Consider the following 42283-nt stretch of genomic DNA (forward strand, 5'->3'; position numbering starts at 1 on the left):
TCTCGAACTCGGCCGTTAACCGCCCCAGCGCCTATGGTACTGTGTCTCAAGACACGGGAGAGTCGGTCACCGCCAGACCTGCCAAGCACGCACACGTTCCCTCTTCGCGAACACACCCTGGCGCGGGGTGGAGCAGCCCGGTAGCTCGTCAGGCTCATAACCTGAAGGTCACAGGTTCAAATCCTGTCCCCGCAACCAAACCAACGAACAACCCCGCAGGGCACGCCCTGCGGGGTTGTTCGCGTTCAGGTGATGCGCCGGATGCTCTCGGTGATCTCGTTCTCGTCGAGGCAGCCGAGCCAGTCGTCGCGCATCAGGCGCGGCTTGCCGAACTGGATCGCCTTGTTGCAGGCATCCGAGAACACCCCGTCGATCTCCTTGAAGGTCACCGCCGCCAGGATGTTGAGGTGCCCGAGCAGGAAGTCGCGGGCGCACACCTCCGGAACGCCGCGCCGCACGGTCTCGTCCATCGCCTCGCGCATCACCGCCAACAGGGTCGCGCAGACCGTCTCCGACAGGCCGGGCTCGAGCAGCGCCATCTGCTCGACGGTGACGCGGTGCGAGCGCAGGATCGGTGCCCAGATCACCCGGGCGACGCGCTCGCCCAGCGCGTAGGCCTCCTCCGGCCCCTGCATCAGGGCGCTGACGATCGACTGCTTCGCGGCGATGCCGCCGAAATGGTCGCGCCGCCCCGCTTCCGTCGTCTCGTCGTTGAAGATCGGCGGGTGGCAGGGGTGGGTGACGAAGTAGGTCAGGTCCGGCCGCTCGGGCAGGTGGCCGGCGAAGGGCGCCGCGGCGTCGAGGATCACCACCATCGTGCCGGGTTTCAGCTTCGGCGACAGGGCGTGCGAGACCTGGCCGATCAGGGTGTCCGGCACCGCCAGGACCACCACGTCGGCCCCGTCGAGGGCGGCATCCGCCTCGACGCAGTCGAGGCCGAGCTCGCTCTTGAGCCGCTGGCGCCCGGCCTCGCCGACCTCGACGGGGGCGATCCGGAACTCGGATTTGACCAGGTTGCGGGCGAGCCGCACGCCCATCTTCCCCCCGGCCCCGAACAGGGCGATTGTCTCGGTCATGGCGCATCTCCCGCGGGCCGCCGCGGGCCGGTTGGATGGCCTCTTGCCGGGCGGCGGCGGATGCGACAGTGGCGGCGGACCGGGCCCGCGGCAATCGATTTGTCGCCCGAATGCCGCGGGAGGCCGCGGGCGTGAAGGCGGCGTCAAGGATTCGGGGCGTAGCGCCCGGCATCATCGGCGAAGGAGGATCGAACGCATGACGAGGCGCGCCCTGTTCCGCGCAATTCTGGCCGGCTCGTGCTGGGCCCTCCTCCTATGCTGGGCCCTCCTGCCTGCGCTCGGGCCCGCGGCCGCGCAAGGGCCGTCCGGTGCCGCGATCGTGTGGCGGATGCCGACCGAGTATCCCGCCAGCACCATGCCGGGCGAGGGGCTCGCCACCTTCGCGCGCCTCGTCTCGGAGCGCAGCGGCGGGCGGCTCGCGGTCGAGCCGAGCTTCGATGCCTCTGCCGGGCTGCGCTCCGGCGCGATGATCGGCGCGGTGGCCGCCGGCACGGTCGAGGCGGCGGATGCCTTCACCGGGCCGCTCGCGGCGGTCGATCCGGTCTTCGGTCTCTCCTCCCTGCCCTTCCTGGCGACCTCGGTCGAGGAGGCGAAGGCCCTGGCGGAGATCGCCCGGCCGGCCTACGCGCGGGCACTCGCCGCGAAGGGCCAGCGGCTCCTCTACGTCACGCCCTGGGCGCCGTCGGGAATCTGGTCGCGTCACGCCCTCGCCGGCGCCGGCGACCTGAAGGGGCTCAAGATCCGCACCTACGACGCCACTTCGACGGCCGTGCTCGCGGCGGCCGGCGCACAGGCCGTCAACCTGTCCCAGGCCGACGCGATCCCGCAGGTGAAGGCCGGCGCCGTCGACGCGATGCTCTCCTCGGGCGATGGCGGGGTCGGGCGCCGCCTGTGGGAGCAGCTGCCGCACTTCACGGCGGTGCAGTACGCGATGCCGATCTCGATCGCCGTCGTGTCAGCCTCCGCCTACGACGCCCTGCCGGAGGCCGTGCGCCGCGCCGTCGACGCGGCCGCCGCCGAGACCGAGGCGCGCCAATGGGCGGCGATCCGCACCCGCCTCGACGAGAACTTTTCGCGCATGCGCCAGAACGGCGTCGTCATCGCCGATCCGCCCGCGCCCTCGATCACCGAGGCCCTCGCCAAGGCCGGCGCGGCGGCGGTGGCGGCCTGGGAGACGCAGACCGGGCCGGACGGCGCGCGGATCCTGGCGGCGTATCGCGGGCGCTGACGCGTCGTCAGACGGCGGCGTGGGCCCGCTCGCGCCGCGCCGCCTTCGCGGCCTCCAGGCGCATCCCCGCCTCCGCGATGCCGAGCGGCGGCGCCTGCCGGCCGATGCCGAGGGCTCCGTCGAGGATCGCCACCGCCTCGGCCCAGGCCCCGGGCCAGAACAGGGCGGCGGCCTCGACCGCGTCGGCGGCGGTGCGGGGATCGATCTCGGCGGCGAAGAGGGCCGCGCGCGCCGCCGCCGCCGCCCGGGCGCCGCGCACCCAGGTGCCCTGGCGGCCGGCCGCCTCGGCGAGCGAGCCGGCCGACCAGGCGGCGTGGCGGGCGACCGTCACCGCGCTCCCCAGATCCGGGGCCGCCCGGCAGGCGGCGGCGTGCTGCGCCAGCCCGGCCCGGTCCAGGACGGGCGGCAGCAGGCGGCGCACACCTTCGCCCACGAGATGGGCGGTGCGCTCCGCCTCCACGGCGTCCGAATCGGCGGAGCCGGCGAGGCGGAGCACGAAGGCCATCAGGCGCGGGCGCTCGGCATCCGGCATCGCGTCGTTGAGGCCCAGCGCGTAGGTGGCGAGCGGGCCCGAGAAGCAGGGCGGGCAATCGGCCGAGGAGCGGATCGCGCGGTACGGCAGGCCCGCCGCCACCAGAGCCGCCTCGTTGATGCAGGTGCCGCCATCCGGGCCCGGGAAGGTGTGCGAGCCCGGCAGCAGCCGCCAGTTTAGGATGGGATCGAAGAGGCCGGACATGGAGTCTCCCGCCGGGGTTTCGCGCGCCGTCAGCCTTGAGACTGGCAGGGTTTCGGGCCGGCGGCGAGCCTCATCTTCAGCCCGGCCCGGAGGCCGGCGGCGAGACCGGGAGGGCAGGCAAGCGGGATGCGGCATCGCGCCCCTGCCCTGGCCGGATTGCGAATTTGGAACATATAGTGAACATTAACCGCTGTCGGGCACCGCCGCCGCGCCGGGCGGCGATGGGGACGAGGAATGGGCGAGAGAGGACCGGCATGACGCGCTACCGCTTCCACTACACTAACGGGTCCGAGTGCATCCTCGATGCCGAGGGTGCGCCGGTCCGCGGGCCTTCCGCCCTCGCCCGCCGCGCCCGCGCGGTCGCCGAGGCGGCGATGGAGAGCCTCGGGGCCGGCGACTGGGCCGAGTGGCGGGTGAGCGTGCACGACCTGACCGGACGGCGCGTCTGGGTCGAGCCGTTCGTGACGCAGGAGCGCCCGACCGAGAGGCGTTCGACCAAGGATCGTTCGACCGCGAATCGTCCGACGCGAGAGGCGGCGCTGGCGGCGTGAGCCGCGCTCAGTCGCTCGCCAGGAAGGTGTCGTAGACGGCGCGGATCCGCGGCAGGTCCTCCGGCGCCGTCCAGGCCTCGACGATGCCGCGATAGGCCGGGCCGGGCCGCTCCTCCGCCAGCACCGCGTCGATGCGCGCCACCACCTCGCGCCCCCAGGGCGTGCCGGCGCACATCACCCGGGCGAAGACCGGCTCCGGCCCCTCCGCGAAGGGCAGGCCCAGGAAGGCGTCGGGCTGGCCGAGCTGGCGGGCGTTGTACGCCGCGATGCTGGAGAACTCGACGAGGTAGTCGAGCCGGTCGTTCAGCAGCATCCGGAACGCCTCGCCGAACTCCGAATGGGTCTGGCCCGGCGGGTATTGCCGGAGCAGCGCGTCGACGGCGGGGGCCACGGCGCGGTTGCGCAGCATGCTGGTGCGCAGGTCGCGGTGCTCGCTCAGCAGGTCGCGCAGGGACAAAGGCTCGAGGCCTGCGAAGCGCGCGCGCTGCGGGGCGTGGATCACGACGCGCAGCGGGTAGAACATCGCCACCGGCCGCGAGAACACCGCGAAGGCCTCGCGCTCGGGCGTTCTCACGCCGCCGACGAAGCACCATTCCTCGCCGTTCTTGAGCGAGGTGACGATGCGCGGAAAGGGAACCGTCAGCGTGGAATGGGTGTAGCCGGTCAGCCGGGCGCTCAGCAGGCCGCGGATCCGGTCGAAGATGCCGGCGTCGCGGTCCGGACCCTCGGTCATCATGAAGGGCGCGGCGTCGTAGACTGACCAGGTGATCTGGTTCGCGACCGGAGGGGCGGCCTGCGCGTCCCCGGCCCGCGCCGGACCGAAGGATGCCAGGGCGAGCGCGACGGCCAGGCCTGTCCGTCCGAGTCCCTTGATCATGGCCTTGTCCGCGATGTCCTTCGACGAGTCCGTCGGAGATGCCAGATGCTCGTTCAAGATCAGGTTAATCCCCGCGCGAGTCGTCGACGAGGGACCATCATCGGGAAGTCCTCATGTTAGGCTGATGGCGCCGGCGGGACGATCCACGGCACCCGGCGCCAGCGCGTCTCGCGCAGGGTGCGGTCGGCATAGGTGCCGGCCACCGCCGCCCGGCCGCCCTGGGCCGCGAGGTCGAGGACGAGGGCGCTGTGGATGAAGGCGAGGTGGCTGAAGGCCTGCGGGAAGTTGCCGAGGAAGGTGCGGTCCTCCGCCACCTCCTCGGCGTAGAGGCCGAGGTCGTTCTGCAGCGCCCGCAACGCGTCGAAGCGGGTCTGCGCCTCCTCGATCCGGCCGAGCCAGGCAAGGGCGTCGACGAGCCAGAAGGCGCAGATCAGGAAGGTGCCCTCGTGGCCCGGCAAGCCGTCGTCGTTGCGGTAGCGGTAGACGAGCGGGCCGTGGCCGAGGCGCGCGATCACCACCTCGACCGTGCGGGAAAACACAGCCTCGTCGACGGGGAAGCCGACCATCGGGGCGATCAGGAGGGCGGCGTCGGGATCGTCGCCGCCGATATATTGCGGGTAGTAGCCGTCCCGCTCGTGCACCCCCTCGCCGTTGACCCGGGCGACGATGGCGTCCCGCGCCGCGCACCAGTGCGGCCGCTCGCCGAACAGCCGGATCGCCCGGTCGACCGCGACCCAGTTCATGATCGCGGCGTGCAGGTAGTGCTCCTCGGGCTTGCGCGGCTCCCACAGGCCGGCATCGGTCTCGTGCCAGTGGGCGGCGGCGAAATCGGCCAGCCGGATCGCCTGACGCGCCATCGCCTCGGGGATCGTGCCGCCAAGGCTTCGATACATGTGCAGCAGGTCGAGCACCTGGCCGTAGGCGTCGCTCTGGTGCTGCTCGGCCGCCTCGTTGCCGTAGCGGACCGGGGCGCTGCCGCGCCAGCCCTCGAAATGGGCGGCCTCGTGCTCGGTCAGGTCGGTCTCGCCGGCGATGGCGTAGAGGGGGCGCAGGCCCCCCTCGTCGCGCTCCGCGAGTGTGCCGACGAAGCGGAAGAACGCCTCTGCCTCCGCCACCATGCCGAACTTCTTCAGCACGTAGAAGGACAGGCAGGCGTCGCGGATCCAGCAGAACCGGTAATCCCAGTTGCGGATGCCGCCGATCTCCTCCGGCAGCGAGGTGGTGGCCGCCGCCACGATGGCGCCCGAGGGCGCGTAGGTCAGGGCCTTGAGGGTGAGCGCGCTGCGCAGGAGCTGGTCGCTGAGCGGCCCGTCATAGGCCGCCCCCGCCGACCAGCCGGTCCAGGCCCGGCGTGCGGTCTCCATCAGCGCGCGCGGGTGGAGAGGATCGCGCTCCGCCGCGCCGCCCGGATAGAGCGCGAAGGCCTGCTCGCCCCCATGCGCGACGGTGAACCGCGCCACCGCGTCGGATCCCTCGATCGCGACCGGCAGATCGGCGATCAGGTCCGGCAGCCCCGCGGCGCCGGCGCCGCCCGGGACCGCCCTGAGCGCGGCAAAGGTCTCCGAGAAGCCCGCCAGCGGCCGGTAGACCGCCCGCATCGCCACCTCGCCGGACACGCCCGAGACCAGGCGTACCAGGCAGGGCAGCACCCGGCCCGGTTCGGGCGCGAGCATGAAGTCGTGCACCGTCGCCGCTCCGGTGGCGCAGGTGAAGGTGGTCTCGAGGATGTTGGTGCCCGGCAGGTAGAGCCGGGCGCTCTCGAACGGCCCCTCGGGTGCCAGCGCGAAGAAGCCGCCGCGCCGGCGGTCGAGCAGGCGGGAGAAGACCGGGGGCGCGTCGAACCGGTCGAGGCAGGCCCAGTCGATCGAGCCGTCGCGGGCGACGAGGGCGCAGCCGTGGCAGTTGCTGATGAGGCCGTAGGCCTCGATGGGCTGGTAGGGCCGCGCGTCCGGGTCGTGCATCGGGACAAAGGCTCGGGCAAGAGGGGGTGGGCCCGACGGCCGGGGGACGGCGAGCGCCCTCCCCTCGGACCGCGTGACCCAGAGGCACCGGGCGAATGGCCGGGGCCCGCCCATGTTCCCGCTGGAGCGTGGAAATTTTTTCGCGGATGAAAGGGTGAGAGAAAACGTAGTTTCCCTGGGTCGTCGCGGTTGTTTGCCCCGCCGCGATGATCATCCTCGGCGTCATACCGGGGGGCGCACAGCGGAACCCGGGACGACGTGGAGGATGGAAGTTCGGTCGGCCAACGCGCGGCACGCGCGCACTGCCCCGATCGATCCTCAGCCCCCCATCACGAACCGCCCCAGCTCCTCCCGCGCCAGCGCCCGTGCCAGGGAATCCTCCGCCGGGCCGTCGATCGCCATCAGGAGGCCGCCGCAGACGGTGCCGCGGCCCGAGACCGCGTAGCGCAGAGTGCAGGCGGGTTCGAGGCTGCCGGGGCGCCCGGCGACGAAGCCCTGCAGCGTGCCGGGCCGGTCGCCGTGGCCGATCACCGCCTCCAGGCCCGACGCCCGGCCGGCGATCGCGAAGGGAACCAGGCCGAGGCGCCGGCCGCCCTGGCGGGCCTGCACCCGGCGCGGCCCCTCGACGGCGACCAGGGTTTCGGGGGCCAGATGCGCGAGGCCGCGGAAGGTCAGGGGCCCGCCTTCGTCCTGGGTGAAGCGGTCGATCACCGCGAGGCCCGACAGGTCGTGCGGCAGCACGAAGACCCGCAGGTGGCGGCAGCCCGGCCCGTGCACGGTGGTCTCGATCGCGTGGGCGGTGGCGCCGGGCAGCGCCAGGCTGCCGCGATGGATGCCGCCCCCGGCCACCGGCTCGCGCCCCTCGATCACCGCGACGTTGTGGGCGCGGGCCGAGAGCAGGTAGTGGCGCACGCCCCCGGTCTCGACCTGCTCCGAGCCGCCGGCCTCGACGATCCAGCGCGTCGCCCCCGCCGCGTAGACGAAGGAGGTGCAGTCGGCGTGGCCCTGGGGCGAGGTCTCGGCGAAGGTGCAGGCGAAATGGGCCCAGCCGCGCCCGGCCTCGTGGCGGGCCGACAGGCCGTCGGGGCGCAGGGTCGAGGAGGCCGTGGCGGCAAGGCCGGCCGCGGCGGGCTGGGCGGCCGGGCGCTGCGCTACCAGCCCGCCGCCGCGCAGCCGCGCGATCCAGCCGGCTTCGTCGGTGCCGGCAAAGACCTCGCCGAAGGGCGGCAGCCGTCCGCCGGGATCGAGGAGGCCGGCGAGGTCCGACAGGACCGCCTCCGTGCGGGCGGCGACGAGGGGGCCGGGCGCGGCCTCGCCGAGGGTCTCCCGCAGCGCCCGCCCGAGGGTGACGAGGTCGAGGCGGCGGTGGAGCGAGGAATCCGGGAAGCGCCCGTCCTCGGGCAGGAGCGCCGGCACGCCCGCGCGCAGGCTCTCGCGGGCGAGGCCGTCCCAGTGGCCCGAGAACGGCAGGCGCGGCAGGGCGCGGGCGAGCGCCAGGAGCGCCGCGGCGGCCTGGAGCTGGTGCAGGCTCTGCCCGAAGGTGTTCTGCCCGACGATCTCCGCCAGGGCGAAGCCGTGCCGCACCGCCTCCCCGGTCAGGAGCGGCGCCGCCGCCCCCGCCCCCGGCAGGGCGAGGAGGCCGATCCAGACCTCGGCCCGGGCCGGCAAAGCCGCCGGATGCAGGCTCAGGGGGTCGGCCGGCTGGCCCCAGGGGTTGGCCCGCGACCAGGCCTGCGCCAGGGCGAGCGCGCGCGCCGGCGCCGCCTCGGCCAGCGCCAGGAGCCAGGCGAGGGAGTGGTAGGCGAGGCGCCACGGGATGGCGCGGGCGGGTGCCGCCCGGAACGGGTCCTCGTCGAAGCCCGGATTCTCCGGCAGGGGCCAGTCCGGGTAGCCGGCGAGGCGCAAGGTGAGGCCGCCGTCGGGCCTGACGCCCACGAGGCGCTCGGTCTCGCCCCGCAAGGCGCGGGCGCGGGCGAGCGGCAGGGCGGCGCTGCCGGCCTCCCCGGGACCGGGGATCCAGGCTGCCTCGGCCCCGGGATCGCGCCCGAGCCGGGCCGAGAGGCGGGCGAGGAAGCCCGGGGCGTCGAGGAGGTCGTCGCCGCACAGGCTCTCGAGCCGGAAGCGGTCCTCCAGCGCCACCTCCGGGGGGCCGATGAGCTCCACGGCGGGCAGCCGTTCGCCCTCCTCCTCCCAGGTGCAGAAGCCGAGATCGAGGGAGACCGCGCCCGGCGGCGGCTCCAGGTCGAGGGTGAAGCGGCGCGCCTGCGGCTGGGCCGGAAGGTTGATCGCCGCGCCGAGCCCTGGCCGCTCCTCGCTGCCCGGCCGTGCGCCGAGGCCCGGCACCGCGACGGTGCCCGGATAGGGCGGCGGGATCTCCGCCCCGTCGCGGTCGCGGTAGACGAGGCTCACCCGCGCGGCGTGCTCGTCGGGCCGCGCGGCGTGGATCTGCCCGCGCACCACGAGGCCGAGGCCCGGGACGAGGCCGTGGCGCAGGGGCTCCGGCCGCGGCCCGAGGCGGCGGCGGCGAAAGGCGCCCTCGCGCAAGGGCGCGCCGGGGCGCAGGCGCGGCTCCGCGATCGTGAAGCCTTCTGTGTTGCGCCAGGAGCGCAGGGTGAGCGCGAGGCCGCGCGCCTGCGGCGGCACCCCGAAGGCCAGCCGCACCGGGGCCATCCGGACGAACTCGGTCCCGGCGGGCTGGCAGGCCGGTCCGGCGATCCAGGCGCTGTGCGGATCGAGCAGGGTGCGGGCGAGGCCCGGCACCGCGTCGAGGTCGAGGCTCGACCCGTCGGCGGCCAGGAAGTCGAAGCCCGCGAGGGCGAAGTCGAGGGCCTGGCCCCATTCCTCCTCGGCCGCCCAGGCGAGGCGGGCCTCCAGGCAGCACCAGGCCCCCGCCGGCAGGTGGCGGAAAGTCAGCTGGACCCGGGACCAGCGGTTGTTGGCGGTGATCGCGTGCTCGCCCTCGCGCGCGCCCGGCCCCGCCCCGCCCGCGTAGCGGGCCTGGACCGGGAGGAAGACCGGCGCGGAGGGTAGCAGGGCCGGGAGCATGGCGCGGGAGAGGAGCCTGGGCGGGGGTATCCCGCCGCCAGTGCCGGGGAGTGGCCTCCCCTGTCAAGGCGCTGAAGGGACAGCGCCGTCCCACGAGCCCCGCAAGCTCCGCCAGCCTCGGGCAAGGTTGCGCTTCTAAATCCTCGGTTACGCGGCAGGGCCCGGGCGTCGGGTCGTTTCGGCACAGGACTCAAGGAGTGGCGGGCATGGGGGGAATCGCGTGACGGGGCTCTACCTGTTCGATCTCGCCTCGATGCATACCGGCTACCTGTCGGTGCGCCAGTCGACGATCGCCGGCAACGTGGCCAACGCCAACACCCAGGGCTACCAGGCCCGGGACGTCGTGCCCTTCGCCCAGGTGCTGGCCCGCGCCGGCGGCACCGACATGGCGCAGACCGCGCAGGCCCATCTCGGCTCTCCGGGCCTCGGGGTGGCGATCCGCCCCGACAAGTCCGGCTGGGACGTGCTCGAGACTTCTAGCAGCGTCAGCCTGGAGCAGGAGATGCTGAAGGCGAGCGAGGTGTCGCGCCAGCACAACCTCGATGTCGGGGTGGTGCGCAGCTTTCACCGCATGCTGATGTCGGCCGTGAGGAGCGGATCGTGATCGACCCCCTGCTCGCCGCCTCCCGCCTCGCGAGCGCCGGCCTCGAGGCGCAGTCGCTGCGCATGCGGGTGGTGTCGGAGAACCTCGCCAACGCCCAGTCGACCGGGGCCGAGCCGGGCGCCGACCCGTATGCGCGCAAGACCGTGACCTTCAAGGCGGAGCTCGACCGGGCGATCGGCGCCGCCTCGGTGCGTGTGCGCGACGTCGACACCGACAAGACCCCGTTCCGGGTCGAGCACGACCCGGGCAACCCGGCGGCGGACCAGAACGGCAACGTCAAGCTGCCGAACGTGAACGCCCTGATCGAGATGGCCGACATGCGCGAGGCCAACCGCTCCTACGAAGCCAATCTGCAGGTGATCAAGCAGGCCCGCGCGATGGTGGCCAGCGTGATCGACCTCCTGAGGACATGAGCATCCGATGATCGAGGCCCTCACCCTCTCGGCCTTCGACCGGGCCGCCGCCTCCGCCCGCCCCGAGGCCGCGGCCGCCGTCCAGCGGGCGGTGCTGCCCGGCGCGGCCGGCGCCGGCTTCCCCGGCGTCGAGGCCGCGGCTCCCGCCGATTTCGGGCAGATCATGGCGAGCTTCGCCAGCGGCGTGCGCAACGACCTGCGCGCCGGCGAGGCCGCCTCCATCGCCGGCATCCAGGGCAAGGCCTCGACGCAGCAGGTGGTCGAGGCGGTGATGTCCGCCGAGCAGAGCCTGCAGACCGCGGTCGCCATCCGCGACAAGGTCGTGGCCGCCTATCTCGAACTGAGCCGCATGGCGATCTGAGGATTCTACGCAGATGAGAGCGCTCGCCGTCGCCGCCACGGGCATGTCCGCCCAGCAGCTCAACCTCGAGGTCATCGCCAACAACATCGCCAACCTGAACACCACCGGGTTCAAGGGGGCGCGGGCCGAGTTCACCGACCTGCTCTACCAGGCCGAGCGGCAGCAGGGCGTGCCCAATCAATCCGGCCAGGAGGCGGTCCCCGAGGGCGCGATGCTCGGCCTCGGCGTGCGCGCCGCGGCGATCCGCAACCTGCACCGCCAGGGCCAGCTCACCAACACGGCGAACCAGCTCGATCTCGCCATCAACGGCCGCGGCTACTTCCAGATCACGAGCCCGAGCGGCGAGATCAACTACACCCGCGCCGGCGCCTTCAACAAGAACGCCACCGGCCAGCTCGTCACGCTCGAGGGCTACACGGTCGATCCAGCGATCCTGATCCCGCCGACCGCCACCGAGATCACCATCAACCTGTCCGGGCAGGTCTTCGCCAAGATCGACGGCCAGGTGGCGCAGCAGAATATCGGTCAGATCACGATCGCGAACTTCGCCAACGAATCGGGCCTGGAGCCCCTCGGCAACGGCCTCTACCGCGAGACCCCGGCCTCGGGCGCGGCGGTGATCGGCAACCCGGGCGATGCGAGCTACGGCAAGCTCCAGCAGGGCTACCTCGAAGGGTCGAACGTCGATCCGGTCAAGGAGATCACCAGCCTGATCACCGCCCAGCGCTCGTTCGAGATGAACTCCAAGGTGATCCAGGCCGTCGACGAGATGGCGAGCACGATCTCCAAGGGAATCCGCTGAGCCGGGCCCGGTCGTCCTGACGGCCGGTCCTCGCCCTCGGTGAGACTGCCACGCCGCCGGACCCGGCGGCGCCCCTCCTCCCGGCGCGACACATCCATGCGTTCCCTCCTCCGGCACTCCCTTCTTCTGGCGCTGGTCGGCCTGTGCGTCCCGGCCGCCCTCGTCGTGGCCGCTCCGGCCCCGTCGTCGCCCGCCGACTCGCACTCCGCCCTCGGGGTGAACGAGATGATGCTGCCGGTGCCGACCGTGACGATCTATCCGGGCGACACGATCAAGGAGTCGATGCTGCGGCTCCAGGCCTATCCGACGACCTACCGGGCGCGCGCGGCGGTGATCGACGCACCGCTCGCCGTCGTCGGGCGCACCGCCCGCCGGATGCTGCTGCCGGGCGAGCCGGTGCCGGTCAACGCCGTCGACGATCCGCGCCTCGTCAGCCGCGGCGCGCCGACCCAGATGATCTTCGAGGAGAACGGCCTCGTCATCACGGCGGTCGGCTCGCCGCTGCAGAATGGCGGCCTCGGCGAGACCATCCGGGTGCGCAACACCGACACCAACCGCATCGTGCTCGGCACCGTGACGGCGGACGGCCGCATCAAGATCGGCGGGTTCTGATGCGGGGCGCCCTCCGCAACCTCCGGGCCGGCCTCGCCCTGGCGCTGGTCCTCGTGATGGGGCTCGACGTCGCGCCGGTCCTGCCCGCGCGCGCCGCGGCCCCCGTGATCGCCAGCGGGGGCTTCGCCCGGATCAAGGACGTCGCGACCCTCAAGGGCGTGCGCGACAACCAGATCGTCGGCTACGGCCTCGTCACCGGCCTGCAGGGCACCGGCGACACCCTGCGCAACGCCCAGTTCACCGAGCAGTCGCTGCAATCGATGCTCGACCGGATGGGCATCAACGTGCGCGACGCGCGCCTGCGCACCCGCAACGTCGCCGCCGTGATGGTGACGGCGGACCTTCCGCCCTACGTCGGCGCCGGCTCGCGCATCGACGTGACGGTGACCTCGCTGGGCGACGCGACCTCGCTGCGCGGCGGCACGCTCCTGATGACGCCTCTCTCCGGCGGCGACGGCAACGTCTACGCCGCGGCGCAGGGCCCGCTCGCGGTCTCCGGCTTCTCGGCTCAGGGCCAGGCCGAGCAGCTGACGCAGGGCGTGCCGACCGCCGGCCGCATCCCGAACGGCGCGCTCATCGAGCGCGAGGTGCCGGGCGCGTTCCGCGACCTGCCCGAGCTGATCTTCGAGCTGAAGAATCCCGACTTCAAGACCGCCACGATGGTGGCCGACGCGATCAACGCCTACGCGATCGGCCGCTTCCGCCGCCGCATCGCGAGCCCGCGCGACCAGCGCTCGGTGGTGCTCCAGCGCCCGCGCGACATGATCCTGCCGCGCCTCGTCGCGGAGATCGGCGACCTGACGATCCAGCCCGACGTGCCGGCCCGGGTCGTGGTCGACCAGCGCACCGGCACGGTGGTGATCGGCCGCAACGTGCAGATCTCCACGGTGGCGGTCACCCACGGCAACCTCACGGTGCGGGTCACCGAGACGCCGGAGGTGTCGCAGCCCGCGCCCTTCTCCAACGGCCAGACCACGGTGGTGCCGCGCACGGAAGTCGCGGCCCGCGAGGAGCAGGGCAAGCTCGCGGTGCTCGGCGGCTCCGACCTGCAGACCCTGGTGCGCGGCCTCAACCAGGTGGGCCTCAAGCCCACCGACATCATCGCGATCCTCCAGGCGGTGAAGACCGCCGGTGCCCTCCAGGCGGAGCTCGTCGTCCAATGATCCGGTTCGTCGTGACAGCCCTCCTCCTGGCGCTGGCCGGCCCGGCCTTCGCCGCCGGCGGTGGGCCGGCGCCCGACCCGGCCAAGGACGCCGCGATGCGCGCCATCGCCGCCCGGGACGCCCCCAAGGAGCCGACCGCGCAGGACTTCGTCGCCAAGGACGCGAAGGACCCGGGCAGGACCGGCTATTGCGCCACCATCGCGGACGCGGCGTCGGACGCCCGCTTCGCCTGGCAGAAGGAGCAGCTCGCCGCGCTCGAGAAGCAGGTCGACGAGCGCATCCGCCGCCTCGAGGAGAAGCGCGCCGAGTACGAGGCGGTGGTCCAGCGCCGCAAGGAGTTCCTGGCCAAGGCCGACGAGAGCGTGGTGGCGGTCTACGCCAAGATGAAGGCCGACGCGGCGGCGCTCCAGCTCTCCAACATGCCCGAGGACAACGCCGCGGCGATCCTGGTGAAGCTCAACGCGCGGACGGCGAGCGCGGTGCTCGCCGAGATGGAGGCCTCCCGCGCCGCGGCCCTGGCCCGCAAGATGGCCGAGGCCGGCCGCCGCAAGGACAACGAGAGATCGTGATGACCCGTCAAGCCCCGGCCGCCCGCCTCCTGACCCTCACCGTGGCCGGCTTCGCCACGTCGAGCCTGTTCCTCGCCGGCTGCCAGAGCAAGCTCGACGAGCTCGGCCGCCAGCCGGTGCTGACGCCGATCGGCACCGGGCTCGCCGCCCCGCGCGAGGCCCTGCCCTCGACCTTCGGCTCGCTGCAGAGCCGGCACGGCTACCACTCGACCTGGTCGCCGGGGAGCGCCGACCTGTTCCAGGATCCCCGCGCCCGCAACATCGGCGACGTGCTGACGGTCAGCATCGTCATCAACGACAAGGCGCAGTTCGACAATGCCAGCGACCGCTCGCGCAGCCAGAAGTCGAGCCTCGGCTTCGATTTCGGCTACGGCGTCTCGGGGCTGAAGGACTCGGCGACCGCCGATACCGGCATCCGCTCGGGCACCGAGACCAAGGGCCAGGGCACGATCGACCGCAAGGAATCGTTGAGCCTGTCGGTGGCCGCCGTGGTCACCGAGACGCTGCCGAACGGCAACCTCCTGATCAGCGGCTCGCAGGAGATCCGGGTCAACAACGAGGTGCGGGTGCTCAACGTCGCCGGCATCGTCCGGCCGCGGGACATCTCGCGCAAGAACACGATCGACTACGACAAGATCGCCGAGGCCCGGGTCTCCTATGGCGGCCGCGGCCGCCTGACCGACGTGCAGGCGCCGACCCTCGGCCAGCAGATCTTCGAGACCGTCGCGCCGTTCTGACGGCGGAATCCAGGAGCGCGCGATGGCGGACAAGACGGACGACAAGAAGAAGGGCGGCGGTAAGGCCTGGATCGGGGCGCTCGCCCTCTGCACCCTGGTGGCGGTCGGCACCGGGGCGGGTCTCGGCATGTACCTGATGACGAGCGTCGAGAAGGCGGTCGACCAGAAGACCCGCGAGGCGCAGGAGCACGAGAAGGCCGCCAAGGTGCTGAACTATTCCGGCGAGCTGTCTCTGCGCAGCGTCGGCTCGGTGGTGACGAACCTCGCCGAGCCGGCCGATTCCTGGATCCGGCTCGAATCCTCGGTGGTTTTCAAGACCGGCAGCCTGCCGACCCCGGACATCACCGTGGCGGAGATCAAGGCCGACATCATCGCCTATCTGCGCACGCTCTCGACGGCGCAGATCGAGGGGGCGAGCGGCCTCCAGCACCTGCGCGAGGATCTCAACGAGCGCGTGTCCTTGCGCACCAAGGGGGCGATCCGCGAGCTGATCGTCGAGGCCCTGGTGGTGCAATGACGGGTTTGACGAACCGGCGCACGGCCCACGTCCTCGGGACGCTCGCCCTCCTGCTCCTGCCGGCCGGCGCCGCCCTGGCGCAGGGGGCGGCGGGCAGCGTCACCGGCATCCCGGGCCTCGACGCGCTGCTGCCCCCCGGCAACGGTGCGGCGAGCGGGCGCATCCTCCAGCTCGTCGCCCTGCTCACGGTGCTGTCGCTGGCGCCGGGGCTGCTGGTGATGGTGACGAGCTTCACGCGCTTCGCCGTCGCGTTCTCGTTCCTGCGCTCGGGGCTCGGCCTCCAGAGCACGCCGGCCAACCTCTTCCTCGTCAGCCTGTCGCTGTTCATGACCTTCTACGTCATGGCGCCGACCTTCGACCGGGCCTGGAGCGAGGGCGTGCGCCCGCTGCAGGAGAACCGGATCAGCGAGGAGGAGGCCTTCACCCGCATCACCGACCCGTTCCGCGAGTTCATGTCGGCCCAGGTGCGGCCGAAGGACCTGCAGACCTTCCAGGACCTCGCCAGCCGCAGCTTCCCGAAGCCCCAGGAGGGCGAGAAGATCGACCTGCGCATCCTGATCCCGGCCTTCATGATCTCGGAACTGCGCCGCGGCTTCGAGATCGGCTTCCTCATCGCCCTGCCCTTCCTCGTCATCGACATGATCGTCTCGACGATCGTGATGTCGATGGGCATGATGATGCTGCCGCCGACGGTGATCTCGCTGCCGTTCAAGGTGCTGTTCTTCATCCTGATCGACGGGTGGAATTTGCTGGTGAGCGGGTTGGTAAGATCGTTCTTTTAGCGATCCTGGGTTCTCGCGACAGTAATCGACACCGTCCTTCGTCATCCCGGGGCCGCGCAGCGGAACCCGGGATCCATAACCGCTGACGATTCAGGACGAGGCGGAACGCTGCCCGCCTTTTTTAGGCACCGTCAGCGGTTATGGATCCCGGGTTCTCGCCTTCGGCGAGCCCCGGGATGACGTGGAGGGTGTGTATTCTTACAGGAGACTATCAAGCAGGGCTGCTTTATCTGCTCCACCCATCCTGGCGATCCTCACGCCGCCCGCGCCTCGAAATCGATCCTCGGATCGATCCAGCTATAGGTCAGGTCGGAGATCAGGTTCACCACCAGGCCCAGCAGCGAGAAGATGTACAGGTTGGCGAACACCACCGGATAGTCGCGGTTCACGATCGATTCGAACGAGAGCAGACCCAGCCCGTCGAGGCTGAAGATGGTCTCGATCAGCAGCGAGCCGGCGAAGAACGCCGAGATGAACGCGCCCGGGAAGCCCGCCACCACGATCAGCATCGCGTTGCGGAAGACGTGGCCGTAGAGCACCTGGCGCTCGGACAGGCCCTTCATCCGCGCGGTCAGCACGTATTGCTTGCGGATCTCGTCGAGGAACGAGTTCTTGGTGAGCAGGGTCGAGGTGGCGAAGGCCCCGATCGCCATGGCGATGATCGGTAGGGTGATGTGCCAGAGGTAGTCGGTCACCTTCTGCCACAGCGGGAAGGTGGACCAGCCCTCGCTGGTGAGCCCGCGCAAGGGGAAGACCTGCAGGAACGAGCCGCCGGCGAACAGCACGATCAAGAGGATCGCGAACAGGAAGCCGGGGATCGCGTAGCCGACGATGACGATTCCGGAGGTCCAGACGTCGAAGGGCGAGCCGTCGCGGACCGCCTTGCGGATGCCGAGCGGGATCGAGATCGCGTAGGAGATCAGCGTCATCCAGAGGCCGAGACTGATCGAGACCGGCAGCTTCTCGCGGATCAGCTGCAGCACCGAGACATCGCGAAAGTAGCTCTTGCCGAAGTCGAAGCGGGCATAGTCCCACAGCATCTTCAGGAAGCGCTCGGGGGCGGGCTTGTCGAAGCCGAATTGCTGCTCCAGGCGCTTGATGAAGGCCGGGTCGAGCCCTTGCGCGCCGCGGTAGCGGGAATTCGATTCCCCTCCCCCGCCCTGCGCGCTCGGTCCGCGCCCGGCGAGGTCGCCGCCGCCGCCGGTGACCCGGGACATGGTGTTCTGGCCCTGGAGCTGGGCCAGCACCCGCTCGACCGGCCCGCCGGGGGCGAATTGCACGATCACGAAGGAGATCAGCATGATCCCGAGGATCGTCGGGATCATCAGAAGCAGGCGGCGCAGGATGTAGGCTGCCATCTTTGTCAGGTCCGTCCGATCTTGCGGGCCTTGTCGGCGTCGTGCCACCACAGGGCGGGCACGCCGAGGCCGTATTTCGGCAGGTCGCGCGGCCGGCCGTAGAGGTCCCAGAGCGCGAGGCGGTGGGTGGCGCCGTACCACATCGGCACCCAGTAGCGCCCGGCGCGCAGCACCCGGTCGAGGGCCCGGCAGGCGGTGGTGAGCGCGGGGCGCGAGGCGGCGTCGGCGATGCGGTCGAGCATCGCGTCGGCGGCCGGGTTCTCGATGCCGGCGAGGTTCTGCGAGCCCGGCACCTTGGCACTGCTGCTGCCATAGACCTCGCGCAGCGCGGCCCCCGGGGTGACCGAGCTACTGAAGCGGGCCGAGACCACGTCGAAGTCGAAGTCTTTCAGCCGCGCCTGGTACTGCGCCGCGTCGACGAGGCGCGAGCTCGCCCGGATGCCGAGCAGGCTCAGGTTCTTGATGTAGGATTGCAGCAGCGGCTGGAAGACCGGCGAGGAATCCAGGAACTCGAAGGCGAGCGGCTGGCCGTCGGGCAGCTTCATCGTGCCGCCGTCGCGGGTGCAGCCGGCCTGGCGGAGCAGCGTGTCGGCCCGGCGCAAGAGCGCCCGGTCCTGGCCCGACCCGTCCGAGCGCGGCGGCGACCACGGCTCGGAGAAGACCTCGTCGGGCACCTGCCCCCGGAACGGTTCGAGGAGCGCCAGCTCCTCAGGCGACGGCATCCCCTCCGCCTTCAGGTCGGAATTCTCGAAGAACGAGGCGGTGCGCCTGTAGGCGCCGTACATCAGGTTCTGGTTCGACCACTCGAAGTCGAAGGCGAGCCCGATCGCCTCGCGGATGCGCGGATCGCGGAAGACCGGCCGGCGGGTGTTGAGGAACCACCCTTGCGTGCCCGAGGGCGTGGCATCCGGCACCGTCTCACGCTTGACCCGGCCCTCCTGCGCGGCCGGAAAATCGTAGCCCGTGGCCCAGACCCGGGAGGTGAACTCTTCCCGCCAGGTGAAGGTGCCGGCCTTGAACGCCTCGAAGGCGACGTCGCGGTCGCGAAAATACTCGTAGCGGATCTCGCCAAAGTTGTTCTGGCCGACGGTGACCGGCAGGTCGGCGCCCCAGTAATCGGCGACGCGCTCGAAGGCGATGAAGCGGCCGACCTCGAACCGCGCCACCCGGTAGGGCCCGGAGCCGAGCGGCGGCTCGAGCGTCGAGGCCTCGAAGTCGCGGCTGCGGTAATAGTCTTGCGAGAAGATCGGCAGGTCGGCGACGATCAGCGGCAGGTCGCGGCTGCGCCCGGGGGCGAAGCGCACCAGAACCGCATCGTCGCCCTCCGCACTCGCGCCGGCGACGTCGCGCAGCACGGCCGCGATGCGCGGATGGCCCTTCTCCTTCAGCGTCGCGATCGAGAAGGCGACGTCGCGGGCGGTGAGCCGCGAGCCGTCGTGGAAGCGGGCCTGGGGCCGCAACCCGAAGCGGTAGGCCAGGCCGTCGTCGCTCACCGTCACGCTGCGGGCGACGAGGCCGTAGGCGGCATCCGGCTCGTCGAGGGCCCGGACCATCAGGCTGTCGAAGGTCAGGTCCATGCCGGCGGCGCCGTCGCCCTTCAGCACGTAGATGTTGAGGGTGTTGAAGGTCTCGAAGGCCTGGTTGCCGCTGGTGGTGGAGAGTTGCGCGGAGAAGGTGCCGCCCTTCGGCGCGAGCGGATCGACATAGTCGAAGCGCGGGAAGCCGGCCGGGTATTTCAGGTCGCCGAAGCTCGACAGGCCGTGGCGCTCGTGCCCCGGCTGCGCGTGAGCCGGGACGCGGGCGGCGAGGAGCGCCGCCCCGCTCCCGGCCAGGAAGCTGCGCCGGCGCATCACCGCGCCGCCCCGGTCTTGGCGGCGAGGGCGGAATCGTACCACCAGGTCGTCGGGAAGCCCGAGGCGCCGTATTTCGGCAGGGTCGCCGGGTGGCCGAAGCGGTTCCAGCGCAGGGTCCGCGAGACGTTCGAGGACCATTGCGGCACGACGTAGTCGTGGGCGAGGAGGACCCGGTCGAGGGCGCGGGTCGCCGCCACCAGTTCCTCGCGGTCGGCGGCGTAGATCACCTTGTCGATGAGGGCGTCGACGGCCGCATCCTTGATGCCCGCGAGGTTGCGCGAGCCCGGCCGGTCGGCGGCGGCCGAACCCCAGCAATCGCGCTGCTCGTTGCCCGGCGAGAGCGATTGGGCCCAGTTGCTGAGCGCGAGCGCGTCGAAATCGAAGCTGCGCGAGAGGTTCTGGTACTGGGCCGGATCGACCACCCGCAGCGACACCTTGAGGCCGATGCGCTCGAGCGCCGCGCGGTAGGGCAGCACGACCCGCTCGGCCGAGTTGTCGTAGCCCAAAAACTCGACGGTGAAGGGCTGGCCGGTCGCCTTCTCGACCATCTGGCTGCCGCGGATCTCGTAGCCCGCCTCCTGGAACAGGCGCACCGCCTCCCGCAGGTTGGCGCGCACCGCCTCCGGCGAGCCGTTGACCGGGTTCCTGTAGGGCGTGGTGAAGACCGAGGCCGGTACCTTGTCCTTGACGCTCTCCAGGATCGCCCGCTCGCGCCCCTCGGGCAGGCCCGACGAGGCGAGCTCAGTGCCGAAGAAGTACGAATCGACCCGCTTGTAGAGGCCGTAGAACAGGGTGCGGTTCATCTCCTCGAAGTCGAAGGCGAGGTTGAAGGCTCGGCGCACCCGCGCGTCGGCGAATTTCTTCCGGCGCAGGTTGAGGGTGAAGGCCTGCATGATGCCCATGCCGGCCTGCGGGAATTCCTCCTTGACGATCCGGCCCTCGCGCACGGCCGGGAAGCCGTCATAGGCGGTGGCCCAGTTGCGGGCGATGTTCTCGGTGCGCCAGTCGAACTGGTCGGCCTTGAACGCCTCGATCATCACCGTCGCATCGCGAAAATACTCGGCGCGCTGGGTGTCGAAATTGTTGGCGCCGCGGTTCACGGCGAGGTCGCGGCCCCAGTAATCCGGCACCCGCTCGTAGGTGGCGGTGCGGCCGGCCTCGAACCGGGCCAGCCGGTAGGGCCCGGAGCCGAGGGGGATCTCGAGCGTCGTCTCGGTCGGGTTGCGGGTCTTGCCCGACGCGTCCTTGCCTTCCCACCAGTGCTTCGGCAGCACGGGCAACTGGCCGACGATCTGGGGCAACTCGCGGTTGCCTGTCTCCGAGAAGGTGAAGCGCACCTCGCGCGGGCCGGTCACCTCGGCCTTCGTCACGTTGTGGTAGTAGGCGGCGTATTGCGGGCTGTTCTCCTTCAGCACCTGGAAGGAGAACACCACGTCGTCCGGTGTCACCGGCTTCCCGTCGTGCCAGCGCGCCTCCGGCCGCAGGCGGTAGACGACGCTGCCGAGGTCGTCGGCCGGCTTCACGCCGTCGGCGATGAGGCCGTAATAGGTCGAGGCCTCGTCCTGGGCCTGGGCCAGCAGGGTGTCGTAGATCAGCGGGATCTGGCTCTCGAGGTCGCCCTTCACCCCGGCGACGATCATGTTGAAGTTGTCGAACGAGCCTTGCGAGCCGAACCGCACCAGGCCGCCCTTCGGGGCGTCGGGGTCGGCATAGTCGAAATGCGTGAAGCCCGCCGGGTATTTCGGCTCGCCGAGGAGCGACAGGCCGTGGCGCCAGTCCCCGTCGGGGGATGCCGCACCGCTGCCTGTCGAGGGAGCGCCCTGCGCGCGGGCCCCGGCCGGGATTGCGGCGAGACCGAGGAGAGCGAGGGCGGCGCGGCGAGTGAGGGGGCGTGCGATCACGCGGGGCGATCCTCCGGCTGAAAGGGTCTCCCCCCGTTCTAGGTCGCGGGGGGCCGCTCCGCCAACCCGGGCGCGTCGGCGCAGGGGGCGCGCCCGCGAAAGATGTGCCCGTTCATGCAAAAAGGCCGGGCTCTCGCCCGGCCTCGTCGGCACGCAGTCCTTGCGAAGCCCTCAGGGCTTCGGGAAGTCGACCGGCTTGTCGGACAGGGTCTTGAGGTAGGCCAGGATGTCGGCCCGCTCGGCGCCCGAGGGCACGCCGGCGAAGGCCATGATGGTGCCCTGGACGAACTGCTTCGGGCCGTGGAGGAAGTGGTCGAGGTCCTCGTAGGTCCAGTTGCCGCCCTTGGCCTTCATGGCCGCGGAGTAGTTGAAGCCCTCGTGGCCGCCCTTCGGGCGCTCGACGATGCCGTACAGGTCGGGGCCGACCTTGTTCGGGCCGCCCTTCTCGAAGCTGTGGCAGGCCATGCACTTCTTGGCGGCGGCCTGGCCCTTGGTGGCGTCGGCGCTGGCGAGGCGCACGGGGAGCGGCTCCTCCTTGGCGGCCGCCGGCGCCGCGGCGCCGGCATTCTCCTCGGCGGCCGGCAGCGCGTAGCCGCGATCACCCGCCGGCTTCGGCTTGTAGATCAGCTCGGCCAGGAACCCGGTCCCCATCGCGAGGAGCAGGGCGCCGAGCACTGCGCCGGCGATCTTGTTAAGCTCGAAGGAATCCATGTCTCGGCAGCTCCGATGCTCCGGTGAGCAGGGGCGATGCGAGGCGCGGCCCGGCGCCACGCCGCAGTGAAGGTCCGCCGGTGCTTAGCCGTTCTGCGGCGCGGTTGACAATGGCTCTAAACCTCGTCGGTTCGTCGCAGAGCGCGGGCGTGTGGACGGCGCCACGGTCCCGCGCGGGCGGCGCGCCGTGAGGAGCTCGCCAGCAGCGGCCCGCCAAGAGTGAGCCGCCAAGAGCGAGCCGCCATGACAAGCCGGGCCGGCACTGCTAAGAGCCGCGGCTTGCCGGGCCTCCCGTCATCCACAGGCTTCGAGCCCCGCACAGGCTTCAAGTCCCGCACAGCTCCGAATCGCCGCATGTCCGATCCCCTCGTCCTGATTCCCGCCCGCCTCGCCGCCACCCGCCTGCCCGAGAAGCCGCTGGCCGACATCGCCGGCGTGCCGATGATCGTGCATGTCTGGCGTCGCGCCGTGGAAGCCGGCATCGGTCCGGTGGTGGTCTGCACCGACACGGACGCCATCGTGCAGGCGGTCGAGGCGGCGGGCGGCCTCGCGGTGATGACGCGGCCCGACCACCCGTCCGGCTCCGACCGCCTGGCCGAGGCGCTGGAGGTGATCGACCCGGAGGGGCGCCACGACGTGGTGGTGAACGTGCAGGGCGACCTGCCGACGATCGATCCCGCCGCCATCGCCGCCTCGGTCGCGCCGCTCGCCGACCGGGCGGTCGACATTGCGACGCTCTGCGCAATCATCACCCGGCCCGAGGAGCGGACCGAGCCCAGCGTCGTCAAGCTGGTCGGCTCCGAGATCGCGCCGCGTCGCCTGCGGGCGCTCTACTTCACCCGCGCCACCGCGCCGTACGGCGACGGCCCGCTCTTCCACCATATCGGCCTCTACGCCTATCGCCGCCGGGCGCTCGCCCGCTTCGTCTCCCTGCCGCCGAGCCCGCTGGAGCAGCGCGAGAAGCTGGAGCAGCTGCGCGCGCTGGAGGCCGGCATGCGGATCGACGCGGTGGTGGTCGACGACGTGCCCCTCGGCGTCGACACGCCGCACGACCTCGAGCGCGCCCGCGCCATCCTGGCCGCCCGGCGCCTGAACTGACTGTTTTTCGAAAGCCGCGACGATGAACCGACAGATCTCCTACCAGGGCGAGCCCGGCGCCAACTCGCACATCATCATCCAGGAGGCCTATCCGGACTGGACGCCGCTCCCCTGCGCCACCTTCGAGGACGCGCTGACGGCGGTGCAGGACGGCTCGGCGGCCTTGGGCATGATCCCGATCGAGAACTCGATCGCCGGCCGCGTCGCCGACATCCACCACATGCTGCCGGCCTCAGGGCTCCACATCGTCGGCGAGCAGTTCCTGCCGATCCACTTCCAGCTGATGGCCCTGCCGGGCGTGCGGCTCGACGAGATCCGCACCGTGCACAGCCACGTGCACGCGCTCGGCCAGTGCCGCAAGATCATCCGGCGCCTCGGCCTCAAGGCGGTGGTGGCGCCCGACACCGCCGGCGCCGCCCGCCAGGTCGCCGAGTCCGGCGACCGCACCCGCGCCTCGCTCTCGCCGCGGCTCGCCGGCGAGATCTACGGCCTCTCGATCCTGGAGGAGGACGTCGAGGACGAGGCCCACAACACCACCCGCTTCGTCGTGCTCTCCCGCGAGCCGGTCCTGCCGCCCGCGGGCGACGGGCCGACGGTGACGAGCTTCATCTTCCGGGTCCGCAACATCCCGGCCGCGCTCTACAAGGCGCTCGGCGGCTTCGCGACGAACGGCGTCAACATGACCAAGCTCGAGAGCTACATGGTCGAGGGCCAGTTCACCGCGACCCAGTTCTACGCCGAGGTCGACGGCCATCCGGAGGAGCCCGCCTTGCGCCGGGCGCTCGACGAGCTGGCCTATTTCTCGAGCGCGTTCCGGATCATCGGGACCTATCCGGCGCATCCGTTCCGGGAGAGCGCCCGGCCGCCGGCGGAGTGAGTTCTGTATCGGTTCGACGACTTCACGGAGTCTCGCGGCATCCTCTCTCCTGCCTGTGCGGACCGGGGATAAGGATCACTGGTGTTCGAGGACAGGAGTAACGTCTGGCGACGGACCCTCAGATCCAGCTGCTATTCCTGACCCGCGCCACAGGCGATGGTATTGACGAATATACGGCATTGCCGTATATTCGTCTCATGCACGCGGTCTTGACCACGCCCACCTTCGAGGCCGATGCGGCGGATGCCGGGCTCGACGACGAGGACGTCCAGGCCATCTCAGCGTGGCTCTCGGAGAACCCGCTGGCCGGGGCCATGATGGCGGGCACGGGTGGGGCCCGCAAGGTTCGGTTCGCCGGGAGGGGCCGGGGAAAGAGCGGTGGCTATCGCACGATCCACTATTACGGTGGAGACGATATTCCCTTGTTCCTCCTGGCTCTCATCGACAAGGGCGACCGCGAGAACCTCAGCAAGGCGGAACGTAATGCTCTGGCGGTCGAGCTGACCTGCTTGGCCGACGACTACCGCGCGGGCGTGGCCGCGAGGCTGGCGACCTTGAAACGGAGGGTTTGATGACGAAGCTTGGCGAACGTCTCCTCAAGAGCGCTCAGGAAGCCAGAGCGATCGCGCGCGGCGAGATGGAGCCGGCCCGGGTCTTCACGCCTCCTTCCGTCGATGTGGCTGCGATCCGCAAGAAGACAGGCCTCTCACAGGAGAGGTTCGCCCAGCGATTCGGCTTCTCACCGGCCGCCATCCGCGATTGGGAGCAGAAGCGCCGCAATCCGGATGCGGCGGCTCGCACGCTCCTGATCGTCATCGACAAGGAGCCGGCCGCCGTCGAGCGGGCCCTGTCGAGCATCGCGGCGTGAGAGCTCCATGAAATGGAAGCGCAGATCGTCTGGAGCTTTTTCTGACCAGTCGAAAATCGGTTCGTCGTCGAGAGCGCGGTAAAACGAAGACTTGCAGAGTTCCGCGGTTGCGGCGCAATCGTGAAGTGCCTCAATCCGTTCGGGCCGGACGCTGGCACCCATCTGGATGAATATGGTGCAAAGCGCGATTGGCGGTGGGAGGGCCTATCTGCCGGTTCGAGGTCTGTCATTATTGCTTTGAACTGCGCGAAGCAGAAAGCTCAGAACAACGACCCCTGCGCCTCCGTCCTCCGCTCCGGCGGTGGTGGCGCCGGCGCGTCCTCGTCCGGCCGCAACAACCCGGCCTCATCGTTCCGCACGTCGTTCACCCGCCGGCTCGCCGGCCCCAGCTCCAGCCACTCCTCCGGCGCCGGCCGGCACAGCGCGCTCGCCCGCCCGGCATCGACGTCCCGCAGGTCGAGCCATTGGTCGACCCCCTCCGGCGACAGGATCGCCGGCATGCGCTCGTGGATGCCGGCGAGCAGCCCGTTGGCGTCGCAGGTAACGATCGCCGCGGTGTCGATCTCCGAGCCGTCGCGGCTGCTCCAGGTCTCCCACAGGCCGGCGAGCGCCATCGGCCGGCCGTCGGCGCGGCGGATGGCGTAGGGCGCCTGGCCGCGGGGCCCGCCGCGGCGCCACTCGTAGAAGCCGTCGGCGAGAAAGATGCAGCGCCGGTAGCGCAGGGCGTTGCGAAAGCTCGGCTTCTCGGCCGCGGTCTCGATCCGGGCGTTGATCACGAGGGGAAAGTCGTCCGGGTCCTTGACCCAGGCCGGCAGGAAGCCCCAGCGCATCAGCACGAAGCGCCGCCGCCCGTGCTCGGAGGTCACCACCGCCACCGGCTGGGTCGGCGCCACGTTGTGGCGCGCCGGGAAGTTCGGCTGCTCGGCGTACCCGTAGAACTCCCGGAAGGTCTCGGGCGACGAGGTGACGAAGAAGCGGCCGCACATGGTCGAAAAGCCCCCTACAGCCAGCGCTTCCAGCGGAAGAAGGCGTAGGGCAGGATCGCCGCCACCACCATCATCACCACCGCCATCGGGTAGCCGAAGCCCCAGTCGAGCTCCGGCATCACCTTGAAGTTCATGCCGTACATCGAGGCGATCAGGGTCGGCGGCATGAACACCACCGCCATGACCGAGAACAGCTTGATGATGTTGTTCTGCTCGAGGTTGACGAGGCCCAGCGTGGCGTCGAGCAGGAACTGGATCTTTCCCGAGAGGAAGCTCGCATGCTCCTCCAGCGACTGGAGGTCGCGCAGGGTCGAGCGGACCTCCTCGCGGATCTCGCGCGGCGCCTTGCTCGCCCGGTAGCTCGCCGAGAGCGAGAGCAGGATGCGCTCGACCGAGACCAGGCTCTCGCGCTGCTGCGACAGGAGCTCGTTGTGGCGCCCGAGCGCCCGCAGGGTGTCCTGCAATTCGGCGTTGCGGGCGCTCGGGTCGGAATGCTCGGCGAAGATCCGGCGCGAGAGCTGGTCGATCCGCTCGCCCTGGAGCTGGAGCACGTCGGCGGCGCGGTCGATCACGGTCTCGATCAGGCCGGCGAGGATCGCCTCGCCGGTCAGCATCACCCCCGCCGGCCGCGCCGCCCGGTGCACGAACATCCGGAACGCCTGCGGATCGTCGTAGCGCACCGTGGCGAGCTTGTTGTCGCGCAGGATGAAGGTGACGCCGGTGAGCCGCGCGTCGTCGGTGTCGACCCGGCACAGGAGCCGCCCGGTCATGTAGCGGGCGCCGTTCTCGACGTAGAGCAGCTCCGAGGGCTCGATGTCCTGCATCTCCTCCCGGGTCGGGATCGAGATGCCGAGGAAAGCCTCGACCTTGTGGTCCTCCTGGCGGGTCGGCTCGATCAGGTCGATCCAGAGCGCGTCCGGCGGGATCGGCTCCGACATCTCGAGCAGGCGCCGCTCCAGGAGCGGCTGACCGGTGCTGGCGCAGGCATTCGGCTGATGGACGAAGATCAAGGGCGGTCTCGGACGACGGTGACGCGACGGAGAGGCCTTGTGGCCCGGCCGCTTGAAGGCTCCGTGACAGCTAGGTCACGGGGGGCCTGGATGTCGATGACGTCGGATCCACAGCCGCCCGCTGTTTTCGTTTGAATGGATCCCCGCTCACGCCTCGGGTGGCTGGCAGACGTCGATCCACTCGGCCCCCGTCAGCGCGGCCATGCGGTCGGGCGTGATCCGCACGGCGCTGTGGGGGGAGCCCGCCGCCGGCACCACCTCGTCGAAGGCCTTGAGGCTGACGTCGCAATAGACCGGGAGCGGCGTGGCAAGGCCGAAGGGGCAGACCCCGCCGACCGGATGGCCGGTGATGGCCTCGACCTCCTCCGCCCCGAGCATCCGGGGCTTCACCCCGAAGGCGGCCTTGGCCTTGCGGTTGTCGAGGCGGGCGTCGCCCCGCGCCACCAGCAGCACCACGCGCTCGCCGAGGCGTAAGGAAAGGGTCTTGGCGATGCGGGCGGGCTCGACGCCGTGGGCGGCCGCTGCGAGGGCCACGGTGGCGGAGCTTGCCTCGGTCTCAAGCACGGTGAGATCGGGGGCGCGCGCGGCGAGGTCGGCCTTGACGGAAGCGAGGCTCATCGGCGGGTGGTCCCGCGCGGGGAGAAAGCGGTCACGGAGGGGCTCTCAAACGATCGAGGGAAGCCGGTCCGACTCCCCTCGCCCAGCGTGATTTCGCGCGCAAGTCCCGTCTTGCAAATCCCGTCTTGCAAGTCTCCTCTTGCAAGTCCCGCGTCGCATCCCGATGGAGACCACGCGGTTACGGGCGCGCGGCGTCGCGCGCCCGCCATGCCGCTCAGTAGCGCGGGCCGCCCGTGGTGTTGCCGAGCTGCTGCTGGAAGCCCGGGCGCGACGGGTTGCGGGCATTCGGGCTGCCGCGCATCATGGTGTTCCGGCGCATCATACGGCGCATGTGGCGGTCGTGGCGCTTCATGCGGTGATAGTGGTGGTGGCGGCGCATGGCGACGTGCTCGACCGTCGACTCCGCGCCGGCGACGGCCGGGGCCGGACCGGTCACGGCGGCCGAGGCCGGTGTCATGGCGAGACCGCCCAACAGAACGCTCGCCGCCAGCGCCAGGGTCAGGGACTTCATCGCGATATTCTCCAGCCGGTGGCCCCCTCGGCCAACCCAACCGTCAATCTTCCGCCCTGCGCGCGGTTCCGTTGCGACATCGGAAATCATCGGGAAAAATTCCGTAGAGACTACGCAGGGCTGGCGCGGGCCTGCCGGTCTGCGGTCCGGGCTTGCGCGCCCGGCGCGCCTCCGCCATCCCGGCGCCCATGCGCGCCGTTCCCTCCCTGCCGATCGATGCCGTCCTCAGCGACGTCGCCACCGCCCTGGCGGAGCCCGCCGGCCGGCCCAACGCGGTGCTGGTGGCTCCGCCCGGCGCCGGCAAGACCACCCGGGTGCCCCTCGCCCTCCTGGAGGCGCCCTGGCGCGGCGACCGCCGGATCATCCTCCTGGAGCCGCGCCGCCTCGCCGCCCGGGCGGCGGCCGAGCGCATGGCCGCGACCCTGGGTGAGGCGGTCGGCGAGACGGTGGGCCTGCGGGTGCGCCTCGGCTCGAAGGTCTCGGCCCGCACCCGGATCGAGGTCGTCACCGAGGGCGTGTTCGCCCGCATGATCCTCGACGATCCCGAGCTCGACGGGATCGCCGCGGTTCTGTTCGACGAATTCCACGAGCGCTCCCTCGACGCCGATCTCGGTCTCGCGCTGGCGCTCGATGCGCAAGAGGCCCTGCGCGAGGACCTGCGCCTCCTGGCGATGTCGGCGACGATCGACGGCGCCCGGGTCGGGGCTCTCATGGGCGACGCGCCGGTGATCGTCTCGGAGGGCCGGGCCTTCCCGGTCGAGACCCGCCATCTCGACCGCGACCCGCGCGAGCGCATCGAGGATGCGGTGACCGACGCGGTGATGCGGGCGCTCCGGGCCGAGCCCGGCTCGGTCCTGGCCTTCCTGCCGGGCCAGGCCGAGATCCGGCGCACCGAGGAGCGCCTGCGCGAACGTCTCGCCGATTTTCCCGATGTCGATCTCGCTCCGCTCTACGGCGCCCTCGACCGGGCGGAGCAGGACCGGGCGGTGCGCCCGAGCCCGGCGGGACGGCGCAAGGTGGTGCTCGCCACCTCCATCGCCGAGACCTCGCTCACCATCGAGGGCGTGCGGGTGGTGGTCGATTCGGGGCTCGCCCGGGTGCCGGTCTACGAGCCGGATCTCGGGCTGACCCGCCTCGTCACCCAGCGCGCCTCCCGCGCCTCGGTCGACCAGCGGCGGGGCCGCGCCGGCCGCACGCAACCCGGCGTGTGCTACCGGCTCTGGGCCGAGGCGGCGACGGGGGCGCTGGAGCCCTTCACCCGGCCCGAGATCCTGGCCGCCGACCTCGCCGGGCTGGTGCTCGACTGCGCCGCCTGGGGTGTCGCCGACCCGACGACCCTGCCCTTCCTCGATCCGCCCCCGGCTCCGGCGCTGGCGGAAGCCCGCGCGCTGCTCGCCGGCCTCGACGCCCTCGACGGCGACGGCCGCCTGACCGCGGCCGGCCGGGCTTTGCGCGCCCTCCCCCTGCCGCCGCGCCTCGCCCGCATGGTGGTGAGCGCCGCCGAGCGCGGCCGCGCGGCGGCGCGGGACGCGGCCGACCTCGCAGCCGTCCTGGTGGAGCGCGGCCTCGGCGGCGATGCCGTGGACCTCACCGAGCGGGTCGAGCGCTATCGCCGCGACCGATCGGGCCGGGCCGAGGACATGCGCCGCCTCGCCGCCGGCTGGGCGAAACTGGCGACGGGCATGGTCGCGGCGGCGGAGGCTGAGACGCCCGACACCGGCACGCTCCTCGCGCTCGCCTACCCGGACCGGATCGCCCGGGCCCGCGGCCGGCCCGGCGAGTACATCCTCGCCAACGGCCGCGGCGCCGCCCTCGACCCCGCCGCCGGCCTCGCCCGCGAGCCGTTCCTGGCGGTGGCCGAGATCGTCGGCAAGGCCTCGGCCGCGCGCATCCTGGCCGCCGCGCCTATCCCGCTGCCGGCCATCGAGGCGCTGTTTGCCGACCGGATCGAGGCCCGCACCCGGGTCGAGTTCGATCCCGAGGCGCGGGCCCTGCGCGCCCGGGCGCAGCGCCGCCTCGGCGCCGTCGCGCTCGCCGAGCGGATCCTGCCGGTCCCGCCCGACGCGGACAGCGCCGCGATCCTGGCCCGCGGCCTCGCCACGCTCGGAATCGGTGCCCTGCCCTGGTCGAAGGCGGCGCAGCAATGGCGCGAACGGGTGATGTTCCTGCGCTCTGCCGAGGGCGAGCCCTGGCCCGATCTGTCGGATGCCCACCTCGCCGAGACCCTGCCCGACTGGCTCGGGCCCCATCTCTCGGGCCTCACCCGCCTCGACGAGATCGGCGCCGACCGGCTCTCGGACGCCCTGCACGACCTCGTGCCGTGGTCCTTGCGCGCCCGGCTCGACGCCGAGGCGCCGACCCATCTCGAGGTCCCGACGGGCTCACGCATCCCGGTCGATTACGCCGCCGAGGGCGGGCCGGCTCTGGCCGTGCGGGTGCAGGAGCTGTTCGGCCTCACCCGCCACCCGACCATCGGCGGCGGACGCGTGCCGCTCGTGCTGCACCTGCTCTCGCCGGCCCAGCGCCCGATCCAGATCACCCGCGACCTGCCGGGCTTCTGGCGCGGCTCCTGGGCGGCGGTGCGCGCCGACATGCGCGGCCAGTATCCCCGCCATCCCTGGCCCGAGGATCCGACCTCCGCCCCGCCGACCCGGCGGGCGAAGCCGCGGGGGACGTGAGGCGATGGATCCGGTCCGCCGACCGCGGCAGACGCTTCGCGCCGTGCCGACGGTCGCCCGTCTCCCCGTGGGTCCCCGACCCACAGGTAGCAGAAATCCGCCGATACAATCCGAGAAAGGAAATCGCAGCGATTTCGTGAGATTCATGGGGCGCCCGTAGAAGACCGCGTGATGCTGCCCGACGATCTCGATCTCGACATCCTCGCCGCCGACTGGGTCTGGGAGACCGACGCGGGCTTGCGGCTGACGAGGGTGCACGGGCGCTTCGCGGCGCTGACCGGCGCGGCCGAGCCGCTCGGGCGCCCTTGGCCGGGGCTCGACGGCGATCCGGACGACGATGCGCCGCTCCGCAGTCCGATCCCGTTCCGGGACGTGATCCGGCCGCACCGGCACCGGGACGGCCGCACCCGCTGGTTCCGGTTCGGCGGGGCGCCGCTGCTCGCCGCGGACGGGACCGTCACGGGGTGGCGCGGGCTCGGCGCCGAACTGTCCGGGCCGGCCGTGGCGGAACTCGAACGGGCGCGGCGCTGCGAGGAGCAGTCGCGACGGTTCGATGAGCAGTCGCGACGCTTCGAGGCGGTGGTGGAGAACCTGCCCCTCGGCGTCAGCCTGTTCGATGCCGACCTGCGGCTGACCGCCCACAACGAGCGGCTCCGCGACCTCTTCGGTCTGCCGCAGGAGCTGCTGCGCCCCGGCACGCCCCTGGAGCGCATGATCCGCACCAGTGCCGGCGCGGGCAACTATCCGCATCTGAATCCCGACGAGGCCTGGGACTACGTGTCGGCGCGCATCGCGCAGCGGGTCCGGCTCCAGCGCGAGCGGCACCTGCCGGACGGCGTCCTGCTCAAGACCACGATCGCGCCGCTGCCGGATGGCGGCACCCTGGTGGTGCACGAGGACGCGACCGACCGGGCGCGGGCCGATGCGCGCCTAGCCGAGCAGAACCGCTGGCTCGACCATGCCCTCGCCCACATGTCGCACGGCCTCGTCCTGTTCGACGCCGATCACCGGGTCACGGTGGTCAACCGGCAGTTCCTCGACCTCTACGGCCTGTCGCCCGAGACGGTGCATCCGGGCATCACCGCCGAGGAGCTGATTCACCGCCGCACCGAGGCCGGCAACTTCCCGGGCCTGCGGCCCGAGGAGGCCTGGGTCCAGGTCAGCGAGCGGCTGGCCGCCCGCACCCGCTACCGGCTCGACCAGACGCTGACTGACGGGCGGGTCGTCGCCGTCACCTACGCGCCGACCCCGGAGGGCGGCTTCGTGACGGTGCACGAGGACGTCACCGCCGCCAAGCGCGCCGAGGCGCAGATCGTCCACATGGCGCACCACGACGCGCTGACCGGCCTGCCCAACCGCGCCCTGCTGCACGAGGGCCTGGCCGAGGCCCTGGCGCAGGCGCCAGCCTCCGGCGGTGCCACGGCGGTGCTGTGCCTCGACCTCGACCGGTTCAAGACCGTCAACGACACCCTCGGCCACGCCGTCGGCGACAAGCTGCTGCGCGAGGCGACCGCCCGGCTCACCGCGGCGATCCGCGACGAGGCCGGCCTCGCGACCCTGGCCCGGCTCGGCGGCGACGAGTTCGCGCTGGTCCTGCGGCCGACCTCGCGCTTCCGCGCCGGGCGCCTCGCCGGCCGGCTGATCGAGGCGGTCGGGCGCGACTACGAGATCGACGGCCAGCGCGTCGCGGTCGGCCTCAGCGTCGGGATCGCGCTCGGCCCGACCGACGGGCAGGATCCCGAGGGCCTGCTGCGGGCCGCCGACATGGCGCTCTACCGCGCGAAGGCCGAAGGGAGAGGCGTCCACCGCTTCTTCGAGCCCGCGATGGACGCGGCGATCCAGACCCGGCGCAGCGTCGAGCTCGATCTGCGGGCGGCGCTGGCCGAGCAGCAATTCGCCCTGGCGTTCCAGCCGTTCCTCGACCTGGCGACCAACCGGATCGCCGGGTTCGAGGCGCTGGTGCGCTGGCACCACCCGGTCCGCGGCGTGGTCAGCCCCGCCGCCTTCGTGCCGATCGCCGAGGAGACCGGCATGATCGTGCCGCTCGGCGAGTGGGTCCTGCGCCAGGCCTGCCGCGAGGCGGCGCGCTGGCCGACAAGCCTCCGGGTCTCGGTCAACCTCTCGCCGGTGCAGTTCCGCAGCGGCGACATCGACGCCACCGTGATCGCGGCCCTGCGCGACGCGGGGCTCGATCCCCACCGGCTCGAACTCGAGATCACCGAGGGCGTGCTGCTGCAGGACAACGCCTCGACCCTCGCCATCCTGCACCGCCTGAAACGGCTCGGCGTGCGGATCGCCATGGACGATTTCGGCACCGGCTACTCGTCGCTCGGCTACCTGCGGGCCTTCCCGTTCGACAAGATCAAGATCGACCGCGCCTTCGTGGCCGACCTCGCGGTGCGGCCCGACGCGCTCGCCATCGTGCGGGCGGTGACGACGCTCGCCGACAGCCTCGACATGACCACGACCGCCGAGGGCGTCGAGACCGAGGAGCAGCTGGCGCATCTGCGGGAGGCCGGCTGCACCGAGGTGCAGGGCTACCTCATCAGCCGGCCGGTCCCGTCGGAGGCGGTGGCGCCGATGCTGACGGAGGACGGGATCGTTCAGCCCTCCCCGACGGCTTTCTCGCCCTCAGGGTCATCCCGGGGCCGCGAAGCGGAACCCGGGATCCAGAGCCGCCGACGGTGACGGACAAGGCGAATCGCGCTCCGTCTCGTTCTCTGGCACCTGCGTGTCTGGATCCCGGGCTCCGCTGCGCGGCCCCGGGATGACCAGGAGGGGTTCGGAAGCGTCGAGACGAACCGGGCCGGGTTCGTTCCTCAGTGCCGCAGGCCCGGCGCCTCCCGCCCGGTCTTCTCGACGTATTCCGAATACCCGCCGCCATATTGCTGGATGCCGTCCGGCGTCAGTTCCAGCACCCGGTTCGACAGGGCGGCGAGGAAGTGCCGGTCGTGCGAGACGAACAGCATCGTGCCCTCGTACTGGGCGAGCGCGGCGATCAGCATGTCCTTGGTGCCGACGTCGAGGTGGTTGGTCGGCTCGTCGAGGACGAGGAAGTTCGGCGGGTCGTAGAGCATGCGCGCCATGGCGAGCCGCGCCTTCTCGCCGCCCGAGAGCACCCGGCAGCGCTTCTCGACGTCGTCGCCCGAGAAGCCGAAGCAGCCGGCGAGCGTGCGCAGCGAGCCCTGGCCGGCCTGCGGAAACGAGTCCTCCAGGAACTCGAACACCGTGCGCTCGCCGTCGAGGATGTCCATCGCGTGCTGGGCGAAGTAGCCGAGCTTGACGCTGGCCCCGATCGTGACGGAGCCGGCATCCGGCGTCGTCGTGCCGGTGGCGAGCTTCAGGAGCGTCGACTTGCCGGCGCCGTTGACGCCCATCACGCACCAGCGCTCCTTGCGGCGGATGCCGAAATCGAGCCCGTCGTAGATCGTGCGGCTGCCGTAGCTCTTGCGCACCGATTTCAGGCTGATCACGTCGTCGCCCGAGCGGGGTGCCGTGGGGAAGTCGAAGGCGACGCTCTGGCGGCGGCGCGGCGGCTCGACGCGCTCGATCTTGTCGAGCTTCTTCACCCGGCTCTGCACCTGGGCGGCGTGCGAGGCGCGCGCCTTGAAGCGCTCGATGAACTTGATCTCCTTCGCCAGCATCGCCTGCTGGCGCTCGAACTGCGCCTGCTGCTGCGCCTCATTCTGCGCCCGCTGCTGCTCGTAGAAGGCGTAGTCGCCCGAATAGGTCGTGAGCGAGCCGGCATCGATCTCGATGATCTTGCCGACGATCCGGTTCATGAACGCTCGGTCGTGTGAGGTCATCAGCAGGGCGCCGTCGAAGCCCCGGAGGAAGTCCTCGAGCCAGATCAGGCTCTCGATGTCGAGGTGGTTGCTCGGCTCGTCGAGCAGCATCACGTCGGGGTTCATGAGCAGGATGCGGGCGAGCGCGACGCGCATCTTCCAGCCGCCCGACAGGGCACCGACATCGCCCTCGATCATCTCGGGCGCGAAGCTCAGGCCGGCCAGCACCTCGTGCGCCCGGCCCTCGAGCGCGTAGCCGCCCAGTTCCTCGAACCGCCCCTGGACCTCGCCGTAGCGCTCGACCAGCGCCTCCATCTCGTCGGCCCGGTCGGGATCGGCGAGCGCCGTCTCGATCTCGCGCAGCTCGGCGGCGATTTCGCTCACCGGGCCGGCCCCGTCCATCACCTCCGACAGGACGGAGCGGCCGGCCATCTCGCCGACGTCCTGGCTGAAATACCCGATGGTGATGCCGCGGTCGGAGGAGACCTGGCCCTCGTCGGGCTGCTCCTCGCCGGTGATCATCCGGAACAGCGTCGTCTTGCCGGCGCCGTTGGGGCCGACGAGCCCGACCTTCTCGCCGCGCTGCAACGCCGCCGAGGCCTCGATGAAGAGGAGCTGGTTGCCGTTCTGCTTGGCGATCTTGTCGAGGCGGATCATGGGAGGCGGGTGTCCGAGATGGAGGGCGCGGCGGATCGCGCGCGAGGTCGAGGAAGATCTGCCACGGCTTCGTGGCGGAGGGGTGTCACGGCACCCCAAACCATGGTCGGCATGACCGACAGGCTTCATTCCTTCCCATCTTCGACCTCATCCTGAGGTGCTGCTGCGTGCAGCAGCCTCGAAGGAGGCTTCCAGCGGGCGCCATGGCCTCTGGAGGCCTCCTTCGAGGCTCGCTTACGCTCGCACCTCAGGATGAGGTCGTGGGTGGGAAGGGGTCAGGCTGGGGGTTACCCCTGATGTCCGCCCCGCCCGTCGACCACGTCGGTGGCGGCCCGGAAGGCGGCGTCGGCGTCGAGCGCGGTGGTGTCGAGCACCACCGCATCCTCCGCCACCCGCAAGGGGGCCGCGTCGCGGTCGGCGTCGCGGGCGTCGCGGCGCAGGATGTCGGCCAGCACCGCCTCGTAGGGAACCGGATCGCCGCGGCCGTCGAGCTCGCGATGGCGGCGCCGGGCGCGCTCCTCCGCCGAGGCGGTCACGAACAGCTTCACGGCGGCGTCCGGGCAGACCACCGTGCCGATGTCGCGCCCGTCGAGCACGGCGCCCTCGGCCGAGCCGGCGAAGCGGCGCTGCCAGTCGAGGAGCGCGGCGCGCACCGCTGGTTGCGCCGAGACGATCGAGGCCGCCTCGCCCATGGCGCTGCCGCGCAGGCGCGGATCGGCGAGGAAGGCCGGCTGGAGCGCCTGCGCGGCGGCGGCCGCCGCGGCCGCATCGGCGAGGTCCCGCTCCGCGTCGAGGAGCGTCAGCGCCACGGCCCGGTAAAGCAGCCCGGTATCGAGGTGGGGCAGGCGGTAATGCTGCGCTAGGCGCTTGGCCAGCGTCCCCTTGCCGGAGGCCGCCGGCCCGTCGATCGCGATGATCATCGGCGCCCTCATGCGTCGAGGCCTGCGCCGAGCGCCCGCATGTCGGCGAGGAAGGCGGGGTAGCTCGTCGCGATCATCGCGCCGTCGTCGACCGTCACCGGCCGGCGGGCGACCATGCCGAGCACCAGGAACGCCATGGCGATGCGGTGGTCGAGATGGGTCTCGACCGTGCCGCCGCCCTGGGGCGCCGTGCCGTCGCCGTGGACGATCAGGTCGTCGCCCTCGACGACGTAGGAGACGCCGTTGACCTTCAGCCCCGCCGCCACCGCGGCGAGACGGTCGGATTCCTTCACCCGCAATTCGTGCAGGCCCTGCATCCGGGTCGTGCCGTGCGCGCAGGACGCCGCCACCGCGAGCACAGGGTACTCGTCGATCATCGCCGGCGCCCGCTCGGGCGGCACCGTCACGCCCGTGAGCCGGCTGTGGCGCACCCGCAGGTCGGCGACGGTCTCGCCGCCCTCCTCGCGCTCGTTCAGCCGCTCGATGTCGCCGCCCATTTCGAAGAGCGTGGTGAGGAGGCCGGTGCGTAGGGGATTCATCATCACTCCCTCGATCACCACCTCGGAGCCCGGCACCACGAGCCCGGCGACGAGCGCGAAGGCGGCCGAGGACGGATCGGCGGGCACCACCACGTCGGTGGCTTTCAGCGTCGGCTGGCCGGTGAGCGCGATGCGCCGGCCGTGGCCGCCGGGGCCGATCGCCTCGACCTCGACATGGGCGCCGAACAGCCGCAGCATCCGCTCGGTGTGGTCGCGGGTCGCGGCCGCCTCCACCACCGTGGTGACGCCGGGTGCGTTGAGCCCGGCGAGCAGCACCGCCGACTTCACCTGCGCCGAGGCGACCGGGCTCTCATAGGTGATCGGCACCGCCTCGCGGGGGCCGCGCAGGGTCAGCGGTACCCGGCCGCCCTCGGCCTGCTCGACGACCGTGACGCCCATCTGCACCAGCGGATCGAGGATCCGCCGCATCGGCCGCTTGCGGAGCGAGGCGTCGCCGTCGAAAGTCGCGGTGACCGGGTGGCCGGCGACGACGCCCATCATCAGCCGCGAGCCGGTGCCGGCATTGCCGAAATCGAGCACGCCCTCCGGGTCCGAGAGGCCGCCGACGCCGACGCCGCGCACCCGCCAGCGTCCCTCGCCGTCGCGGTCGATCCCGGCGCCGAGCGCCTTGGCGGCGGCGGCGGTGCGCAGCACGTCGTCGCCCTCGAGGAGGCCCTCGATCCGGGTCTCGCCGAGGCTGAGCAGCCCGAGGATCATCGCCCGGTGCGAGATCGACTTGTCGCCGGGCGGCCGCAGCCGGCCCCGCAGGGCCGTCCCGGCCTGGGCGGTGATCGGGGACGGAGTGGAATCGTGCGACACGGGCAGACGGCCTGGTTCTCGAGAATCGCGAAGAAAGCGCGGGAAAACGGCCGGGTCGTTACCACGCGGGCATCGCCGCGTCATCCGCCGGCCCCACAGGTATTTGACAGCGCTGACGGGCGCGACTAACCGGACCCACTCTTATCAGACATCGACAGGAACGTGACGACCGTGGCCAGACCGGAACTCGGCTTGAAGCGCCAGTGCATGAGCTGCGGCGCGAAGTTCTACGACCTCAGCAGGGACCCTGCCGTGTGCCCCAAATGCGGCACCGTCTATCAGGTCGCCGCCCTCTCCAGCACCCGCGTCCCCGCCCCGGCCATCGCCAACCGCGCCCCGCGCGAGGAGGAGACCGAGGAGGAGGCCGGCGCCCCCGAGATGGTCTCCCTCGACGAGGTCGAGGCCGCCGAGGGCGGTGACGACGTCTCGGTCGACGACGACGATGCCGACGTGGCCGATGCCGGCGGCGACGACGACACCTTCCTCGAGGAGGACGAGGAGAGCGGCGACGACGTCTCCGACCTCATCGACGGCGACATCGAGAACGACGAGGAATCCTGATTTTTCGGTGCCTCGGGCGATGGCGGCGGGGCCCGCCTTCGCCCAACGCACTGGTTTTTCTGTAGAATTCGCGACGGTCACGAAAACTTCGCGAAGACCCGCCCCGAGGGCTTGTGTCCGGCGCCACACCCCCCTATACCGCCGCTCACCGACGGCGACCCCGCGAGGGGGCGCCGCACCGGTTCCGGGACGGATCCCATACGTCCTGCAGCGTGGGGCTTTAGCTCAGCTGGGAGAGCGCCTGCATGGCATGCAGGAGGTCAGCGGTTCGATCCCGCTAAGCTCCACCAAACCACCTCAGGCTCTGCCTGATACGACCGGATCGCAGCCAGCGATCAACGAGACCCGCCGGCGTACCCAGCGCCGCGGCTGACGGATGGGGCTTTAGCTCAGCTGGGAGAGCGCCTGCATGGCATGCAGGAGGTCAGCGGTTCGATCCCGCTAAGCTCCACCATCCCCTCCATCCGATCTGACTTTGATGTTGTTTGCGTCGGCGACCTTATTCGGTCGATCAGAATGCGCCGAGTGCGGGTCGTGGCGTGGATGGCTCCGACTCGCTCATAGAGTTTTTTCTCCCGAGACTGCCCTGCCCTGATCCCGACCCTTCGCGTGGTCAGGCCGATGGAGTTCGGAACCCGATCCGGCGAGTCCTTGACGGCGGTCGTCCCCGTCCGAATATTGCGGACACGATGACGGGCAATCCCGGTCCGGACCGTGGGGCATTCCGGATGGCCGACGCGTCGCTCGATACCGCGGAACAAATCGCCCGCGTCCTCCGGTCAATCGAGGAGACGCAGAAATTCGTCGCCGAGCAGCGTAAGCTGATGTCCGAGCAGGCCAAGCTTCAGGCGGAAGCTGCCAAGATGGAACGCGACCGCATGTTGGCGCCCTGGCAGATCGTCGCCGCCAGCGTCGCGGCGACCGCCGCGCTGATCGGGGGCACCGCCGCTCTCGTCAAGCTGTTCTTCCCGTGACACCCGATCGCCTCCGCGAATGCCTCACCTTGCCCGCTGATCGCAGCGGGGCTTGACCGAACTTCTTGGATGCGACGACCTGGCTCCGGAGGCGGCGCCCCGCCCCATCCGTCGAGGCGTGAGACGGACCGGCCCTCCCGCCGGCGATCGACGGACATTCCGGCGCATGGCCGCAGATCGCGGTCAGCGTCGGAGCCTGCAACCGAACGAGGAGCGATCGACCGTGGATCGATGGCAGGCGATGCGCATCGTCGCGAAGGTGGCGGAGACGGAGAGCTTCGCCGAGACCGCGCGCCTCCTGCATCTGAGCCCCCCGGTCGTGACCCGGGCGGTGGCGGCTCTGGAGGAGGCGATCGGCGCGCGCTTGTTCGTGCGCACCACCCGGTCGGTGAAGCTCACCGAGGCGGGGGCGCGCTACGTCGCCGATTGCCGGCGCATCCTGGCCGACATCGCCGAGGCCGAGGCCGCGGCGGCGGGACTCTACGGCATGCCCTCGGGCACGCTCGCGGTGACGGCGCCGATCCTGTTCGGCCACATCCACGTCCTGCCGATCGTCACCGACTATCTCGACGCCTACCCGGCGATGACGGCGCGCACCCTGTTCGTCGACCGGCCGGTCAACCTCGTCGAGGAGGGCATCGACGTCGCCATCCGCATCGGCCACCTGCCGGATTCCGGCCTTACCGCCTTGAGGGTCGGGGCGGTGCGCCGCGTCGTCTGCGGGGCGCCGGGCTACCTCGCGCAGGCCGGCGCGCCGGCGCGGCCCGCGGACCTGAAGCAGCACCGCATCGCGGTCTCGACCGGGTCCTGGGCCTCGCCCGAATGGCGCTTCAAGGACGACGAGCGGATGACCATCCGTCCGGCGCTCGAGACCAACACCAACGAGGCCTGCATCACCGCCGCGCTCGCCGGCTGGGGGCTGACGCGGGTGCTGCACTACCAGATCGGCCCCGCCCTGCGCGAGGGCCGGCTTCAGATCGTCCTCGCCGAGTACGAGGAGGAGCCGCTGCCGATCCACGTGCTCCATCCGGAGGGGCGGCACGCTCCCGCCAAGGTGCGGACCTTCGTCGACCTCGCGGTGGCACGCCTGCGCGCCACCGAACTCCTGAACTGATGGAGCGTCAGCCGCCGAGCGGCGAAGGCACCGGCGAGACGCCCTGCGCCACGGCCGCCCGCTGCTCGGCCGCGAGCGCCCGCGCGTAGGACGGCTCGGCCTTCAGGCCCTCCCAGTAGGTCTTGGCGAAGTCCGGCAGCTGATCGCCCAAGCCCGCGAACTCGGCCAGCATCAGGGCGTAGCCGATGCTGATGTCGGCGGCGGTGAAGCGGCCGGCGCAGACGAAGCGGCGGTCGCCCAGCACCGTGCCGAAGCCCTTGAGCCGCGACAGGAACCATCGCGCATAATCCTCGACGAGGCCGGGATTGCGCCGCTCCGGCGGCTCGAACCGGCCGTAGCGCAGCACCAGGGTCTGCGGGAAGGTCAGGGTCGCCTCGCCGAAATGCAGCGCGTTGAGGTAGCGGCCGTACTCCGCCTCGTCGGGCCGCACACCGAGCCCCCCGGCGCCGTGGCGCGCCGCCAAGTACTCGCAGATCGCCGCCGATTCGGTCATCCGCGTCTCGCCGTCTTCCAGCAGCGGGATCGTGCCGAGCGGGTTGAGGGCGAAGTATTCCTTGGCGTGGACCCGCGGCGGGAACGGCAGCATCGCCAGCTCGTAGGGCAGGTCCAGCGCCTCGAGGGCCCAGAGCGGCCGGAACGAGCGGGCGCCGACGCAGTGATGGAGCTTCATTTCGTCACCAGCGGGCAGTTGCCGGCCTGGAGCGGCCGGAAGGCCTGGTCGGCGGGGATGGTCGAGACCAGGCGGTAATAGTCCCAGGGGCCCTTCGACTCGGAGGGCTTCTTCACCTCGAACAGGTACATCGGGTGGGTTACCCGCCCGTCGGGCCGCACCTCGGAGCGGCCGAACAGGGGATCCTCCGCCGGCACCCGGCGCATCTCGGCCGTGACCGTCGCCGGATCCTTGCTGCCGGTCGCCTTCACGGCCTTCAGGTAGTGCATCATGCCCGCATAGACGCCGGCCTGGACCATGGTCGGCATCCGGCCCTTGTGGCGCTCGGCGAAGCGGCGCGACCAGGCCCGGGTGCCGTCGTTGAGGTCCCAGTAGAAGGCCTCCGTCAGCACCAGCCCCTGCGCCACCTTGAGGCCGAGGGAATGCACGTCGCTCAGGAAGACCAGCAGGCCGGCGAGGCGTTGCCCGCCCTCGGCGACGCCGAACTCGGCCCCCTGCTTGATGGTGTTGATCGTGTCGCTGCCGGCATTGGCGAGCCCGATCACCTTGGCCTTCGAGCCCTGCGCCTGAATCAGGAAGGAGGAATAGTCGGTCGCCGCGACCGGGTGGCGGACCGAGCCCAGCACCTTGCCGCCGTTGCGCTCGACCACCTCCGACACGTCGCGCTCCAGCGCCTTGCCGAAGGCGTAGTCGGCGGTGATGAAGAACCAGGTGTCGCCGCCCGAGCGCACCATCGCGCCGCCGGTGCCGTTGGCGAGCGCCCAGGTGTCGTAGGTCCAATGGATGGTGTTGGGCGAGCAGAGCGCTCCCGTGATCTCCGAGGCGCCCGCACCCGAATTGATCATCAGCCGGTTCTTCTCGCGCACGATCTGGTGCACCGCGAGCGCCACCGAGGAGAACGGCACGTCCAGCACGACGTCGAGGTCGTCGCGGTCGATCCACTGGCGCACGATGCCGGCGCCGATATCGGGCTTGTTCTGGTGGTCGGCGGAGAGGACCCGGATGTCGAAACCGGAATTCTGCGCCTTGAAGTCGGCGGCAGCCATCTCGGCCGCCACGACGGAGCCATCGCCGGCGAGGTCGGAATAGGGCCCGGCCCGGTCGTTCAGCACGCCCAGGGTGACGCGGGTGGGCGGCGAGGCCGCGTGGGCCTGGGCGAGGGTGAGCAGGGATGCGGCGGCGAGCGCCAGGGCGCGGCAGGTTCGGCGGAGCGTGGATGTCGGCATCGTGTCCTCCCGGTAGTGTGTGGCATCCGGTCGTTGGTCGCCGGACGTTCTGTCATCCTCCTCGTCATCCCGGGGCCGCGAAAGCGGAACCCGGGATCCATAACCGCCGAGGGTGCAGAACGCAGCTCGACGCGTTCCGCCTCGTCCTCAAACGTCAGCGGTTATGGATCCCGGGTTCTCGCCTTTCAGGCGAGCCCCGGGATGTTGGGGTGGACGGCCCCCGCCGGCATCATAAGTGCCAGGTTGAGGTCGTCTGACACCCAACCGAGGAGACCGTCCGTGACGCAGATTAGCATCATCGGCCTGGACATCGCCAAGTCCGTCTTCCAGTTCGAGGCCCAGGACGCGCAGGGCGCCGTGGTGAGCACCGAGCGCGTCTCGCGCGACAAGCTGCTGCCGGCGCTCAAGAAGATCCCCGCCACCATCGTGGCGATGGAGGCCTGCGCCACCGCCCATCACTGGGCGCGCCAGATCCGGGCTCTGGGCCACGAGGTGCGCCTGCTGCCGCCGGCCTA

The 42283-nt window shown here is 71.4% G+C and carries 39 protein-coding genes, 3 tRNA genes and 1 pseudogene; 25 read left to right on the forward strand and 18 right to left on the reverse strand.

The window, feature by feature from the left end; genetic code table 11:
- The first annotated feature begins 121 nt into the window (after window positions 1-121).
- A tRNA-Met gene (locus BM430_RS29990) sits at window positions 122-198 on the forward strand.
- A gap of 47 nt (window positions 199-245) precedes the next feature.
- Here BM430_RS29990 and BM430_RS29995 read toward each other — a convergent pair.
- Window positions 246-1076 (reverse strand): phosphogluconate dehydrogenase C-terminal domain-containing protein, encoded by an 831-nt coding sequence (locus BM430_RS29995; protein WP_093570877.1) that lies wholly within the window; start codon window positions 1074-1076, stop codon window positions 246-248.
- A 196-nt stretch (window positions 1077-1272) separates the two neighbouring features.
- On the opposite strand from BM430_RS29995, the gene BM430_RS30000 reads away from it, so the two are divergent.
- Window positions 1273-2304, forward strand: a complete 1032-nt coding sequence (locus BM430_RS30000; protein ID WP_093570878.1) for a TRAP transporter substrate-binding protein — start codon at window positions 1273-1275, stop codon at window positions 2302-2304.
- 7 nt (window positions 2305-2311) lie between these two features.
- Here the strand turns inward: BM430_RS30000 and BM430_RS30005 are convergent, their stop codons facing one another.
- A complete protein-coding gene (locus BM430_RS30005; protein ID WP_093570879.1) occupies window positions 2312-3040 on the reverse strand; it encodes a hypothetical protein in 729 nt (242 codons plus the stop codon).
- A gap of 254 nt (window positions 3041-3294) precedes the next feature.
- On the opposite strand from BM430_RS30005, the gene BM430_RS30010 reads away from it, so the two are divergent.
- A complete protein-coding gene (locus BM430_RS30010; RefSeq protein ID WP_093570880.1) occupies window positions 3295-3591 on the forward strand; it encodes a DUF6894 family protein in 297 nt (98 codons plus the stop codon).
- 7 nt (window positions 3592-3598) lie between these two features.
- On the opposite strand, the gene BM430_RS30015 is transcribed toward BM430_RS30010, so the two are convergent.
- From BM430_RS30015 to BM430_RS30025, 3 genes are all read right to left on the reverse strand, one after another.
- Window positions 3599-4468 carry an ABC transporter substrate-binding protein gene (locus tag BM430_RS30015; protein ID WP_143132169.1) on the reverse strand — a complete coding sequence of 290 codons (870 nt, stop codon included), beginning with the start codon at window positions 4466-4468 and terminating at the stop codon, window positions 3599-3601.
- Window positions 4469-4584: 116 nt separating this feature from the next.
- Window positions 4585-6429, reverse strand: a complete 1845-nt coding sequence (locus BM430_RS30020; RefSeq protein ID WP_093570882.1) for a glycoside hydrolase family 15 protein — start codon at window positions 6427-6429, stop codon at window positions 4585-4587.
- A 318-nt stretch (window positions 6430-6747) separates the two neighbouring features.
- Entirely contained in the window at window positions 6748-9474 is a 2727-nt protein-coding gene (locus BM430_RS30025) for a heparinase II/III domain-containing protein (protein WP_093570883.1), read from the reverse strand.
- Window positions 9475-9694: 220 nt separating this feature from the next.
- On the opposite strand from BM430_RS30025, the gene BM430_RS30030 reads away from it, so the two are divergent.
- The 10 genes from BM430_RS30030 (at window position 9695) to fliP (ending at window position 16034) form a co-directional block, all read left to right on the forward strand.
- Window positions 9695-10078, forward strand: coding sequence for a flagellar basal body protein (locus tag BM430_RS30030; protein WP_244539724.1), 384 nt, complete (start codon window positions 9695-9697; stop codon window positions 10076-10078).
- A complete protein-coding gene (gene flgC, locus BM430_RS30035; RefSeq protein WP_093570884.1) occupies window positions 10075-10491 on the forward strand; it encodes a flagellar basal body rod protein FlgC in 417 nt (138 codons plus the stop codon). The genes BM430_RS30030 and flgC overlap by 4 nt, the downstream gene beginning before the upstream one ends.
- Window positions 10492-10498: 7 nt before the next feature.
- A complete protein-coding gene (locus BM430_RS30040) occupies window positions 10499-10852 on the forward strand; it encodes a flagellar hook-basal body complex protein FliE (protein ID WP_093570885.1) in 354 nt (117 codons plus the stop codon).
- Between the two features lie 13 nt (window positions 10853-10865).
- Window positions 10866-11654, forward strand: a complete 789-nt coding sequence (gene flgG / locus BM430_RS30045; RefSeq protein ID WP_093570886.1) for a flagellar basal-body rod protein FlgG — start codon at window positions 10866-10868, stop codon at window positions 11652-11654.
- 225 nt (window positions 11655-11879) lie between these two features.
- Window positions 11880-12266 carry a flagellar basal body P-ring formation chaperone FlgA gene (flgA, locus tag BM430_RS30050; RefSeq protein WP_244539728.1) on the forward strand — a complete coding sequence of 129 codons (387 nt, stop codon included), beginning with the start codon at window positions 11880-11882 and terminating at the stop codon, window positions 12264-12266.
- A 56-nt stretch (window positions 12267-12322) separates the two neighbouring features.
- Entirely contained in the window at window positions 12323-13429 is a 1107-nt protein-coding gene (flgI, locus tag BM430_RS30055) for a flagellar basal body P-ring protein FlgI (RefSeq protein ID WP_093570914.1), read from the forward strand.
- Window positions 13430-13440: 11 nt separating this feature from the next.
- Complete coding sequence (locus tag BM430_RS30060; RefSeq protein WP_244539725.1) at window positions 13441-13998, forward strand: MotE family protein; 558 nt, start codon at window positions 13441-13443, stop codon at window positions 13996-13998.
- Window positions 13998-14735 (forward strand): flagellar basal body L-ring protein FlgH, encoded by a 738-nt coding sequence (flgH, locus tag BM430_RS30065; protein WP_093570888.1) that lies wholly within the window; start codon window positions 13998-14000, stop codon window positions 14733-14735. Before BM430_RS30060 ends, flgH begins: the two co-directional genes overlap by 1 nt.
- A gap of 22 nt (window positions 14736-14757) precedes the next feature.
- The gene (locus tag BM430_RS30070; protein ID WP_093570889.1) at window positions 14758-15252 is read left to right on the forward strand and encodes a flagellar basal body-associated FliL family protein; all 495 of its coding nucleotides are present in this window, start codon (window positions 14758-14760) and stop codon (window positions 15250-15252) included.
- Window positions 15249-16034, forward strand: coding sequence for a flagellar type III secretion system pore protein FliP (fliP, locus tag BM430_RS30075; protein ID WP_093570890.1), 786 nt, complete (start codon window positions 15249-15251; stop codon window positions 16032-16034). The genes BM430_RS30070 and fliP overlap by 4 nt, the downstream gene beginning before the upstream one ends.
- A gap of 254 nt (window positions 16035-16288) precedes the next feature.
- On the opposite strand, the gene BM430_RS30080 is transcribed toward fliP, so the two are convergent.
- The 4 genes from BM430_RS30080 to BM430_RS30095 form a co-directional block, all read right to left on the reverse strand.
- Window positions 16289-17392, reverse strand: a complete 1104-nt coding sequence (locus BM430_RS30080; RefSeq protein ID WP_093570891.1) for a microcin C ABC transporter permease YejB — start codon at window positions 17390-17392, stop codon at window positions 16289-16291.
- A gap of 5 nt (window positions 17393-17397) precedes the next feature.
- Window positions 17398-19242 (reverse strand): extracellular solute-binding protein, encoded by a 1845-nt coding sequence (locus BM430_RS30085; protein ID WP_093570892.1) that lies wholly within the window; start codon window positions 19240-19242, stop codon window positions 17398-17400.
- Complete coding sequence (locus BM430_RS30090; RefSeq protein WP_177303213.1) at window positions 19242-21146, reverse strand: extracellular solute-binding protein; 1905 nt, start codon at window positions 21144-21146, stop codon at window positions 19242-19244. Before BM430_RS30090 ends, BM430_RS30085 begins: the two co-directional genes overlap by 1 nt.
- 171 nt (window positions 21147-21317) lie before the next feature.
- Window positions 21318-21857 carry a c-type cytochrome gene (locus BM430_RS30095; protein WP_093570893.1) on the reverse strand — a complete coding sequence of 180 codons (540 nt, stop codon included), beginning with the start codon at window positions 21855-21857 and terminating at the stop codon, window positions 21318-21320.
- Between the two features lie 354 nt (window positions 21858-22211).
- Here BM430_RS30095 and BM430_RS30100 point away from each other — a divergent pair, with 354 nt between their 5' ends.
- From BM430_RS30100 to BM430_RS30115, 4 genes are all read left to right on the forward strand, one after another.
- A complete protein-coding gene (locus BM430_RS30100) occupies window positions 22212-22955 on the forward strand; it encodes a 3-deoxy-manno-octulosonate cytidylyltransferase (RefSeq protein WP_093570894.1) in 744 nt (247 codons plus the stop codon).
- Window positions 22956-22977: 22 nt separating this feature from the next.
- Window positions 22978-23832 carry a prephenate dehydratase gene (locus tag BM430_RS30105; RefSeq protein ID WP_093570895.1) on the forward strand — a complete coding sequence of 285 codons (855 nt, stop codon included), beginning with the start codon at window positions 22978-22980 and terminating at the stop codon, window positions 23830-23832.
- Window positions 23833-24041: 209 nt separating this feature from the next.
- Window positions 24042-24404 carry a type II toxin-antitoxin system RelE/ParE family toxin gene (locus BM430_RS30110; protein WP_244539726.1) on the forward strand — a complete coding sequence of 121 codons (363 nt, stop codon included), beginning with the start codon at window positions 24042-24044 and terminating at the stop codon, window positions 24402-24404.
- The gene (locus tag BM430_RS30115) at window positions 24404-24700 is read left to right on the forward strand and encodes a helix-turn-helix domain-containing protein (RefSeq protein WP_093570897.1); all 297 of its coding nucleotides are present in this window, start codon (window positions 24404-24406) and stop codon (window positions 24698-24700) included. Before BM430_RS30110 ends, BM430_RS30115 begins: the two co-directional genes overlap by 1 nt.
- Window positions 24701-24960: 260 nt before the next feature.
- Here the strand turns inward: BM430_RS30115 and BM430_RS30120 are convergent, their stop codons facing one another.
- From BM430_RS30120 to BM430_RS30135, 4 genes are all read right to left on the reverse strand, one after another.
- Complete coding sequence (locus tag BM430_RS30120; protein WP_093570898.1) at window positions 24961-25686, reverse strand: SOS response-associated peptidase; 726 nt, start codon at window positions 25684-25686, stop codon at window positions 24961-24963.
- Between the two features lie 14 nt (window positions 25687-25700).
- Window positions 25701-26696, reverse strand: a complete 996-nt coding sequence (locus tag BM430_RS30125) for a magnesium transporter CorA family protein (RefSeq protein ID WP_093570899.1) — start codon at window positions 26694-26696, stop codon at window positions 25701-25703.
- Between the two features lie 147 nt (window positions 26697-26843).
- Window positions 26844-27314, reverse strand: a complete 471-nt coding sequence (locus tag BM430_RS30130; protein ID WP_093570900.1) for a YbaK/EbsC family protein — start codon at window positions 27312-27314, stop codon at window positions 26844-26846.
- Window positions 27315-27528: 214 nt separating this feature from the next.
- The gene (locus BM430_RS30135; protein ID WP_093570901.1) at window positions 27529-27825 is read right to left on the reverse strand and encodes a hypothetical protein; all 297 of its coding nucleotides are present in this window, start codon (window positions 27823-27825) and stop codon (window positions 27529-27531) included.
- 188 nt (window positions 27826-28013) lie between these two features.
- Between BM430_RS30135 and hrpB the strand changes: the two genes are divergently transcribed.
- Both hrpB and BM430_RS30145 read left to right on the forward strand, forming a co-directional pair.
- Window positions 28014-30503: an ATP-dependent helicase HrpB gene (gene hrpB / locus BM430_RS30140; RefSeq protein ID WP_093570902.1), complete on the forward strand. Its 2490-nt coding sequence runs from the start codon at window positions 28014-28016 to the stop codon at window positions 30501-30503.
- Window positions 30504-30674: 171 nt separating this feature from the next.
- Window positions 30675-33191, forward strand: coding sequence for a sensor domain-containing protein (locus BM430_RS30145; RefSeq protein ID WP_093570903.1), 2517 nt, complete (start codon window positions 30675-30677; stop codon window positions 33189-33191).
- 131 nt (window positions 33192-33322) lie between these two features.
- Here BM430_RS30145 and BM430_RS30150 read toward each other — a convergent pair whose 3' ends face one another.
- From BM430_RS30150 to aroA, 3 genes are all read right to left on the reverse strand, one after another.
- Window positions 33323-34945 carry an ABC-F family ATP-binding cassette domain-containing protein gene (locus tag BM430_RS30150; RefSeq protein ID WP_093570904.1) on the reverse strand — a complete coding sequence of 541 codons (1623 nt, stop codon included), beginning with the start codon at window positions 34943-34945 and terminating at the stop codon, window positions 33323-33325.
- Between the two features lie 287 nt (window positions 34946-35232).
- Window positions 35233-35865: a (d)CMP kinase gene (cmk, locus tag BM430_RS30155; RefSeq protein WP_093570905.1), complete on the reverse strand. Its 633-nt coding sequence runs from the start codon at window positions 35863-35865 to the stop codon at window positions 35233-35235.
- An 8-nt stretch (window positions 35866-35873) separates the two neighbouring features.
- On the reverse strand, window positions 35874-37223 hold the full coding sequence (gene aroA / locus BM430_RS30160) for a 3-phosphoshikimate 1-carboxyvinyltransferase (RefSeq protein ID WP_093570906.1): 1350 nt from the start codon (window positions 37221-37223) through the stop codon (window positions 35874-35876).
- Window positions 37224-37394: 171 nt separating this feature from the next.
- Between aroA and BM430_RS30165 the strand changes: the two genes are divergently transcribed.
- The 5 genes from BM430_RS30165 to BM430_RS30185 all read left to right on the forward strand — a co-directional run bounded on the left by BM430_RS30165 (window position 37395) and on the right by BM430_RS30185 (window position 39872).
- Complete coding sequence (locus BM430_RS30165; RefSeq protein WP_093570907.1) at window positions 37395-37784, forward strand: TIGR02300 family protein; 390 nt, start codon at window positions 37395-37397, stop codon at window positions 37782-37784.
- Between the two features lie 214 nt (window positions 37785-37998).
- Window positions 37999-38074, forward strand: a tRNA-Ala gene (locus tag BM430_RS30170).
- 88 nt (window positions 38075-38162) lie between these two features.
- Window positions 38163-38238 (forward strand) — tRNA-Ala (locus BM430_RS30175).
- 235 nt (window positions 38239-38473) lie between these two features.
- Complete coding sequence (locus BM430_RS30180) at window positions 38474-38758, forward strand: hypothetical protein (protein WP_244539727.1); 285 nt, start codon at window positions 38474-38476, stop codon at window positions 38756-38758.
- 223 nt (window positions 38759-38981) lie between these two features.
- Window positions 38982-39872, forward strand: coding sequence for a LysR family transcriptional regulator (locus tag BM430_RS30185; protein ID WP_093570909.1), 891 nt, complete (start codon window positions 38982-38984; stop codon window positions 39870-39872).
- A 7-nt stretch (window positions 39873-39879) separates the two neighbouring features.
- Here BM430_RS30185 and BM430_RS30190 read toward each other — a convergent pair whose 3' ends face one another.
- Together BM430_RS30190 and BM430_RS30195 are read right to left on the reverse strand one after the other, a co-directional pair.
- On the reverse strand, window positions 39880-40542 hold the full coding sequence (locus BM430_RS30190; RefSeq protein ID WP_093570910.1) for a glutathione S-transferase family protein: 663 nt from the start codon (window positions 40540-40542) through the stop codon (window positions 39880-39882).
- Window positions 40539-41768 (reverse strand): ABC transporter substrate-binding protein, encoded by a 1230-nt coding sequence (locus tag BM430_RS30195; protein ID WP_093570911.1) that lies wholly within the window; start codon window positions 41766-41768, stop codon window positions 40539-40541. The genes BM430_RS30190 and BM430_RS30195 overlap by 4 nt, the downstream gene beginning before the upstream one ends.
- A 279-nt stretch (window positions 41769-42047) precedes the next feature.
- On the opposite strand from BM430_RS30195, the pseudogene BM430_RS30200 reads away from it, so the two are divergent.
- Window positions 42048-42283 (forward strand): annotated as a pseudogene (locus BM430_RS30200) (IS110 family transposase); the annotation flags it as partial.

It is taken from the genome of Methylobacterium sp. 174MFSha1.1 (assembly GCF_900116815.1).
Taxonomy (GTDB): Bacteria; Pseudomonadota; Alphaproteobacteria; order Rhizobiales; family Beijerinckiaceae; genus Methylobacterium.

What these genes read in the sequence shown, in the direction of transcription:
- BM430_RS30020 (WP_093570882.1), bottom strand. Translation starts at nt 6,429, where the DNA reads ATGCACGACCCGGACGCGCGGCCCTACCAGCCCATCGAGGCCTACGGC.
- BM430_RS30010 (WP_093570880.1), top strand. Translation starts at nt 3,295, where the DNA reads ATGACGCGCTACCGCTTCCACTACACTAACGGGTCCGAGTGCATCCTC.
- BM430_RS30095 (WP_093570893.1), bottom strand. Translation starts at nt 21,857, where the DNA reads ATGGATTCCTTCGAGCTTAACAAGATCGCCGGCGCAGTGCTCGGCGCC.
- BM430_RS30100 (WP_093570894.1), top strand. Translation starts at nt 22,212, where the DNA reads ATGTCCGATCCCCTCGTCCTGATTCCCGCCCGCCTCGCCGCCACCCGC.
- BM430_RS30130 (WP_093570900.1), bottom strand. Translation starts at nt 27,314, where the DNA reads ATGAGCCTCGCTTCCGTCAAGGCCGACCTCGCCGCGCGCGCCCCCGAT.
- flgI (WP_093570914.1), top strand. Translation starts at nt 12,323, where the DNA reads ATGGGGCTCGACGTCGCGCCGGTCCTGCCCGCGCGCGCCGCGGCCCCC.
- flgG (WP_093570886.1), top strand. Translation starts at nt 10,866, where the DNA reads ATGAGAGCGCTCGCCGTCGCCGCCACGGGCATGTCCGCCCAGCAGCTC.
- BM430_RS30115 (WP_093570897.1), top strand. Translation starts at nt 24,404, where the DNA reads ATGACGAAGCTTGGCGAACGTCTCCTCAAGAGCGCTCAGGAAGCCAGA.
- BM430_RS30120 (WP_093570898.1), bottom strand. Translation starts at nt 25,686, where the DNA reads ATGTGCGGCCGCTTCTTCGTCACCTCGTCGCCCGAGACCTTCCGGGAG.
- BM430_RS30190 (WP_093570910.1), bottom strand. Translation starts at nt 40,542, where the DNA reads ATGAAGCTCCATCACTGCGTCGGCGCCCGCTCGTTCCGGCCGCTCTGG.
- BM430_RS30195 (WP_093570911.1), bottom strand. Translation starts at nt 41,768, where the DNA reads ATGCCGACATCCACGCTCCGCCGAACCTGCCGCGCCCTGGCGCTCGCC.
- flgH (WP_093570888.1), top strand. Translation starts at nt 13,998, where the DNA reads ATGACCCGTCAAGCCCCGGCCGCCCGCCTCCTGACCCTCACCGTGGCC.
- BM430_RS30135 (WP_093570901.1), bottom strand. Translation starts at nt 27,825, where the DNA reads ATGAAGTCCCTGACCCTGGCGCTGGCGGCGAGCGTTCTGTTGGGCGGT.
- BM430_RS30040 (WP_093570885.1), top strand. Translation starts at nt 10,499, where the DNA reads ATGATCGAGGCCCTCACCCTCTCGGCCTTCGACCGGGCCGCCGCCTCC.
- BM430_RS30145 (WP_093570903.1), top strand. Translation starts at nt 30,675, where the DNA reads ATGCTGCCCGACGATCTCGATCTCGACATCCTCGCCGCCGACTGGGTC.
- fliP (WP_093570890.1), top strand. Translation starts at nt 15,249, where the DNA reads ATGACGGGTTTGACGAACCGGCGCACGGCCCACGTCCTCGGGACGCTC.
- cmk (WP_093570905.1), bottom strand. Translation starts at nt 35,865, where the DNA reads ATGATCATCGCGATCGACGGGCCGGCGGCCTCCGGCAAGGGGACGCTG.
- hrpB (WP_093570902.1), top strand. Translation starts at nt 28,014, where the DNA reads ATGCGCGCCGTTCCCTCCCTGCCGATCGATGCCGTCCTCAGCGACGTC.
- BM430_RS30105 (WP_093570895.1), top strand. Translation starts at nt 22,978, where the DNA reads ATGAACCGACAGATCTCCTACCAGGGCGAGCCCGGCGCCAACTCGCAC.
- BM430_RS30085 (WP_093570892.1), bottom strand. Translation starts at nt 19,242, where the DNA reads ATGCGCCGGCGCAGCTTCCTGGCCGGGAGCGGGGCGGCGCTCCTCGCC.
- BM430_RS30080 (WP_093570891.1), bottom strand. Translation starts at nt 17,392, where the DNA reads ATGGCAGCCTACATCCTGCGCCGCCTGCTTCTGATGATCCCGACGATC.
- BM430_RS30000 (WP_093570878.1), top strand. Translation starts at nt 1,273, where the DNA reads ATGACGAGGCGCGCCCTGTTCCGCGCAATTCTGGCCGGCTCGTGCTGG.
- BM430_RS30005 (WP_093570879.1), bottom strand. Translation starts at nt 3,040, where the DNA reads ATGTCCGGCCTCTTCGATCCCATCCTAAACTGGCGGCTGCTGCCGGGC.
- flgA (WP_244539728.1), top strand. Translation starts at nt 11,880, where the DNA reads ATGATGCTGCCGGTGCCGACCGTGACGATCTATCCGGGCGACACGATC.
- BM430_RS30180 (WP_244539727.1), top strand. Translation starts at nt 38,474, where the DNA reads ATGACGGGCAATCCCGGTCCGGACCGTGGGGCATTCCGGATGGCCGAC.
- BM430_RS29995 (WP_093570877.1), bottom strand. Translation starts at nt 1,076, where the DNA reads ATGACCGAGACAATCGCCCTGTTCGGGGCCGGGGGGAAGATGGGCGTG.
- BM430_RS30070 (WP_093570889.1), top strand. Translation starts at nt 14,758, where the DNA reads ATGGCGGACAAGACGGACGACAAGAAGAAGGGCGGCGGTAAGGCCTGG.
- BM430_RS30015 (WP_143132169.1), bottom strand. Translation starts at nt 4,468, where the DNA reads ATGATCAAGGGACTCGGACGGACAGGCCTGGCCGTCGCGCTCGCCCTG.
- BM430_RS30150 (WP_093570904.1), bottom strand. Translation starts at nt 34,945, where the DNA reads ATGATCCGCCTCGACAAGATCGCCAAGCAGAACGGCAACCAGCTCCTC.
- BM430_RS30025 (WP_093570883.1), bottom strand. Translation starts at nt 9,474, where the DNA reads ATGCTCCCGGCCCTGCTACCCTCCGCGCCGGTCTTCCTCCCGGTCCAG.